Origin of the sequence: Prosthecobacter dejongeii (assembly GCF_014203045.1) — a bacterium.
Lineage (GTDB): Bacteria > Verrucomicrobiota > Verrucomicrobiia > Verrucomicrobiales > Verrucomicrobiaceae > Prosthecobacter > Prosthecobacter dejongeii.
On sequence record NZ_JACHIF010000007.1, the window covers coordinates 286,898 to 341,036 of the forward strand.

Below are 54,139 nucleotides of genomic sequence, written 5' to 3' on the forward strand. Positions count from 1 at the left end.
TGGGACGATGCCTTCAGCCTCATCGGGCAGGAGCTGAATGCGCTGGCCTCGCCCGACGAGGCAGTGTTTTATACCTCAGGCCGCGCCACCAATGAGGCGGCTTTTTTGTACCAGCTTTTTGTTAGGCATTTCGGCACGAACAATCTGCCTGACTGCTCCAACATGTGCCACGAATCCAGTGGCGCGGCCCTGGGCCAAAGCGTGGGCGTGGGGAAGGGGACGGTGACCCTGAAGGACCTGGAGACGGCCGAAACCATCCTCATCATGGGCCAGAACCCAGGGACGAACCACCCGCGCATGCTCAGCAGCCTGCAGCGCGCGGTGGAAAACGGGGCCACCATCATCGCGGTGAACCCGATGAAGGAAGCGGGCCTCACCGGCTTCATGCACCCGCAGCAGGTGAAAGGCGTGCTGGGCATGTCCACCCCCCTGGCGAAACACTTTCTTCAAGTGAACCTGAATGGCGACCAAGCCTTGCTCAAGGGCATCGCGAAGACTCTCGTGGAAGATGGCAGCCTGGATGAAGGATTCCTGGCCGAACATGTCCAAGGTTTTGAGCCCTATCGTGAGCATCTGCGCGGGCTTGATTGGGCGGAGTTGGAAAAGCTGTCTGGCATCCAGCGCGATGTCATGCAGCTGGTGGCCCGCCAAGCTGCCAGCGGTCAGCGCAAGCTCATTACCTGCTGGGCCATGGGGTTGACCCAGCACAAAAATGCCGTGGCCACCATCCAGGAGGTGGTGAACATCCACCTCATGCTGGGGGCCATTGGTCGCGAAAGCGCAGGCCTCTGCCCCGTGCGCGGTCACAGCAATGTGCAGGGAGACCGCACCATGGGCGTCTTTGAGAAGATGCCGGAATGGTTCATGGACAACTTGGAAAACGTCTTCCAGTTCCCGGTGCCCCGTCATCATGGCTGGGATACGGTGGCGGCCATTCAGGCCATGCATGAAGGTCGTGGCAAAGTGTTCTATGCCCTCGGTGGAAACTTCCTCCAGGCCACGCCGGACACCGAATTCACCGGCGAAGCCCTGCGCCGCTGCCATCTCACGGTCCATGTTTGTACCAAGCTCAACCGCAGCCATTTGGTCACTGGGCGCATCGGCTTGATCCTGCCCTGCCTGGGGCGCAGCGAGTGGGAAGTGCGCGGCGACCTCACCCAATTTTGCACCGTGGAAAATAGCATGAGCGTGGTGCACTCTTCGCATGGTCACCTGGAGCCCGCTTCACCGCATCTGCTGAGCGAGCCTGTCATCGTCGCCCGCACGGCAGCCGCCACGCTAGGCGCAAGATCAAAGGTGGACTGGGCCGCATTGGCGGAGGACTACGACCGCATTCGCGACCTCATCGAGCGTGTGGTTCCAGGCTTTGAGGACTTCAACAGCCGCATTCGTGAACCCGGCGGTTTTTATCTGCCAAACACCGCCCGCCAGCGCATCTGGAAAACCCGCAGCGGCAAGGCCGAGATCCATACTCACGACCTTCAAGTCCTGGTGCCTGGGCCGGGCCAGCTTGTCCTGCAAACCTTCCGCAGCCATGACCAGTTCAATACGACCGTCTATGGTCTAAATGATCGTTACCGTGGCATCGGCAATGAGCGCCGGATCATCTTCATGAATCCTCAGGACATGAAGGACCGTGGCATCGGGCCGCTGGAGCCGGTGGACATCACCAGCCATTTCAAAGGCGAAACAAGGCATGCCCCGCGTTTCCTCGCCGTGCCCTACGATCAGCCGCCCGGCAATTGCGCCGCCTACTTCCCAGAGGCGAACGTACTCGTCCCCATCGGCAGCTTTGCTGACGTCAGTCTCACCCCCACTTCCAAGAGTGTTTTGGTTACCATCCAACGTTCTGCTTAATATCGTGTCGAACCTACCTTCTATGAAACCTGCCTTCATTGCCCTCCTTACCCTGATGACCGCCATGTCAGGAGCTGCCATCGTCGAAAAACCTGTCGAATACAAAGCAGGCGATGTCGTTTGCGAAGGCTGGCAGGCTTATGACGATGCCGTCCAGGGAAAGCGCCCCTCCATTCTCATCGTCCATCAGTGGACCGGGGTCAGTGACAATGAAAAGATGCGTGCCAAAATGCTGGCAGAGCTGGGCTACAACGTCCTCGTGGCTGATGTTTATGGCAAAGGCATCCGCCCTCAGCCCCCTGAAGCGGGTAAGGAGGCCGGCAAGTACAAAGCGAACCGCCCTCTGCTGCGTGATCGCGTGAATGCCGCCCTAGCCCTGCTCAATAAGGATGCGCAGACTGACACCTCAAAGGTGGCTTGCATCGGTTACTGCTTTGGCGGCACCGCTGCCATTGAGCTTGGTCGCAGCGGAGCCGCCGTCAAAGGCATCGTTAGCTTCCATGGCAGCTTGGATTCCCCCAATCCTGCAGACGGTAAAAACATCAAGGCCAAGGTGCTAGCCCTCCACGGTGCCGATGACCCCTTCGTCGCAGCCAAGGACCTTGCAGCCTTTGAGCAGGAGATGAAGGATTCGGGTGTGGATTTCAAACTTGTTCAATACCCAGGCGCAGTACACAGCTTTACTCAGAAAGCCGCTGGCAATGACAACAGCAAAGGGGCTGCCTATAACGAAGCTGCGGATAAAGCTTCCTGGGATGAAATGAAGGCCTTCTTTGGTCGAATCTTCGCTGAATAAAGTTCCATGAAAACACTGCGATTCCTCTCCCTCCTGGTCGCAGTGACGGCCGCAGTCTCAGCCCTTTCGGCTGAGACTAAGCCCGCCTCTGCGAGTCCCGCGCCGCTGAGCGGTTTGGTCGAAAAAGAAGCCACCGATTTCTTGCGCTTTGTCGAAAACGACGAAGGCGAATCTCTGCAAACCGCCATCGTTACCTACGTTTCACCCGCCGGAGTGAAGGTGGATCTTGTTGGGGCTGTCCACATAGCAGACAAGGCCTATTTTGATGCGCTGAACGCCCAATTTAAAACCTACGAGGCCGTGCTATATGAACTTGTGGGTCGCCCGATTGAATTGCGTGAGGATTTAAAACCTGGCGACGGCTCTGAAAAACTTCAATGGCTGGGTCAAGTTCAGGAAACCCTGCGCAAAACCCTAAAGCTCGAGAGCCAGCTTCGCGGCATTGATTATAAAGCAAAAAATTTCGTTCATGCAGACATGAGCGTGGAAGGTTTTTTTGAATCTCAGGAACAGAAAAAGGAAACCTTCATCAGCCTCTGGCTCAAAGCCATCCAGGCTCAAGCATCCCTGGATCGTAATCGTCCCCAGCCCAGCATGGTGGAACTGCTCATGATCATGCGCCAGGAAGATCCCTCCATGGATCTCAAACGCCTCGTCGGGCAAGAATTCGACAGCATGGAAAAGCTGATCATGGGTATGGAATCCAATGGCGGCACAAGCATCATCGGTGAGCGCAATCGCTTCGCCTTGGAAGTCTTGGATAAGGAAATCAAAGCCGGCAAAAAGCGGCTCGCTATCTTTTATGGAGCCGCACATTTACCCGACATGGAAAAGCGTCTTTTGGCTCAAGACTATAAGCTTCAAAAGATCGAATGGGTGAAAGCCTGGGATCTTCCCTGGGAGGAATGATCCTAGCCCAAATGAAACTGCATTTTTTTTGCTCAAAAAGCAAAACATCTGTTGCATGTTCCAGTGGCTGGCTATAATCACAGCCCTGCAAATCAGCAGCCCTGCTCGGGTGGCGGAATTGGTATACGCGCAAGACTAAGGATCTTGTGCCGAAAGGCTTAAGGGTTCGAGTCCCTTCCCGAGCACCACTCTTCTCAACAGAAAGAGTGACGCCCTCAAAACAACAAGACGAGTGGCTGGCAAGATTCCTGCGACCATTGGCGTAGTTCAACTCATGCTCACTCTTTCCGGTCCTTCCCATGGCAAACTTTGCGACGGCTATTCTCGTCGTGACTTTCTGCGTATTGGTGGCCTTGCCATGGGTGGACTTTCTCTGCCAGACCTTTTGAAGGCTGAAGCTGAGGCCAAGGCAGGGCGGAGCTTCAAATCCATCATCATGATCTATCTATGCGGCGCACCGCCGCACCAGGACATGTGGGATCTGAAGATGGATGCCCCGCTAGAGATCCGTGGCCCTTACAAGCCGATTTCAACCAATGTGGCGGGCATTCAGATCTCCGAGCATGCGCCAAGGCTGGCCAAGATGATGGACAAACTGGTGCCCATCCGCAGCATGTATGGATCTCCCACGGGGGCGCATGATTCCTTTATCTGCTACACAGGCCGCGCTCCAAATCCAGCAGGTGGGGCAGCACCGACTGGGCGGCAGGCTGATCACCCCTCATTGGGAGCCGTCGTTTCTCGTTTGAAAGGACAGGCAGATCCTGCGATGCCAGCCTTCATTGGTCTGTCGCCGAAGGCTGGCCACCCACCTTATGGGTCGCCTGGGCATCCTGGTTATCTGGGGCCTTCCCATTCCGCCTTCCGCCCCAATGGGGCCGGGGTAGAGGACCTAAAGCTGAACAACATTTCCATGAGCCGGCTAGATGATCGCCGTGCTTTGCTCACAGGATTTGACCAGTTTCGACGCGATCTGGACCACTCGGGTTTGGTGGAAGGTATGGATTCGTTTAACCAACAAGCTTTCAACGTGCTGACCTCCAGCAAGTTGCTTGATGCGCTCAACTTAGAAAAAGAGTCGCCAAAAACTCGCGAACGCTATGGCAAGGGAGATCCAAAGAACTACGGAGATGGAGCTCCGCTGAATCTCGAACACTTTCTCATGGCTCGTCGTCTTGTCGAAGCAGGCGCGCGCGTCGTGACCCTGAACTTTGGCCGTTGGGATTTCCATGATCGCAATTATCCCCAATTGCTGCGTCATTTGCCTTTGTTTGACCAAGGCATGAGTGCACTCGTGCAGGACCTCCATGACCGCGGACTGGACAAAGATGTAGCCGTGGTGGCCTGGGGCGAGTTTGGCCGCACGCCGACGGTCAATGCACAGGGCGGTCGCGACCATTGGCCGCGCGTGGGCGGTGCGATGCTGGCCGGCGGCGGATTCAAAACCGGGCAGGTGATCGGTGCGACAGATCGTCTGGGCGGTGAACCGACGGAGCGCGGCGTACACTTTGGGGAAGTGTTTGCCACGCTTTATCAGTTCATGGGCATTGATCCACACAAAAATACGTTAGACGATCTTTCCGGTCGTCCACAGTACTTGGTGGATGGCTGGCAGGCAATGCCTGAACTTGTGTAAAAGTTAAATCGGTAAGAGTCTGATGGATGCCTGCGTATGAATACGCATGTCGTTACTGCATCCAATGCGCAGGCACACACGCCGTGAGGCGATCCAGGCGGGAGCGATAGGCCTCTTGGGGTTTGGGATAAATCATCTTACCGCTCTTCATTCACTGGCAGCTCCAGCCTCGCCACCACGGGCGAAATCCGTGATCTACATTTTCCTTTCAGGCGGCCTTGCGCAGCATGAAAGCTTTGATCTGAAACCAGACGCACCGATGGAAATTCGCGGAGAGTTTAAACCTATCCGCACTCGTACACCAGGCCTTCACATTTGCGAGCACCTGCCACGACTCGCCAAGATCTCAAACAAATGGTCACTGGTGCGTTCCTTGACCCATGGCAGCAACGATCATTCCTTCAGTCATCATGTCATGCTGACGGGACGGAGTGAACTGCCGATCGGAATTGATCGGACAAAACCGCAGAAGTCAGATCACCCGAGCATGGCGGCGCTGGCAACAGCCCTACTGCCACGCACGAACAACCTGCCTCCCGCAATTGTGTTGCCGGATAAGCTGGTCCATCGCACGGGCAGCGTTTTGCCCGGCCAGTTTGGAGCTACGTTAGGTGCCAAGCACGACCCTTGGTTTCTAGAAATGTCCCCTTACCATCCCAAGCATTATGGCGCTTTTCCGCAGTATCTATTTCATCATGAGCGAGGATTCGAGGTGGATGAGAGTCTGTGCTTTCAAGCACCTCATTTGTCCCTGCCTCATGGCCTAACATTGGATCGCGTGATGGACAGAGTCTCCCTACGCAATGCGTTGGAGCAACAGACCGATGACCTAACCACGATCGCTGGAGATGTCTCGTTCGATGCAACTCGCCAAGCGGCCGTGTCATTGTTAGGAAATAGGAAAGTTCATGAAGCTTTCAGCCTTGATAAAGTGGAACCCAAATGGCTAGACAGATATGGTCGCCACAGCTTTGGCTGGAGTTTGCTGATGGCAAGGCGCTTGGTGGAAAGTGGGGTGCGAATGGTGCAGGTAAATTTGGGGAATAATGAGACCTGGGATACCCACCAGGCTGCATTCCCAAATTTGAAGAATCATTTGTTACCGCCCATGGATCAGGCCGTGAGTGCCTTGATCGAAGACCTAGATGCCCAGGGTTTGTTGGATGAGAGCTTGATCGTGATGGGCAGCGAATTTGGTCGCACCCCGAAGATTTCCAAGCTCAGCGCCACCGCATTGCCTGGACGTGATCATTGGGGGAGCGTTCAAAGCCTGCTGATTGCAGGTGGTGGAGTCAAGGGGGGAAGGGTGATTGGGGCCAGTGACAAAACAGGAGGCTACCCGGCCAGCGATCCGCAAACTCCCGAAAATTTAGCGGCTACGATTTACGAGGCTCTAGGCTTACCCCGCGAACAGATGTGGCAGGATTTCACGGGCAGGCCACATACACTTTATATGGGTTCGCCCATCGCGGGTTTAGTCTAAAAAAACACGGCTGACATAATCTGGAGCTCATCATACGTATTGTTTTTGATTCGAACTATCTCCTGCAATCATGCTTTCGATCCACGGTTCTTCACACTCAGGGTTTTGCGATGGCAGAAGTCGCCGTGACTTTTTGAAAATCGGCGGATTGGCCATGGGTGGGTTTTCGCTACCTCAACTCCTGAAGGCTGAATCGCAACAAGGCAGCCGAACGAAACACAAAGCAGTCATCATGGTCTTCCTGCCTGGTGGGCCCGCGCATCAAGACATCTTTGATTTGAAGCCGGATGCTCCCTCTGAAATTCGGGGGGAATTTAAGCCCATTTCGACGAATGTGGCAGGAATACAAATCTGCGAGTTGCTTCCCCGAATGGCCAAGATCATGGATAAGTGTACGCTTATTCGCTCGATGGCAGATTGCGATAGCAGTCACGATGCTTTTCAATGTCTGACGGGGCGCAGTGGCAAACGACAGCCTCCTGGTGGCTGGCCGGCGATGGGCGCGATTGTCTCTCGTTTACAAGGCCCTGTAAATTCCGCCATGCCGCCTTTCGTGGGGCTTTCCCCCAAAATGGGACATGCACCTTGGGCAAGAAATGGCGAGCCTGGTTATCTAGGCGTCGCTCATGCTCCATTCCAGCCAAACCGGGGCGGTGGCACCGATGACATGACTCTGCATGGGATTTCGCTCGATCGTCTGCATGATCGCGCGGGTCTGTTAAAGAGTTTTGATCAGCTTCGCCGTGACATGGATGCCAGTGGATTGATGAGCGGCTTGGACGCTTTTAATCAACAAGCGCTAGGCGTCTTAACGAGTCCTAAGTTGCTGCAGGCACTCGACTTGAGCCGAGAAAATCAACGGATAACGGCACGCTATGGTCAGGGGGAAAATCGAAATCGTGATGATGGTGGACCTCGCCTAACAGAGCACTTTTTAGCGGCTCGTCGCTTGGTGGAGGCAGGGGCACGTGTCGTCACTCTAGGCTTCAGTCGTTGGGATTATCATGCCAATAATTTTGGCCAACTTCGCGAAGATCTCCCTCTTCTTGACAGTGCTCTAAGTGCCTTGATCACTGATTTGCATGAACGGGGTTTGGATGAAGATGTGGCCGTCGTCGTGTGGGGCGAATTCGGTCGCACTCCCACCATCAACCCCAAAGGAGGTCGTGATCACTGGCCCCGTGTTTCCTGCGCTCTAATGGCAGGTGGCGGAATGAAGCATGGGCAGGTCATTGGTGCTACGGATAAACTGGCGGGAGAGGCGACTGATCGTCCCGTGGCCTTCGGAGAGGTATTTGCCACGCTTTATCAGCACCTCGGAATTGATGTGAACAAAGTCACTCTTGATGACCTTAGTGGTCGCCCTCAATACCTCATTGAAGGCGGCTACCCAGCCATGCCCGAATTGATTTAAAATTTGTAGCTTTCATGCGCGTCTCATTTCTTTTTTGTCTTTGGATCACCAGCTTAAGCTATGCAGCGGAAGCTCCACGGCGTTTAAACTTCGCCAATGACATCGTGCCTATTTTGACAAAGGGGGGATGCAATTCCGGTGGCTGCCATGGCAAAGCTAGCGGTCAAAACGGCTTCAAGCTATCTCTGCTTGGCTTTGAACCTCAGGAAGACTACGAACACATCGTGAAAGAAGCCCGCGGGCGTCGTCTCTTTCCCGCATCACCAGAACAAAGTCTGCTTTTAACCAAAGGCACTGCCCAGTTGCCTCATGGCGGTGGCAAAAAGTTAGACCCTAAATCTGAAGATTATCAGGACCTCGTTCGCTGGATCCGGGAAGGCATGCCCTATGGCAAAGATACCGACCCCAAGATGACTCACATCCATGTGGAACCCGCTGTTTTGACAATGCCGCTCAAAGGCAGCCAACAACTGAAAGTCACCGCTCATTACACTGATGGCTCCACAAGAGATGTCACGAAGAGAGCGCTTTATGAGCCTAATGAAAAAGCCATGGCGGAAGCCAGTGAGTCAGGCAAGGTCACCCTTTTTGACCTGCCGGGTGATGTCGCTGTGATGGTGCGTTATCAGGGGAAAGTCACCACCTTTCGTGCCACAATCCCACTTGGAGCACCAGTGGAACAGACACCACCCGTGCGAAATTTCATTGATGAGCTGGTCATCGCCAAACTGAAGGTGATCGGCATGCCGCCATCAGAGATATGTGACGATGCCACTTTCCTACGTCGCGTCACCTTGGACGTCACTGGACGTTTACCCACTCCAGAGGAGATGAAGGACTTTCTGGCCTCTAAAGATACCAACAAGCGTGCATTGCGTGTCGCTGAACTGGTCGATAGTCCCGAGTATGCAGAATACTTCGCCAACAAATGGAGCGCACTGCTCCGCAATCAACGCACCCAACCCAGCTATGCACGCGGGAGCTATCTTTTCTGGTCATGGATCCGCGATAGCCTCGCAGATAACAAACCGTTTGACCAAATCGCTCGCGAGGTCGTGACCGCCTCGGGTAGTTTGGATCAGCATCCACCCGTGGCTTGGTATCGGCAGGTGAAAGAGCCCAAACAGCAAATGGAAGATGTGGCTCAGCTTTTTCTTGGCACGCGCATGCAGTGTGCCCAGTGTCATCATCACCCTTTCGAAAAATGGAGCCAGCAAGACTATTATGGCTTCGCCGCTTTCTTTGCCAATGTCAGTCGCAAAGCCTCGGGCGCGAAAGATGAAGATCTGGTTTTTAATAAGCGTGGCCTCGCCCAAATGATGAATATCCGCACCAAACAGCCTGTGTCTCCCACCAGTCTAGGAGGGGAGGCTTTAAAGCTCCGGCCAGAGCAGGATCCTCGCCAGACATTGGCTGACTGGATGAGCCGTGAAGACAATCCGTTCTTTGCACACACACTGGTGAATCGTTATTGGAAACATTTTTTCAATCGTGGGCTTGTGGAGCCGGAGGACGACATGCGCGAAACAAATCCGCCCGTGAATCCAGAACTCCTAAATGCTTTGGCCACTGAATTCGTAAAGAGCGGCTATGATTTGAAACGATTGGTACGCACCATCACGAATTCTTCTACATACCAGCTCAGTGCTCAGCCTAACCAGTGGAATGCCAAAGACCGCCAAAGTTTCAGTCGTTATTATCCCAAACGTCTGAATGCTGAAGTGTTATATGATGCCGTAAACAATCTGTTGGAAACTGAAAGCAAGTTTGCCGGTCAAGCACCCGGCACACGAGCGGTGGCATTACCCGACAATAGCTACAATCAAAGCACCTATTTCCTCAATGTCTTTGGGCGTCCAGACTCATCAAGCGCTTGTGAATGTGAGCGCACGCAGGAGGCCAGTTTGGCTCAAAGCCTCCACTTGTTGAATGCAGCAGACATTCAGACTCAGCTCGCGCGGCAGGATGGTCGTGCAGATCGTATGGCCAAAGACATGCGACCTGATGATGACAAAATCACAGATGTGTATCATTTGGCGCTGAGCCGTGACCCGACTCCTAAAGAACTCCATTTAGCCCAGGAGCACCTAACCAAAAAGATCATTGGTAAAAAGGATCTTGAGCTGATGACCAGTCGAAAAGAAGCTTTTGAGGATATTCTCTGGGCCTTGATGAATACCAAAGAGTTTCTGTTCAACCATTAAGCTCATGCGTATTTCACCTCCGACGATGGTGTTTCGCCATGTCAAGATCATCGCGCTGCTGCTTGCAGGTACGGCCACGTCTATTTGGGCTCAGGCTAGTTTTCCTTCTCCTGTACTTACCTCCATCACACCACTTGGTGGGAAGCCCGGCAGCCATGTTGAAATTCAATTCAGAGGATCGGATTTGGACGGGGCTAAGACGCTCCTGCTTAGCAGTCTGAGCCGGACGGATTCTCGCAGTCTCCAACTCGAGCCCGTGGCAGGAAAGAAGGGGATGTTAGGAGTTCAACTGCCAAATAACCTGCCTAACGACTTCTATGATGTGAGACTGGTCGGACGATATGGGGTGTCAAATCCCCGAGTCTTTCAGGTGAGTCACCTTGATAACGTGGAATCTCCTGGCTCGAATTCCAAGTCAGATCGAGCTTTGAAAGTGCCATTAAATGCCGCCATCCAGGGTGTTTTCAAAGAAAGCATTCCGCATTGGTTTGCCTTCGATGCTCAGAAGGGCCAAAGAATCTTGGGCGTTTTTGTCGGGGCTAACTTTGGCTCTAGAGTATCCTTGGTGGGGGCCGTCATAGATCATTCCGGTCGCGAATGGGCTAGGTTAAGAGATGGTCTGCTGGACTTTACGGCACCGAGCGACGGAGAGTTTAAGCTGCGCATAAACGATCTCATGTTTGGCGCTGGCGACGAGTATGGCTACCGCCTCAACCTAACAACAGGTGCAGTGGTATGGGGCATCGCGGGAGACGTTGCTTACGGATGGAATCTGCCAGGCGGTAAGGCCGAACATGGGCTGCGAATCAGCCAGGCCAATTCTTTGGAGCGTCTGGTTGTGGACTCAGTGAAGAAAGCGGATCTTCTTTCCACCAGCCCTGTTATCCCATTTATCCTTGGAAAAGAAGCAGATACCGTAGCTCCGCCTGCGGCATCTCCTATTCTCCTTCAACTGGACCAACAAACTGGAGGCTGGTTTCCTGAAAACGGAGCCTCGCAAAGCTTTGAGCTGGCTTTTAAAGCAGGGGAACGTTTTACCTTAGAGGTGATTTCTCAGCAAATGGGCCTCCCAACGGATCCACTTTTGCTCATTGAATCCGTGAAGAAAGACAGTGCAGGGAAAGAGAGTCTGACTCTCCAAGCCGATGTTAACGACCCAGTTGTGAATATTCCAGGCCCCTCGGTGCGTCTCAGTCGTTTGGACCCTTTTTACAGTTATGAAGCAAAAGCCGACGGCGTCTTTAGACTCTCGTTGAGTGATCCGCTCAATGCGGCTAATGGAAGACGTTACCCTTATCGTCTGAGGGTTTCAAAGATCATCGAATCGCGAGTGGAGAACGCCATCGCCATTCACCCTACACTACCTCCTGTAGCGGCTACGGGTCCTTATGAGATACCGAGTGCCAATGTTTGGCGTCAAGGCGTGACTGCCATCGAGGTTTTTTTGCCCGGGCGCTCGGCCAGCAGTGAATTCGTGAATCTGACGGTGACGGATCTTCCCCAAGGTGTCACCTGCTTAGGGGGCTTTGTAGGGAAAGGCCAATCATTGGGCTACATTGGCTTTCAAGCATCAAAAGATGCACCATTGGGAGCCTCAGTTCTGGCGGGGCTAAGGCAGACTGCCTTCCTTAACTGGGCCCTGAAAGACACGGGGCGCGAGGTGATGTCCACCCGCCTCGCTGGACCTCCTGCTCTGGGCGTGGTTGCAGAGCAGGCTCCCGCCATCATCGAATGCATAACACCCGGGATTCTAGAAGCGAGTCCCGAAGGAAAGCTGGAATTGGCGTTCAAAGCCACGCGTCACAATGCCTGTATAGATGCGCTAAAGCTGAAAGTATTGGGGCTCGTAGATGTGACTAAAGCACCTGAACTGACGATCCCCGCGAAAGCACTGGAGGGGAAATTGAGGATGGATGTGAAGGCCCTGAAGCTGGCTCCAGGAGAATACGGTTTTATCCTGCAAGGTCCAGCAAGGATGCCTTACCGACGTGAAGGGGCTGCGATCGCTGAAGCCGAGGCCCTTGTAAAGATAGCCTCGCAGTCGCGGACGGACATCCAAAAAGAATTGGAGGCTGTGAATGTCACTTTGAAAGCACTCAAGCCTGAAGATCAAGCAGGCCGAGCTCAGTTCCAGATCCAAATGAAAGAATTGACAGCGAAGATGGCAAAGGCTGATCAAGCCAAAGCGGTAGCTATTAAGACACTGAAAGATCTCACCGCTAAAAACCCCGCCAAAGACACCACATTCATTGTTTATTCCAACCCTATTCGGATTCGGGTGAAGGAGGCTGCCAAGAAATGAAACATTTACTTCTTCGCCTAACTCTGTTTTTGGCGCACGCGCTTTCCAGTGAGGGCGCGACGATTAATTTTGAAAAACAGCTTTGGCCTGTTTTGAAAGACAATTGCCTTGCCTGCCATAACAAGACCACCACCAAAGGTGAGCTGAATATGGAAACACCTGAACTCATGATAGAGGGAGGTGAAAACGGTAAGGGCATCGAAAGAGGGCAGGGGGATAAGAGTCTGATTTATCTAGCGGCTGCTGGAGAATGGGATTCTGAAATGCCGCCGAAGAGCAACAAAGTAGGGGCGGTGAAACTGACATCGGGCGAGCTAGCACTGCTGAAACAGTGGATTGATGAGGGCGCACTTTATTTAGCCAAACAACACCGAGTGATCGCCTGGGAGCCTTTGCCAGAAAGTTTTCGGCCCATCTATGCCACCGCCATCACAGCAAATGCGCAATATGCAGCAGCCGCGCGAGGAAATCAGGTGACTTTGTACCATCTGCCGACAGCGAAGCCAGTGACACGCCTAACCGATGATTTGTTAATCAAGTCAGGCCTCTATAAAAAGCCTGGAGTCGCACATCGTGATGTCATTCCCTCCATGGCTTTCAGTCCAGATGGCACACGACTGGCTACGGGAAGTTTCAGAGAGGTTAAAATCTGGCATCGCGAAGAGCTTAAGCCGAGACCTTCGACAGCCCTCGCTTCTTCGAGCAATTCAAAACTCACTCTTGTTAAGTCTTTGCCCGATACGGTGACTCTCATGGATCAATCGACTGGCGGCAAGCTACGCGACTTTAAGCATGGGGCAGCCATTTCAGCTTTTGCACTCAGTGCGAATCATCAGCGCCTCGCTACAAGTGCAGCCGATCATCAAATCAAGATTTGGGAAGTCGCGACCGGCAAAATGTTGGTGAACATTCAAGGAGATTTTGCCACTGAACTAGCCTTGAGAGATAAAGCGAATGCCATTGCTCGATCAACTTCTGAAGGGAGCTGGCAGACCGCAGCGATTGCCAAAGCTGAGAAAGAAAATACCGATCTCGCTACTCAATTAAAGAAAGTCAAGGAACTCGCTGACATCGCTAGAAAAGAACGTGATGACAAAGCCAAGGCACTGAAACTCAAGCAAGATGCGCAGACAGCTGCGAGCAAGACACTAGCCGAATCCGAGGCCCTCTTGGAAAAGTCTTTCGAAAGTAAGAAGGATGCTGCAATGATCCAAAAAAATAAGGCATCCATTGAGGCAGCCACGGCCGCTAAGAATCAATTGACTGAGGCCCAGGAAGCTTTCAAGCGAGCAGAAACAGCTATCCAGGATGCCGAGATGGAAATCACGCTGGTGACTAAGGCTATGGCCAAGGCCACTGGGGCTGTGACAGCAGCTAAACAAGCTCTTGAACTAGCCAAGAAGGACCTGGCAGCAGCTACCCTGACAAAAAATGAAGCCACTAAAGCTCACGCCTCAGCCATCCCCATTCAGTCATTTCTATGTTTTTCACCCGATGCACTGCAAGTGGCGGGCGTGGACACTGCCGGCGAAGTCCGTGTCTGGTCCGCAGAAACAGGAGTTCCTATCAGCCAACAAAGGGTGAACGAAATCGGTCAAGTTCAGGCCTTGGATTGGCCAACTCCTGCAGGTTGGGTGATCACAGGGAGTCAAGCGAGCTTACTGTTTCCCGATGAGTCGCAGGCGATCTGGAAACTTGAACGCACCGTAGGAAGTGGGGATGATAAATCCGTTATCACAGATCGGGTGAATGCTTTGGCTTTTTCAGCAGATGGCCGAACCCTAGCCATTGGCAGTGGTGAACCTTCACGCAGCGGCGATATTCTTCTTTGGGGAGTTGCTGAAAATAAGGTGATTGCCAACTACAACGAGCGTCATCTGGATAGTGTGTTGTGCCTGGATTTTTCACCCGATGGAAAGCTGCTGGCGTCAGGAGGTGCGGATAAAGTCGCGCGTATCACGGATCTCAGCACGGGTAAAGTACTCAAGGTTTTTGAGGGGCATACACATCATGTGTTAGGCCTATCTTGGCGTTATGATGGGCGGATGCTTGCTACCGCAGGGGCGGACAATGTGGTTAAGATTTGGGATTGGACAGCAGGAGATCGGCGCAAGAATGTGGAAGGGTGGGATAAGGAAGTCACTGCGACGGACTATCTAGGCGGCAGCGATACCCTGGCCACAACCTCAGGAGATGGCCGGGTCAGGATCATAAACAGTGCAGGAGCAGAAGTGAAATCTCTTCCCGGCGTTAAGGACTTTATGAATGCACTCGCGATTAACCGCACAGGGGATTGGCTGGTGGCGGGCGGTGAGGAAGGGGTACTGCACGTTTGGCGCGTTACTTCAGGGAAAGAGATCGCTCGTTTCACTCCCGAGCCCCATTGAAAGCGTCTTGTGGATCAAACGAGGCGCATCTTTTTGCGCAATAGCCACTCGACACTCAGGAAAATAATCACAGTGCCAAACCACCACCAACTGGACCAGAGGATGGTTTCGGAAATGGTGGTCTGCTTGCGGTCAATAGACTGAAGGAGGTTAGGTAATTCTGTGGCGGCCTGTTCCTCGCGTAGGAATCGCCCACCTGAGGACGAAGCCATGGCTTCAAGGAGAGGCCGATTCATCGTCAACGTCGCCCACTCAGGATTTCCAGAATCCGCAACCCGTAGAGACAGTCGAAGGTCGCCTCGCTGAGCCGTTGGACTTTCCGCGATTGCAATCTCATAAGCCCCGGTTTTCAGAGGCGGTGTAACAGCGCGATAAATCCCAAAGTGGGTTGGATCGGCCTCCAGTTGGAGTGTCGCCACTTCTTTGCCATCCAGCAGTAGAAAAGCACGTGGCTCGGCATTGCTCACGAGGTCACCCGCAGCATTGCGAATACGCACCCGAATTTCTGATTGCTCACCTGGGGTGTAGCGGAGCCGATCTGTGCCGATGGAGACCTGTTGATTCTCGGCCTGGAAGGGCGGGGCGGCAATCCAAGCAGCTAGCTGCATCCAGAGGCGCTGGTGATAAAGATCGCCTACCTGATAACGCCAACGCCAGAGATCATCCGTACCCAAATAAAGAACGGCCCCTGCGCCGACTGACCGGAAGACGGCCGCAGGACGACCCGTTTTGGCCTCTGGAGCGGCACTCGTTTGAAAATAGGCCAGCGTGGTAGCCCCAGGTTGAGCCTGAACATAGGAGGCCCAGCGCATGTCAGGTAAGGTCGGCCAAAGGGTGCTATTTGCGCTCGGGCTGTCGCTCAAACGCAGGGCTGATTGCCGTTCACCTTCACTGGACAGATTCCAAACAATCTTTTGGTTAGACGGTGTTTCAACCGTCCATGTTACAGGGAGCAGCGCGGCTGTTTTCCCCTCGGCCCACTGCCTCAAATGCCCCCGTGCGCCATCAATGAGAATGAGCCCTCCCCCGCGCTTTTCGACAAATTCGACCAACCAGTCTGTTTGGGGTGCACTGAAGCGCGAAGGCGGCACATCGCCCAAAAGAACAAGGTCATAGCTCAATAAATCTTCTCTGGTTTTGGGGAATTCCCTCTGTAAAGCGCCATCCTGAGCTTTTTCCGCGTAGTCATCCAGCACCAGCTTCGATTCCCAGCGATCATCCCGATCAAAGTGATTGTGAATGTACCGAGTCTCCCACCGCGGACGCCCGTCGAGAATGAGCACCTTGCGTTTCCGGTTTAACAAGTGCAACGCCACTTCACGCGTGTTGTTAGCGCGTGTCTTTTCAATGCCTGATCGCTCCCCCTGCGCAGCCACCTGGACTTGGAGAAGACGAAGGGTTTTATCTCGCTCGGACGCCGCAGCGTCTGGCAATTGTTTGACGGGGAAGGTGAAGTCAAACCGGCGGTCACCTTTTCCATCGGCGGTGAAGGTTTGCTCCCAAAGAGTCTTGCCACCGCTGGTGATTCGCACCTGGGCAGGTGTGCCTGATGGCAAAGAATCACTGACGATGACCCGCCCCTGGAGGTTCTCTTCCGCAAAAACAGATTCAGCCGTCACGACATTCAGCACACTGAGATCGGGTGGAGGAGTCTCGCTGCCAAAACCGATGGTGAAAATCGGCGTGCCTGCCTGCTTCATCGTTGCCGCGAATTCCTCAGGTGACCCTGAGGCATTGTGTTGGCCATCCGTTAGCACCACCAGGGCTGTGCCTGGCGTTGCAGGCCCAATTGCGTCCCGCAATGCACTATCGAGGTTCGTAATCGGCACATCGGCCTGGAGATCGAATTCACGAGGCATCTCCCCAGAAGTGTCCTTGCCCTTTTGCCGATGCCACCACAGGCGCTGGGTCTGCTGCCCCCGCAGTAGCACGAGCTCGACATCCTGAGTCTCCGTCAGTTTTTTCAGCAAAGGTGTTGTGCCTCCCAGGAGCATTTTTTCCGCACGTGTTAGACGGGAAGCTGTCGAGCTCACTTTATCCGTTGTCGCCTCCGTTGCATTTGACGCATTGGGTGTAGGTGCGAGATCATCTTCCAGCTTCATACTGGCAGAGGTGTCCACGGCCAGCACCACACGGCCTAACTGACGTTGGGTGGTCTCCCGTCGCATGACAGGACCGGAAAGTGCCAGAACAAGAATGAAAACAGCCCCTGAACGCAGGGCCGCCGGCAGCCAAGTCGCCGCCCCCGTTTGATGTCGGGATTCCCGACGATAAAGAAACCACATCGCCGCTGCAAGCACAAAGGCCAGTCCCCAGACTGCTAGGGCAGGGTAGTCCCCGGTAAAACGAAGGGTGGTTTCGGTGGTGGGATTCACTGAGTTGGCAAATGCGTTGAGGCGAGAAGAGGCGGGTGTTCGCCACCTCACTGTCGCCTCGCCCTTAAACTCACAAAGTCAAAAGGGCATCAAAGAACAGCGGCAAAACCCAAAACCTAGCGAGAAAAACACGAGAAGTTTTCGTTCATCGTAGTCCAGTAGCTCCCAGACATGAGTCGAAGCTCTGTTTTGTGGCCAGGGCCCTCTCACCTCCAGGTTGCACAGCGCCGATTTTGCGCCCATCATCGCAGCCCCTTTGGCCCTTTGCCGTTTTTTCCCATGCTCGCACAACTCGACTCCCTCAAAACTGAAGCCCTCGCCGCGCTTGATACCTTGTCTGATGAAGCTGCGCTGGAGGCCTTCCGCATTGATTACCTGGGTAAAAAAGGCAAGCTGACTGCCCTCAGCGCAGGCATGCGCGATGTCTCTCCCGATTTAAAAAAGGAAGTGGGGGCCAAACTCAATGAAGTGCGTGAATCCATCACCGGTGGCCTCACCATCCGCCAAGAAGCTCTTCAATCCGCCAAAGACGCCGCCTCCGTCGCGGGCATTGACCTCAGTCTACCAGGGCGCCCTGGCACAGGCATCGGCACCCTGCATCCTCTCACACAGATTCGTGATCTCGCCGTGCGCACCTTGCGTCGTGTCGGTTTTACTTTGGCAGATGGTCCAGAGATTGAAACGGAATGGCATTGTTTTGATGCCCTGAACACACCTGCCGATCACCCCGCTCGCAATGAGAGTGATACTTTCTACCTGCCGGATGGTCGCCTGCTACGCACTCACACCTCGAGCGTACAGATCCGCACCATGGAAACCGTCAAGGCACTGCCAGTTCGCATCATCGCCCCGGGGGCTGCCTATCGTCGCGATGAAATTGACGCCACACACCTCAGTGTATTCAACCAGATTGAAGCCCTCTACGTGGATAAAGAAGTCAGTCTGGCCGATCTCAAGGGCACGCTGGAATTCTTCTTCCGCGAAGTCTTCGGTCCTAAAACCGTCGTCCGTTTTCGCCCGCACTTCTTTCCTTTTACCGAGCCTAGTTTCGAGATTGATGTAAAGCTTGAGGCCAAAGGAAAAGAAGCTCGCTGGATCGAAATTGCAGGTTGCGGCATGGTGGACCCCGCCGTTTTTGCCGAAGTCAGCAAAAAGCGTGGTGACGATTTGTTCGACCCTGAAAAAGTCACCGGCTTTGCCTTTGGCATGGGTCTAGACCGCCTCGCTATGATCCTTCACGGCATCAGCGATATCCGCCACCTCATCGAAAACGACGCCCGCTTCCTGCAGCAGTTTTAATAGGCGATCACAATTATTTATACAGGATTAACAAGATTGCAGGATTAACAGGATTTTTCTTTGGATGATGACGATTGACCAACTCACCGAGAAAGTGATTGGCATGGCCATGGAGATTCATCGCCACATGGGTCCTCGATACAGTGAATCCATTTACCATCGAAGCCTTGAGGTGGAACTTGCTGCGGCGGCGATTCCATTTGAATCCGAAGTGCCCATCAATGTTTTTTATAAAGGGAGAATAGTCGGTAAGTTTGCCGCAGATCTGGTCATTACTATCAGCAAAAAGCTTCTTATTGAGCTCAAATCTTGTGAGAACATCGTCAAAGCACATGAAGCTCAGACTGTTAACTATCTAACGGCAACTGGAATTGATCACGGTCTCATCCTTAATTTTGGTGCCCAAAGTCTTCAATTTAAACGCAAATTCCGTCTTTACCGTCCTTCTGGTAATCCTATCGATTAGTAACAAGAGTCTGAATCCTGTTAATCCTGTAAAAATAAGGTTCCCCTGTTTCCCTGCACCTCACTTTTCTCCTTTCTCTCATGCAAGTTTCTCTCTCCTGGCTCAGCACGCATCTTGACCTCAGCGCTTACTCCACTCCCCAGCTTTCAGACCTCTTGACCTTTGCAGGTATTGAAGTGGAAGGTATTGAAGAAACGGGGATCGCTTCGGACAAGGTGGTGGTGGCTCAGATCGAATCGTTTGTTCAGCATCCGAATGCGGATAAGTTGAGCGTCTGCCAGGTGGACGATGGCTCTGGCACGTTGCGACAGATCGTCTGCGGAGCTAAGAATTTTAAAGCTGGGGACAAAGTGCCTCTCGCGCTTCCCGGCGCCGTGCTTCCGGGCGGCTTCACCATCAAGGAAGGCAAACTTCGCGATGTGGTCTCCAATGGCATGATGTGCAGCGGCAAGGAGATCGGTCTTGGAGAAGACACTGGCGGGCTCATGATTCTAGATGCCTCTTTGCCCACTGGTAAACCGCTGAAAGAGATCCTGGCTTCCGATACCGTCTTCGATTTGGAGATCACCCCGAACCGGTCCGATCTCCTCAGCCATCTGGGCTTAGCCCGGGAACTGGCCGCACTCACAGGCTTGCCATTGAAAGGTGCCCGGGATCACACCGCAGCAACTTCCAACTCCCGCCCTGCCCAAGAAACCGAAGTCGCCCTTCAGGCCACGGAGGGTTGTCCTTACTACACCGCCCGCGTCATCAAAGGTATCAAGGTCGCCCCGAGCCCGGATTGGCTCAAAGCGCGCCTGGAGAGCATCGGGCTGCGTCCGATTAACAACATCGTGGACATTACCAATTATGTTCTCATGGAAATGGGCCAGCCCCTGCATGCCTTTGATCTGGATAAGCTCAATGGAGGCATCGTGGTTCGCCGTGCCAGTGAAGGGGAAAAGATTCTTGCTCTCGATGGCACTGAGCCGACCCTTCTTCCAGAGGATCTCATCATCGCTGATAGCCAGCGCCCCATTGCCATCGCTGGCGTCATGGGCGGAGAAGAAACGGGCGTTACCGAGGGCACCGTGAACATGCTGCTAGAGAGCGCCTACTTCACGCCTTCAGGCATTCGTCGTACTTCCCGTCGCTTGGGCATCCATTCAGATTCCAGCTATCGCTTCGAACGCGGCAGCGATCCTCACCAGGTCCAGGGTGCCTCGGATCTCGCTGTGAAGCTCATCCTCGAAATCGCGGGTGGTCAGGCTGAGGAAACCATCGCCCTCGCTGGCTCGCCCCCCACGCTTTTGCAGGACGTCACTCTGGATGAAGAGCGTGCGCATCGTTTGTTAGGCGCTCCAGATTTGAAGACCGAGGAAGCCCATGCCATTCTTACTAAGTTAGGCCTGACCAAGACCAGCGGTGATGCTGCCAAAACCACCTGGTCCATCCCTAGCTACCGCTTGGACCTCGTCCGCAGCGTGGATCTTGTCGAGGAGATCGCTCGTGTGGTGGGTCTAGATCGCGTGCCCTCACGTTTCACGGCCGTCATGGCCAGTGGGGATGCTACGGATCGTCAGTATGACCATGTCATGCAGCTACGCCATGCCCTGGCAAATCGTGGGTTTAACGAAGCGCAAACCTTGAGGCTTATTTCCACGGCTCAGATCAGCGATAGCCTGGGTAATGCTAACCCAGCTGCTGTGAGCGTGGCTTTAAAAAACCCGCTGAGTGAAGACCTCACCACCTTGCGCCCTAGTCTCATTCCTGGCCTGCTCGCCACCGCCGCGCTAAATAACCGCCAAGGACTGCAGCGCCTGCGTTTCTTTGAATCTGGCCGCATCTTCCTGAAGCTACCGAACGGTCAAACACGCGAAGAAGATCGCCTCGCCATTCTGCTCAGTGGTCCTGTGGCCACTAGCTCCTGGCATGGTCGCGACCCACAGCCTGCGGATATCTTTGACCTCCGTGGATTGGTCGAAGCTCTCCCTGGTGTTACCTCCCTGGATATTAAGCCGCTGGTAGATAATGGTACGTTCCTTCTGCACAGCGAGCTGAAGGTGGGAAATCGTGTCTTGGGCTGGATCGCTCAAGTGCATCCCGCGCGTGCTCGGCAGTTGGATGCTCGCCACCCTGTCTATGTGGTGGAACTCCTCCTCAGCGCGCTTCGTCAGGGCAGCAGCGGTCCGGCGAAATTTGAAGATCTACCTCGCTACCCCGCCGTCACTCGTGACGTGGCTTTTGAGCTCCCAGCGGATCTGCCAAACACTAAGGTAAATGCCTTCTTCGCAGGTATCAAAGAAGCACTCTTGATCAAGGCAGAGCTCTTTGATGTCTTCTTGGATCCAACTGGAAACAAACTGCCTGCAGACCGTAAATCCGTGGCCTGGACGCTAACCTATCGTTCTGCTGAGAAGACCCTGGAAACGGCCGAAGTAGATGCGACTCATGCACGCATTCTCTCCGCTCTGGAGAAAGCTCTGCCTGCGACGATTCGCCGCTAGTCGCAAATTGGATATGATTGTCTTGGGATTATCTGGAAGAAGGTAATCCTGAGGCAGGATATTTAAAAAAAACGGCACTCTGTCTCTAACACAGAGCCCAAGCTAAGCAGCCACCCGTTCATACAGGTGACTGCTCAAAGCATCAATTAAACATCATCGTCACCGTCGCTATCTCCAGATTTTTTGCCACGGAGCTTAGCTTCCATGAAGGCATCTAGGTCCCCATCCATGACGTCGGCCACGTTACCGGTCTTCTCGCCCGTGCGGTGATCTTTGACCATCTGGTAGGGCTGGAAAACGTAACTGCGAATCTGACTCCCCCAGCCGATTTCGGTCTTCTCTCCATACTGGCGAGCGATTTCAGCTTGGCGTTTGTCTTCTTCGATCTGGTAGAGTTTGGCCTTGAGCATGGCCATGGCTTTGGCCCGGTTTTTTGGCTGGGAACGCTCCACCTGACAGGCAACGATGACACCTGAGGGAACGTGGGTGATACGGACGGCCGTTTCCACCTTGTTCACGTTCTGGCCACCTTTACCACCCGCACGGTAGGTATCCACCTTGAGATCGTCATCGCGTACTTCGATGTCGATTTCCTCTTCGTTGTCAGGAGTGACGTCAATGGAGGCAAAAGAGGTGTGACGCTTCTTGGCCGCATCGAAGGGCGAAATCCGAACGAGGCGATGCACGCCACGTTCTGCCTGGAGAAATCCAAAAACGTTTTCGCCTGTGATTTCTAGAGTGGCAGAGCGCAGCCCCACATCATCACCTTCCTGGTAATCAATGGTCTGCACCTTGTAACCTCGGCGTTCCGACCAGCGCACAAACATGCGCATCAGCATGGCTGCCCAGTCGCACGCCTCCGTGCCACCAGCACCGGAGTGGATAGTGAGGAAGGCGCCGCCACGGTCAAAGGGCCCTTTGAGAAGGAGCTCCAACTCGTAGTTGCCGATGGCTTTCTGGATCGCATCAAACTCGGCTTGAACTTCGCGGTAACTTTGAGTATCGCCTTGTTCCTTGGCCAGTTCGATCAACACAGGGAAGTCTTCCACGCGTGCATCCAGCTCACCCAAAGGGGTGATTTGTTTCTTGATCACGTTGGCGCGATCAATGACTTTTTTGGCGGCATTCTGGCTGTCCCAGAAGCCTGAGTCGGTCATCTTGTGTTCGAGCGCCGACAGCTCTTCGGTCAGTTTAGGGAGGTCAAAGATACCTCCGGAGTTCGCTCAGGCGGCCTTTAAGGCTCGCCACGTCGAACGCCTGGAGGTCGGTCAGGACGGACTTGTTGGTCGTTTCCATAGAAATGGCAGATAGGACACAGCTTCGATGGATGCAAATGCGAATTGCTTCATTCCTTCGAAGACAGGGTGATCCTTTCCCCACACTGCATGAGTTGAAAAGGCTGACTCAGGCGCTCACAGGCCTGGGTGAATTCCGCCGGTGTTTCGGTATTGAAGGTGAACATGTCGTAATGGCAGGGTACCACCAGTTGGGCGCGGCAGGCTTTGGCTAGAGCCGCCGCTTCCGTGCCATTAAGATTCCCAGAGACTCGCCGCTCTAGGCGGTGCCCATTGATCGGCAGTAGCATGAGGTCACAGGCTAGAGGGCGAAGGGTTTCAATCAAACCGTCATGCCACAGCGTATCTCCGCTGTGATAGATGGTGAAAGCACCACAGCGAAGAATAAACCCAATACAGTGATGCCGCCCTAACTCATCGGTCTTGAGCTCATTGTGAGCTGCCGCCATGCCTTCGATGGACCATTCGCGTTCAAGATAACAGTCACCATCATTCAGCTCTAGATAGGCCAGGTCGGCTTCCCCAAGTCTGGCTTTCGCTTCAGGAATAATTGGGGCAGGAAGAAATATAGGTAATCCAGGATTAGCCTTCGCAATAGGGATCAGTGTTTGGGCATCCAGGTGATCCGTATGCAGGTGACTTGCTGTGACGAGTGCTAAATCGGTCAACCGGGAAGGGGAGATGCATCGCTCAGTCATTCTCACATGCGGTTTGTCCGTCCCGGCATATTTCTCGGTGAGAGAATCCGACAAATAAGGATCCAACAGAAAAGCATAACCATTCCATTTGATCAGAAACCCACTTTGCCCTAGCCACCAAACGTCCAGGCGGCTTTCATCGGCAGGAACTGAGGAGATGTCATTGAGCAATGCATCGTCCTTTTGCAAAGGTTGAATCATAATAACAACATTGTGGGGAAAATGCGAAAAAACCAGCAAGAGCAGCATGCAACTGCTTCTCGAGTCATGAAAATTGATGAGAAGCAGTGGTTTTGAGGCAGTAGCCCGCTCGATCCACTCTTAATAAGGGCCTTCTAGGGCCATTTTCTTGAAATTTAAAGACTCGGTTTGGTGAAAGTTCGGGATTGAGTCAAAACCGCCGTTTGCCAAAGGCCTGAAATCTGTTAGTCTCCGCGCCCCTTCCCCCATACGCCCATCTAATGACCCCTCCTTCCAAGATCCGGAACATCGCCATCATCGCACACGTTGACCATGGCAAGACCACCCTTGTGGACTCTCTACTACGTGCCAGCGGTAACTTTCGCGAAAACCAGGCCATTGCCGAGCGCGCCATGGACAGCATGGACCTTGAAAAGGAAAAAGGTATTACCATCAAGGCTAAAAACACCTCAGTTCATTGGGGCGAAAACATCATCAACATCGTGGATACACCGGGCCATGCCGACTTCGGTGGTGAAGTGGAGCGCGTGATGAAGATGGTGGACGGCGTGATGCTTGTCGTGGATGCCTATGAAGGCCCCCAGGCACAGACTCGTTTCGTTTTGAAAAAGGCCATGCAGCAGGGCATTAAGCCGATCGTGTTCATCAATAAGATGGACCGTCCTCACATCAAGCCCGATGAAGTGCATGATAAAGTGCTGGAACTCCTCATGGAGTTGGAAGCTACTGAAGAGCAGTTCAATGCCCCCTTTGTTTACGGCAGTGCCCGCGCCCTCTGGGTCAGTGATACTGCTGAAAGCGAGAAGAAGGACATGACTTTCCTCCTCGAAAAGATCGTTGAGCATATCCCAGCACCCAAAGCTGAATTGGAAGGCAGCTTTGAAATGCTGGTTTCTAACATTGACTGGGATAACTTCGTGGGTCGTGTGGCCATCGGTAAAGTGACTCGCGGCACCGTGAAGATGGGGGATAAAGTTTTCCTTCAGGGCAAGCAGCCAGGTGACAAACCGACCCCGATCAAGGTGACCAAAGTTTTCCAATACACCACCCTGACCACCAGTGACTCCGTCGAAGGCGGCGCTGGTGACATCGTGGGTATCTCCGGTTTTGAAGATGTGGACATCGGTCAGACCGTGACTGGAGCTGCTGACGCTCCCGTGCTGCCATTCGTGGCGATTGACCCTCCAACCATCGTGATGCAATTCGCGGTCAACGACGGCCCTCTGGCCGGTCGTGAAGGTGAGCACGTCACCTCCCGTAAGATCAAGGACCGCCTGGAGCGTGAGCAGAAGATGAACGTGACCTTGTCCGTAAATGACACGGATACGGCGGGTATCTTCGATGTCAGCGCCCGTGGTGCCATGCAGATCGCCGTTCTCGTGGAGCAGATGCGCCGCGAAGGTTTCGAAGTGCTGGTTTCTCGTCCGATGGTTATCACGAAGCGCATTGACGACGTCATCTGTGAGCCGTTTGAAACCCTTTACATTGACGTGCCGGATGATTACCTCGGCGGCGTGATGAAGACGATCTCCGAGCGTAAAGGCCGTATCGAAGACATGAATGCTCACAACGGTCGCACGACCCTTCAAGCATACATCCCGACTCGTGGTCTCATTGGCTTCGAATTCGAACTCATGAACTTGACCAGTGGCCACGGCATCCACAGCCACCTTTTCCGCGAATACGCTCCTCACGCCGGTCATATGCAGACTCGCAGCACGGGCACCCTGGTGAGCACCGAAGCTGGCGAAGCTACCTCCTACGCCCTGGATACCATCCAGGAGCGCGGCAAGCTCTTCGTCACCGCAGGTGACTTGGTTTATGATGGCATGATCATTGGTGAAAACCCACGCACGGATGACCTTCCAGTCAACCCATGCCGCAGCAAGCAGCTCACCAACTTCCGTGCCGCTGGTGGTGACAAAGGCATTCAGCTCACCCCTCCGGTGAAGTTTGGTCTTGAGCGCGCCATTGAGTACATCGCTCCTGATGAGCTCGTGGAAGCGACACCCAAGAACATCCGCCTGCGCAAGCGCACACTGGATTCCGCCCAGCGCCAGCGTGAGCGTAAGCGCACAGAAGCTGAAATCGCTTCTGCGGGTTAATAGGTTTATCTTGGAGCGCGTCGAAGAACCGGGTAAAACATCCGTTTTCTTCGACGCTCCCCATGACTCGCACCTTTTCCCCACGCGACTTTTCGATCGCCCTAGCTCTGCTAGGGATTTGTGGTTTTTTCGCGGTGGTCGAGCCCAAGTTTCTCGACTCACGCAACCTGTCATTGTTAATGACAGAGTTGTCCATCACGGCCACTCTGGCCATGGGCATGCTGTTGGTTATTCTTTCCGGTCACATAGACCTTTCTGTGGGAAGTGGATTGGCCCTCCTAAGTGGCATTGCCACGGTTTTAACTGCTAAAGCTGGCTTTCCGGCGCCTCTTTCTCTCTTCATTGGCCTAACCGCAGGTTTGCTTATCTGGTGGGGGAAAGGCTGGCTCATTGTCAAAGAGCGTATCCCTGCTTTCATCGTTACCCTTGCAGGCTTATTGGTTTTTCGAGGGCTATTTTGGTTAGTCATTCAGAACCAGACCGTGCCCGTAGTGCCTGGTGGGCAGAGCAATCTGTACTCTCTTATCAGCACCTTCTACTTGCCACCGCTGATGGGATACGCGCTCATCACGGTGATCATCGCCACACTCGTACTCGCCACCTTAAAAACACGCCGCCAGCGTTTGAGCCACGGCTTTGAGGCCGAAAGTGGCGAGTCCACCTTTTTGCGAGTTTTTATCGCTGCTCAGGCTCTCGTCCTCTTTGTTGTCGTGACGAATCAGTTCCGTGGCATACCCCTACCTGCAGTGATCTTTGGTGTGGTGGCGACAAGCGTTTATCTACTCACTCAGCACACCGCTTTTGGGCGTTATCTCTACGCCATTGGCGGGAATCCTGAGGCAGCTTTGGTCTCGGGCATTCCGGTGGGGCGCGTCGTCATCGGAGCCTTTGCACTCATGGGAGGCATTGTGGCTATTACCGGTTTCATGCTGACTTCCTACACGGGCAATTCCACCACAGATATTGGTGAGTGGATGGAGTTGGATGCGGTGGCCGCTTGTGTCATTGGCGGGGTAAGTCTGCGTGGTGGGCGAGGAACGGTGCTAGGCGTCCTGGCGGGAGCTTTGATCATGGCTACCCTACTGAATGGCATGACCTTGATGTCCGTTTCCCCAGAGTATAAACTGGTGGTTCGAGGCAGCGTCTTGTTGCTCGCTGTCTGGATGGATGTGCGATTGTCACGTCAGTCATAACGGCCATCGTCACCGCATTTTAAGCTGGGCCTCTGTTGTGCTGGGCCCCTCCAATTCGGTGCTTCGAATGGACGTCGTGCGAATCTGACATGATTCCAGCATAATCTGGCATGAGTAACGTGAACAATTCAGCACGAGATCAGCGTTGATAATCTACACAACTGCAAGCAACCGTTCCCACCATGTCCCATCCCTCCAGCCAATTCAGCGCCCCGAAGTCCTACGTCGGCACCTGGGTAGCCACTTTGTTGCTGATCGTCGGTTTTGTCATCGGCCTGCTGATCTTCCCTCCCATGTTTGAAAAACCCTCCGCAGAAGCTTCCAGCGGGGTGCTTTTTATCGGTCGTTTTCATCCGATTCTCCTGCACATGCCAGTGGGCGCTTTAGGGTTGCTTTGCATCATGGAACTGGCCTGTTTGACCCGCAGTGGTGAGGAAAAGCTAGGCCCTGCAGCTCTACTGACTCTTTGGGTAGGGGCCGCTGGTTCGGTGGCAGCCGTGCTGGCAGGGATTATGCTTTCTCGCGAAGGCGGGTATGAAGGTGGCAATTTCACCCTTCACCAAACCTTGGCCTTGGTTGGCACTGCGGGTGTATTGCTGGCCTTGGTCGTCCGCATCATGGCGATGGGGCAGGGAAGCCAGGAGCTACTTCACGGCTATCGGGCTGTATTCTTTCTCTCTTTTGGCGTCATGGGCCTGGGGGCCCACTTCGGTGGCAATATGTCTCATGGCAGCAAGTTCCTCACGGAGCACGCACCGGAGCCGATGAAGAGCCAGATGATCGGGATGGAAAAATGGATGCTCGGCTTTGTCGAAAAACCCAAGACGCCCCCCCCGGCTGCCCTACCGCCTACGGCCCCACCAGCATTGCCCAATCCCGATCCGACCAAGCCCTCGACGAATGCTCCGACGGCCACGGTCACGCCACCAGCACCTCCCTCAACAACACCCGTTTTAGGGGGCATCGCTCCACCAATCATGGCAGGCACCGACAAACTGGTCTTTCAGCATGTCATCCTCCCGATTCTGGAAGCCAAGTGCAACAAGTGCCACAATGAGGAGAAGTCCAAAGGAGATCTCCGAATGGATAGCTTTGAAATGGTCATGAAAGGTGGAGAAAACGGTGCCAACATCGTCCCCGGTAAACCCGCCGAAAGTCTCAGTATCCAACGTATCGATCTCCCAGCCGACGATGACGAACACATGCCTCCCGACGGCAAAGATCAACTCACACCGGAAGAAACCACGCTTCTACGCTGGTGGGTGCAACAAGGTGCCTCCGCGACTCTAAAAGTCGCTGAGGCTAAGTTCCCGGCTGAAACCCAGGCCACCGTGGACGTTGTCTTGAAAGGACAGCCCTAGTTGCAGCGAACTGTCTCCCTACACTTTCTCATTCTTTCCCCTCACGTATGCGACTTCGTCCCCACCTTTTCTGCCTTTTGGCGTTGGCCTCTGCCGTCCTTGCGGCTGACCAGCCTGCTGCTGATCCTGCCATCAAAGCAGTTTTAGACAAAGTGAATGCTACGGGTGCATCCCTCATGCCGGTGGCTGCCGATGGTAAAACCTATCGTTTCACGGCCCTGAATGTAGCCAAGGAATTCACCGATGCCGGCTTGGCTGCCCTCGCCCCCATTGCGGAAAAAATCACCTCAGTAGATCTGGCCCGTACCAAAGTCACCGATGCAGGACTTGTCGGCTTAACGGGGATGAAAAACCTGACTGAGCTACACCTAGAAAACACCGGCATTACCGATGCAGGATTGGATCACTTGAAAGGCCTCGGCTCATTAGAATACCTGAATCTTTACAACACCAAGGTCACCGATGCTGGGGCGAAAAAATTGGCAGAATTTCCAAAGCTCAAAGCACTCTATTTGTGGCAGACTGGCGTGACGAAAGCCGGCGTTGCCCAGATCAAAGCGAAGTTGCCCACGGCCCAGATTAATACTGGCTGGACCGCAGAAGACGATGCAAAGGCTGTCGCCGTAGCGGCTCCGCCCGCAGTCGCGGCGACGAAACCCGCAGCCCCTGTTCCTGCTGCTGCCAAACCTGCAGACGCCCCTAAAGCAGCCCCTGCCGCCGCTGGTGCAAAATTAGATCCTGCCATCGCCGCGAAAGCCGTTGTTTATAAAGACGTCATCGCCCCGATTCTCGAAGCCAAGTGTGTGAGCTGCCACGGAGCGGAGAAAAAGAAAGGCAAGCTGCAACTGCATGAATTCGCCGCCATCATGAAGGGCGGGAGCGAAGGTGACGTGAATGTCGTACCTGGAAAGCCCGACGACAGCCTGCTTCTCGCGCGAATCAAACTCCCAGACGATGATGATGAGCACATGCCACCGAGCGATGAACCGCAAGTCACCAAAGAAGAGTTGGCACTGTTGAAGTGGTGGATCGCTGCAGGAGCTTCTGACACCGCCACGGTCGCTGCGGCGAAGCCAACTCCTGATGTGGAGAGCGCTCTCTCTGCCTTGTTAGGCAAAAACGCTCCGAAAACCTCTGCTCCTAAGGTGGTCAAAGAAGAAAAACCCAAGGCTAAACCTCTCACCGAAGCTGAGAAAAAGCAGGGCGCTGAAATCACGGCGAAGATCCAATCTCTCAATGCTTCCCTGATGCCTCTGGCTCAAGACACGGAGCAACTTCGCCTCAGTGTCATCAACGCCACAGACAAGTTTGGAGATCAAGAACTCGCTCTGCTAGCCCCCATAGCTACTCACATCGTCTGGGTGGATCTCGCCCGCAGCAAGGTAACCGACGCCGCAGCCGAGACCTTGTCCAAAATGTCCTCGCTGGAGCGACTTCACCTTGAAAATACCAAGGTAACAGACGCAGGGTTGGCCAAGCTAGCCTCACTTCAGAAGCTTGAATATCTGAACCTCTACGGCACTAAAACCACAGATGCAGGCATTGCCAAACTAGCCGCCGCTAAGGGCTTGAAAAAACTTTTTGTCTGGCAGACCGGCGTGACGCAAGCGGGAGCGAAAGCCCTGGAAGGGCAACTCCCAGGACTGAAGGTCAATGTCGGCCTCAGCGAAGCGGAAATTGCCAAACTTACCGCCGCTCCCCCGGTGCCCCCTGCAGCTTCTACTCCCCCTAAAAAAGAAGAGCCTAAAAAAGACGCGCCGAAGCCAGAAGCGAAGAAATCCGAAGCCAAACCTGCAGTAGCTCCACCTGTGGCGAAACCTGTGCCAGCAGCCAAAGCGGATGCGCCCCCGCCTGCAAAACCCGCTGACGCAAAGCCACCAGCTCCCGCACCTAAAGCCAATTGAGGCGGATGGACTTTTGAGTCCTCCTGTCTAAGTTTCCTGAACGCCGTTCTTGCGCGAACCAAAGGCAAACGGCGTTCGTTCGTTTAACAGACAAACCTGTCATGATGTCCCCCCATTCCAGTAAAGCCGCAACCAAGCTGGCCTTCTTTTCTTTCATCGGCCTAACCATGGCTTTGTTTTCGTGCAAACGACTGGAGGAGCGTGAGCCCATCACGGAATCGCGGGAACTTTCTCAGTATGCTCGCAAGCAGCTTGTGGACATCCGCAGTGCAGATCGCTTTTATGACCAGGAAGCACCTGCGGAAGATCCCAATGCTCCCCAGCAGCATCCTTTGGTCTGGGTGACGCCTGAAGGCTGGTCTGAAAAGCCATCCTCACAGATGCGTTTGATTGATTTTAGCTTTGGTCCGAATGGAGAAGGGGAATGTTACCTCTCGGCACTGCCGGGTCCTGCGGGTGGGCTCGCCGCCAATATCAATCGTTGGCGAAGCCAGATTGGTGCCTCGTCTTTGACCGATGAGGAAATCGACAAGCTGCCGCGCAAAAACTTCCTGGGTGGCCCTGCTCATTTTGTCAGTGTGGATGGCAGCTTCAAAGGCATGGGAGATGCCGCTTCGGCAAAGCAGGATTACCGCCTCCTCGGTCTCATCCATCAGGCCAGCGAGCTCACCCTCTTCATTAAGATGACGGGCCCTAAAGCTCTCATCGAAGAGAATGCAGCCAAGTTTGATGCCTTCTGCCAGTCAGTTCAGTTCCGTAAAAAAGCAGAAAAGATTCCATCGCATTGATGCGCCCCCTCGTTCTTCGCTGAAACGCCATTTCCGCCCTTTTCCACCGTGTCTGCACCCGCCTCCATTCCCTCTCGTATCATTGCATTTCTGAGCTCCTTCGGCCTTGCCGCCGTCGTGCTGGGGCTTCTCCTCATCTTGACGTTTTTAGGCACCCTGGAGCAGGCTGAATATGGCCTCGTCGCCAGTCAGGAACGTTACTTTGAATCCGTATTTGTGGACCGCATTGACATCGGGGCCTGCTGGCGCGCTCTGGCCTTTGATCACTACTGGAACATCGGCAACGTCATCCTGCCTGTAAACATTCTGCCGGGTGGTTATCTACTGATGGCCATCCTTTTTGTGAACATGTTCCTGGGCGGCCTCATTCGCATTCGCAAATCCCCCCGCACCATCGGTGTCGTCATCTCCCACTTCGCCATCCTGTTCATGATCGCTGCCGGCGCCGTGACCTATCACTTTGCCAAAGAAGGCATCCTCAATCTTACCGAAGGCCAGACGCACGACGAATTCCAGAGCTTCCATGAGCGAGTCATTGAGATCGAAGCCGTCAAACCAGCCGGAGAAAAAAGAACCGCGCTGGTCATTGATCAGCGGCTATTCACGGATCTCAGCAACAGCAGCGACCATGGCAAGGCACGCACTTTCACTCACGAAAGTCTCCCCTTTGACCTCGTCATCACCAACTGGAAACAGCATGCCGAGCCCAAGCGCGCTACCGATGTTACCCGTGGCGATGCTGTCGATGGCTACTTCATCCAGGCGCTCTCCCGCATAGACCCACGCACCAGCCAACTCCTTGCCGATGAAGCCCTCTCCCAGGCCTGCATCGCCATCGCCAAGGACAAAAAGACCGGCGCTGAGCAAAAAGGCATTTTGTGGGAGTTTGCAGCAGCTCCCTGGACAGCCACCTTTGGTGACCAGAAGTACCTCATCAATATTGGCCGTCGCAGTTACCGCCTGCCTTTTGCCATTCGTCTGGATCACACGGAGCAGGAAAAACACCCTGGTACCGAACGCGCCCGCCGTTTCACTAGCAAGGTCACCAAGCTGCATGGCCCGCGTGAGGAAAAGCGCGTCATCACCATGAATGAGCCCGTGCGTGGCGAAGGGTATGCCCTTTTCCAGTCCAGCTTTGACGATGGCACCGCTTCCAATGCCGGCGGGGTCAAGCGCTCAGGATTTCAGGTCGTGGAAAATCCATCGGATCACTGGCCTCTCATTTCCTGCATCATCGTTTCCATCGGCCTTCTCATTCACTTCATGATGATGCTCTCCCGCGCCATGAAATGGAATCCCTGGATCGCCGTCACCAACACGCTTCTCATCGTCACGGCAGGTTTCGTCATTGCCTACTGGAAGCTCTAAATCCTTCGCCCCTGAAATTTGTATGTCTTCCATTCCATCTCTCCGCGCTTGGGTCGCATCTTCGATGCTGGCCCTCGCATCGGTGGCCCCTGCTAAAGAATTACCTCCTCTGGATCTCTTTCGCGACCCGGAAATCACCCGGCTTTTTGAGTCTCTTCCCGTTCAGGAAGGCGGCCGCATCAAGCCACTCCTAAAGATGGCCAATGTGCGCCTTCAGGCCTCACGTGCTTTACAAAGCATCTGGCTAACTGAGAGCGGCGAATCCGACGGCAAACCTTTAGTGGACCCTGCCACTCAGAAGCCGTTGCTCACCGAAAAGGGCAAACCCATCAAGCTCACTTCCGTCCAATGGCTGCTGATGAGTTGGTTCCGCCCAGACATTGGCCGTACGGTGCCATTGTTTAAAGTGGATAACTCCTCTGCCGTTGCGGAACTCGGATTGGATACACGTGCTAAGCGGTCCCAATACACCTATCAGGAGATCGAACCTGCTCGTGAAGTCCTGATGCAGAAAATGACGGAGTATCGGCAGATCCCCGCCAAGGAACAGACGCCTGAGCAGCGCATCATTGTCGAGCTCGCTGCCAAGTATCTCGACTATGACATGATCATGGGGCACTTTGATTTCATCCGCTCCCCTGTGGGTGAAAATGCAGATAAACTGCCACCCGAAATCCCCCAGCCACTGCGTCTTTCCAAAAGTCTGCCAGATGTTGCCAAGACTCTCACCAGTGGTGGCCCTCCCATGCAAATTCCATGGTTTCGCGACTTCGCCCAGGCGGCCTTGGGCGCGATGATGAGCGGAAATCCCGAAGGCCAGCTCCGCATTTTCCCCTCCAGTGACAAAACCATTGAGGTCTGGCATGGTCCCGGAGAAATGATTTTTGGCGCCGTGAATGGCAGCGTCAACCCCACCCCTGAACAGCTCCAGTGGTTGGCGCTTTATGAGGATTTGTACCTCGCCTTACCAGACGCGGCCAAGTTCAAAGCCACGGCTGAGATGCTGGTATCCAAAGTCAAGGCAGCCGCCCAAGAGCGTGGCGAAGGTCAGTTTGTCAATCTAGAGATTCAGTCCATCAAAGCGGATTACTTCTTTTATGCTCAGTGGCTGTTCGTCCTGGGATTGATTGGCGTCGGCCTCACCTGGATTTCCCCAGGTGCTCGGCTTGATAAAATAGGTCGCTGCATCGCCTGGGGGTTCCTTGGTCTTGCCACAGCACTCACGGTGACAGGCGTCATTCTGCGCTGCATCATCATGCAACGCCCTCCCATTGCCACCTTGTATGAAACCATCCTGTTCATTGGCGCTTCCTGTGCTTTTTTTGGCCTAATCTCAGAGTGGATTTCAAAGCGTGGTCTTGGTCTCCTAATTGCCGGTCTAGCTGGCGGCGGCTGCATGTTCCTCGCCATCCAATTTGATACCGCTGATGCGACGGATAACCTCCAGCAGCTCCAGGCCGTGTTGATCACTAACTTCTGGCTCTCCACCCACGTGCCCATCATCAATCTTGGTTACGCCGCATGCATGGTTGCCACCCTGATCTCCATGAAATACTTCGTTCAGCGGATTTTTGGGCAAGTGAAGACCGGAGATGATGAAGCCCGTTTCATGACCCGCACGGCCTACGGATTCGTTTGTTTTGGTCTCCTTCTTTCCTTGGTTGGGACCGTGCTTGGTGGGATCTGGGCCAACTACAGCTGGGGACGCTTTTGGGGCTGGGATCCAAAGGAAAACGGTGCTCTCATGATCGTCCTCATGTGCCTCGTCATTCTGCATGCCCGCCTGGGTGGCTACATTCGGGAGATCGGCCTGCATTGCTGTAACTTGATTCTGGGCTGCATCGTCATCTTCTCTTGGTTCGGGGTTAATCAATTGGGGGTCGGCCTGCATGCTTATGGTTTTACCGATGGCACTTGGCCAAAGATCTACAGCTTCTGGGCCATCCAAATGCTGTTGCTGACATACGGCCTGATTCTGGCTTACCTAGAAGGACGGAAATCAGCCTCGGTTAAGACATCTGCGGCCTAAAATCCTCCACTTAACTGGATCGTTCCAAATACCTTCCTTCATGAATATTCCCCTCGAAGATCTGTTTAACGACGTCGTGAACAAAGCCCAGCGTGGTCTCGGCTACTCCACGGATGCTTTGGCGGATCGAATCGGAATTGCCGCTGCATCCATCGAAGCCACCAAAGAAGGTGCAACGGACGCTTCCATATTACTCAAACTCGCAGCCGCACTAGGACTGCATGGACCATCTCTGGCGGAAATGTCGGATCAGGCTTGGTATCCAAATCCGGTGGAAGTGGAGGGCCTTGCTCAATTCAACACCACTTTCCATGACATGACGGTGAATGCTTACCTTGTATGGGATCCCACCACCAAGGAAGCTGCCGCCTTTGATACTGGAGCCACAGCCCAGCCAATGGTCGAAAAAATCCGCGAGCTTGGCCTCACGCTCCGCTACCTCTTCCTCACTCACACACACCCAGATCATGTGGCAGACATCGCCACACTGAACGCTCCTGCGATTCTCATCAGCGACCTTGAGCCTCACCCAGAGGCTCAAGGTTTCACCCCAGGCAGTCAGTGGCAGCTCGGTAGCCTCAGCATTTCATCGCGCACCACCAATGGTCATTCCAAAGGCGGTACGACTTATGTTATCGAAGGTTTAGCCCAGCCAGTCGCCATCGTGGGAGATGCTCTTTTTGCGAGTTCCATGGGCGGGGGGGCCGTGTCTTTTACGGATGCCTTGGCGACTAACCGCAGCCAGATCTTCACTCTTTTGAATGAGACAATCGTTTGCCCTGGCCATGGTCCGATGACCACCGTGGGTGAAGAGAAGGCCCACAATCCGTTTTACCCAGAGTTTAAGTAAAGTCCCGCCATCCGGGAATATTTGAAGGAAGTGGGAGGGTTGGAAAAGTCTTTGAGGGTGTCTGACAGCGAGTCCGCAAGTTTGCTCTCGACTCGACGTTGCACTCTGGCTACACCAACCCTTCCATGAAGAAACTCATTGCCCCCATTCTCACGCTCGCGCTAGCCACGGGCCTTTACCTTGCCCAGGCTGCGGAGACCACCGCTAAGCCTCTCCGTGTCCTCATCGTTGCTGGCGGTTGCTGCCATGACTACGAAAAGCAGCAGTCCATTCTCAAAGACGGCATTGAATCTCGTCTCAATGCGACTGTGGATGTGGCCTACAATCCTGACAAAACGACCAAGGCTACTTTTGAGATCTACAAAGCCAAAGATTGGGCCAAGGATTTTGATGTCATCATCCACGATGAGTGCTCGGCCGATGTCACAGATCCAGCTTATGTAGCCAACATCCTGGACGCCCACAAAGCTGGCGTACCAGCCATCAATCTCCACTGCGCCATGCACAGCTATCGCTGGGGTAACTACAAGGAACCTGTGGCCGCAGGCAGTGACAATGCAGGCTGGTATGAATTCATTGGCCTTCAGTCCACAGGTCATGGTCCCCAGTCGCCGATTGATATCAGCTTTACCGATGCCAGCCACCCCATCACCAAAGGCCTGGAAAACTGGACTACGATCAATGAAGAGCTCTACAACAATGTCCAAATGCTCGGTGCCAAACCACTAGCCAGTGGTCGTCAGATACAGATGCCGCGAGTGAAAAAGGGCGAGAAAGCAGATCCTAACGCCAAAGGCACAGAAGCCAATGCTGTCGTCGCCTGGACCAATGAGTACGGCCCGAAAAAGACCCGCATCTTCAGCACCACCATTGGCCATAACAATGACACCGTGTCTGACGCTCGATATTTGAACCTGATTACTCGCGCCCTCTTGTGGACTACGGGAAAACTGGCGGAAGACGGCACGGCAGCCGCTGGTTACACCAAATAAAATCAGCCTCGTTTTATCTTCACAAAAAAGCCCTGCACAGATCCTGTGCAGGGCTTTTTTTCCAATGCGACCAGAGGAAGCTCGGAGCGAATACCACTCAAGGCATCATTGGATCTTTCTTTTTAAAGATACCTTTCACCTTGCTCATGAAGCCGCCTGCATCGCTGCCAGGCACATTCCGCGCAGCGGGATCTGGAGTGACCGCAGGCAGGGCCACGGGCTGCGTTGTATCCCAGCCGCCGCCCAAGGCTTTGATTAGAGACACGCTAGCGATCATTCTCTGACTGGCCAGTTGCACCGTCGCCCGTTGCGTGGCCAGGGTCGTACGGTTCGCTTCGATCACGTCCAGGTAAGGACTGGTACCGGATTCATAACGAGTGCGAGCCAAGCTGGCAGCACGTTCAGCACTGTTGCGAGCACGCTGCTGAGCTTCGGCGGAGTTGGCCAAATTTCGGATGGAGGACAGGCTGCTCTCTACATCAGCCACAGCCGTGAGGAATGCCTGCCGATAACCTGCCAAAGCCTCATCATGAGCTGCTTTGGACTTCGTCAGGTTAAAGCGGTTCTTTCCCCCTGAGAAAAGAGGTAGGCTGATGCTGGGACCGTAGCTCCAAATCAAGGATTCAGGCTGCATCAGCAAATCAATGTCTGTGCTCTGGAACCCAGCGCGACCGATGAGCTTAATACTCGGGAAGAACTGAGCCTTCGCCACACCAATGCGAGCCGTTGCGGCGGCAAGAACGCGCTCAGCCTGTGACACATCCGGGCGCCTTTCCAGCAAGTCGCTAGGGGCTCCCACCGGGATGGCTGGCGGGGATGATAGGCCTGAACCACTGGCAACGATTTTAAAGCTAGCGGCATTGGCCCCCAAAAGAATGGCGATGGCGTTTTCCAATTGATCCCGCTGGGCCTGTAAAGAGGCGATTTCTGCCTCAGCACTGGCCACCTCGGTCTCTGACTGGGCCTGCTCCAGCTCGCTGCCAGCACCGGCTTCCACACGAGCTTTAGCAATTTTAAAGGCTTCACCACGCAGTCCCACAGCTTCACGCACCAGACGGATCTCTTGGTCCAGCGAGCGCAGTTTGAAGTAATTGGTAGCAACATCCGCCTGCATGCCTAACAAAAGATTCTGCACCGCATCCGCGGCCGCTTCAGCATCGGCCCGGCCAGCCTCCGCACCCCGGCGGATCTTGCCAAAGAGATCCAGTTCCCAAGTCAGGTCCGTGGCCGCATTGTAAGCTGGACCTTCGTAAAAAAGACCGTTCAGCGGAATGGGGCTGATCGCATTTTCAGACGTACGTTGGCGGTCTGCGCTCAGAGGAATACTAGCGACAGGGAAAAGATCTGCGCGAGCCATGCGTGCCGCTGCACGTGCCTGGTCAAAGCGGGCAATCGCCGCTTTCAAGTTTTGGTTATTCGCCGTGGCCTGTTCCATCAGGCTGTTCAGCTTGGCATCGCGGAAGACCTTCCACCACTCGCCTTTGGGCTGGTGAGAAGAAGGCCTCGCTTCACGCCAAGCCACTCCTTTAAACCGGGCCGCGGTTTCAGTGGCTGGACGCTCATAGTTAGGCCCCACCTGGGCCACGAGGGCACCGGTGCTAAGAAGAAGGGGAACGAGGAAACGCATGGGATTCGGGAGAAAAAGAGAGGTTAATAGAAAGGTCTCAGTGTTCAGCTCCCGCATGGGTAGCCGAGAGGGGCAGGGGAGCTTCGCTCGTCTTCTTTTTGCGGCCAAGTTTCATCACCAGCACATAAAACACAGGTGTGAGGAAAAGCCCCAGGAAAGTCACCCCGATCATGCCTGCGAACACCGCCGTGCCCATAGCGCGGCGCATTTCAGCACCCGCTCCCGTTGAAACCACTAGCGGATACACGCCCGCGATGAAGGCGATCGAGGTCATCAAAATCGGACGAAGACGCAGGCGGCAGGCCTCAAGCGCAGCTTCAAGAGGACTCAGCCCGTGATCATTCTTCTCCTTGGCAAACTCCACGATCAAAATAGCATTCTTACAGGCCAGGCCGATCAGCACGATGAAGCCAATCTGGGTGAAGATGTTGTTATCACCATTGATCTGCAATGGCTGGCTGAAACCTGTGGTCATGATTTGATCCAGGATGCTGTGATCGCCTCCCAGCAATGCCACACCGCCGAGAGCGAAGAGCAGACACACGGGCACGATCAAGATGATGGCCAATGGCAGGCGCATGCTTTCATACTGGGCCGCGAGCACCATGAACACGAGCAGGATGCAGAGCGGGTAAATGTAAACCGCCGTGTTCCCTGCGATGATCTTTTGATAAACCAGATCAGTCCATTGAAACTCAAATCCTGGAGGCAACGACTTCGCTAGTTCTGTCATCGCATCTTCACCTTCCCCCGAGCTTAAACCTGGCCCTGCTGCACCGTTAATGTCAGCGGCTAGATAGCCGTTGTAGTGAGTCACTCGGTCTGGACCATTGGTTTCTTTCACCTTCAGCAAAGAGCCGATGGGAACCATTTCGCCGGCAGCATTGCGTGTTTTCAAGCGGGTGATGTCGCTCACGTCATCACGGAATTGGGGCTCAGCCTGCGCCACCACCTGATAGGTGCGACCAAACCGATTCATGTCATTCACATAGAGGCTCCCCAGATTGATTTGGAGCGTCTCGAAGAGGTTGGCGAGTGGCACACCTTGCACCTTTGCTTTCTCACGATCCACCTCAGCTTCAAGCTGGGGCACATTCACCGTGTAACCGGAATAAACCTGCTGAAGCTTACCAGAACCATAGGCCGCACCGATCAGGCCCTGCGTGGTTTTATAAAGGGCGTCATACCCCTGATCGCTGCGATCTTGAACCATCATTTTGAATCCACCCGTGGTCCCGATACCATTGACCGGAGGTGGTGAAAGCACCAGCACCATGGCATCCTGAATCGCCATGAATTTTCCGTTCAAGGCATTCGAGATGGCCTGCGCTGAAAGCTCCGGCGTGGTGCGTTTTTCAAACTCGTCCAAGCCGACAAACACAATGCCGCTATTCGGGCTGATACTAAATCCATGAATGGACAAACCAGGAAACGCAATGGCGTCTTTCACGCCTGGGTGCTTCAACACAATGTCAGACATACGGCGCATCACATCCACCGTGCGATCCAGAGAGGAACCATCCGGAAGCTGGGCAAAGCCCACCAGATACTGTTTATCCTGACCGGGAACAAATCCGGTGGGCACTTTATTGAAAGCCTCAACAGTGAGCCAGACAAAACCACCGTAGAAAATCAGGGCGATGACACTGAAACGAATGATCCGTTTCACCCATGCGACATAAACATTGGAAGACCATTCGAAGAAGCGATTGAAGGGCCGGAAGAACCATCCCAGCATCGCATCCATCAATCGTGTGAGGATGTCTTTTTTCGCTTTGTGATCACGCAGCAGTAAGGCGGAGAGAGCGGGGCTGAGGGTGAGCGAATTGATCGCCGAGATCACGGTGGAAATGGCAATGGTGACCGCAAACTGCTTATAGAACTGACCACTGAGGCCACTGATAAAGGCTGTGGGAATGAACACAGCGCATAACACCAAAGCGGTGGCGATGATAGGCCCTGTCACTTCTGTCATCGCCTGCTTCGTCGCTTCCACCGGACTTAACCCATTGCTGATGTTACGCTCCACGTTCTCCACCACCACAATCGCATCATCCACCACAATCCCGATCGCGAGAACGAGACCGAAGAGAGAAAGGTTGTTGATCGAAAAGCCCAGGGCATACATGACCGCAAACGTACCCACCAGGGAGACGGGCACGGCCACCAAAGGAATGATGGATGCGCGCCACGTTTGCAGGAAGATCACCACCACGAGCACCACAAGCAACACCGCTTCGATGAGGGTGTGAATGACCGCATCAATGGACTTGTCCACAAACACCGTGGGGTCATAGGCAATCGCGTAATCGAGGTCTTCAGGGAACTTCTTTTTCAGTTCCTCCATCTTCTCGCGCACTCCTGTTGAAAGGGCCAGTGCATTGGCACCAGGAAGCTGGAACACAGGTATGCCCACCGCACTTTGGTTATTCAGCAAACTGCGCAGAGCATATTCACTCGAGCCCAGTTCAATGCGAGCCAAATCCTTCAGGCGAAGTTTCTCACCATGCTGACCGACTTTGACGATGATATTGCCAAATTCTTCTTCGCTCACCAAACGGCCTTTGGTGTTAATGGTCAGTTCAAACGGAACGGCACTTTTCACAGGCTGCTGGCCAATGACACCTGCTGCCACCTGAATATTCTGCTCACGAATGGCATTGACCACATCAGACGAAGTGAGGCCACGGGCAGCAGCTTTGTCTGGGTCAATCCACACACGCATGGCATAGTCACCCCCACCAAAAAGCTGCACCTGACCCACCCCAGGGAGACGAGCCAGTTCATCCTTCACATTAAGCGTCGCATAGTTACGCAGGTAGAGCTCATCATATCGCCCTTTGGGGGAAAGAATGTGGACAACCAAAGTGAGGTCTGGTGAAGACTTGACCGTCGTCACCCCAAAGCGGCGAACTTCTTCAGGTAGTTTCGGCAGCACCTGCGAGACTCGGTTTTGCACCTGCACCTGGGCGAGGTCAATGTCGGTCCCAAGCTTGAAGGTGATGGTCAAAATCATGACCCCATTCGCCGTGCTCTGGGAGGACATGAACAGCATGTTTTCGATGCCGTTGATCGTCTGCTCCAGCGGAGATGCCACCGTTTCTGCGATGGTCTTTGGGTTAGCGCCTGGATAGGTGGCCGTAACAATGACCGTGGGTGGAGCCACTTCGGGATATTCCGAAATGGGAAGTTGGAAGAGCGAAATACCCCCTAAAAGAAAGATCAGGAGAGATAACACACCCGCGAAAATAGGGCGAGTGATGAAGAACCGGGAGATGTTCATAACGGGAGTTTGAGGGGCGTGACAGGAATGCAGTTCGTCCGTAACTTCCCGTAAAATCAGGGAAGGTGAGTTCTAACCGCAGAGAGTGAGGAAGACGCTTTTAGTTAGCCGCAGCCGTGGCTTTGGCGGGAGGTGCCTCGACGGGGGCTACGGGCATGCCAGGCTGGGGCAGACGTGCTTGGCCATTGATGATGATCTTATCGCCAGCGCTCAGACCACTGCGGATGATGCGCTTGCCGTTGATGCTTGGACCGATGACGACTGGCTTGTAAACACTGATGTTTTTGTCATCCACACCCAATACAAATTTGTTTGCTTGATCGGTCAGGATGCTTTTTTCATCCACCAGCAGGGCCTGATACTCAGAGGTCATCGGCAGTCGCACACGAGCAAACAAACCTGGAGTTAGGCTGCCATCCGTATTCGAAAACACGGCTCGCAGGATCATACTGCCAGTGCTCGCATCCAAACGGTTGTCAAAGGACTCGATGTGACCTTTGTGAGGGAAGTCCTTCTCATTCGAAAGTTGAAGTTCTACAGGTACTTTGCCTTCGCCGTTGGTGAAGAGCTTTTTGTCTCGTTGGAGAGCTTGCAGACGCAGCAGACTGTTTTCATCAATGTCGGTATAAACATAGACAGGGTCCACGGTGACGATTGTGGTGAGGAGAGTCGTTCCCGCAGTCACAAAGTTACCCGTCGTGGTGATGGCGCGGCTAATGCGGCCAGAGATAGGCGCTTTCACCTCTGTGTGCTCCATTTCGATCTCAGCACTGTGTTGCGTCGCTTTGGCAGATTCGAGTGCTGCTTCGCCTTGGCGGAACATAGACTCGCGCATCTCACCCTGCTCAGGAGCAATGGCCTTAGCCGCAAGCAATGCAGAAACGCGATCATATTCTCGCTTCGCTGCAAGAGCGCTGGCCTCTGCACGCTGCACCTCCGCCGTTGCGACACGCAACTTAGTTTGGAACGGGCGCTGATCAATCGTGAAGAGAATGTCGCCCTTTTTCACCAACTCACCCGCCTGAAAATGAACCTCTGTAATGTAGCCAGATACCCGGGGACGAAGTTCGACAGTTTCAACAGGCTCGACACGCCCCGTGAACTCCTCCCACTCGACGAGTGCTTTTTGCTCAACGGGCGCTAGCGTCACCGGAGCGGGTGGCATCTGTCCACCAGGACCAGCTTGTGGAGTCTTTCCACAGGCGGCGATCAGCAAGACGAGCGGGAGGAGGGTTTGGGGTTTCATGTCGGTTTCGGGGGGGGATTGTTGGGAGACTGATGGGAAGTTGACCAGTTGGTTAATTCGGAATCAAAAAATCACTTTTTTTTCACGCCTGTTGGGCTGCGCTTTGTCACGCCAAGGATGATCATGGCACCTGCTTCGAATTCATCGAGATAACTCAAGTCATTCCACATGCGAGCATGCAAAAGCAGGCCTTCGCTGTAGGCGAACACGATTCGTGCCAAAGCACTGGCATCTGGAGCTTCAATGATTCCTTGTGCATCGGCATCCCGCACAGCGCATTCATAATAGAGGATGAATTGGCTGAGGATTTCCTGCAGTTTATTACGCAGACGATCATCTACGGTACTGATCTCAGCCCCTAAAGAATGGATCGGGCATCCCAGGACACGACCATGTTTGGCTAGCAACTCCTCCTGTTCTTTGCGGAAATTGCGGAAACAATTCAAGATGCGCTCCAAAGGAGGAACCACAGGTGAAAAGGTCTGATCCAGTTCGCGACGATGCTCCAGCCAACTATGATCAATGCCCGTAAGAGCGAGATCCGTTTTCGATTCAAAGAAATGATAAAAGCTCCCTTTCTTCACCCCCGCTCGCTCACAGATTTGGTCCACGGAAGTGCTTCCATAACTGCTCGTCCAGATCAATTCGATCACGGCTTCGATCAGTCGGATTTTGGCATCACTCGTTCGTCCCATGCGCCGGACATTGTCGATACTAGACGAACAGTCAACTATTTTTTCTGCACTACCACCATCCGTGGCTCAGGGATTCGCTGGAGGATGAACATGGAGATCAACGCAAAAACAGCCGCTACGGCGGCCACCCATTGAAAGGAATGCGTGAATGCATAGAGTTGTCCGCTGATGAATGTGGCCAGCAAGAGGGCAAAAACATTACAAAATCCCAAGATCGCCTGGAGGGTAGAGCGGCGCTCCAACGGACAAAGTTCAGCGGCTAATGTAAGATCTCCCACGCGGTCTAGAAAGAGGCCAAAGCCAAGCACAAAATAGGATAACATGAAGCCGATAAACGACCCCGTGAACGCGACCCAGAGACACAGGCAGATGCAGACAATCCGGGAAGCCTGAAGCAGAACTTTGCCCCCACAACGGTATCCGACCCAGCCAGCCAAGAGGCTACCTAGTACCACGCCAACAGCTTGGCACGTCACAAATCGCCCCTCATCTGCCTCCGGCCTGCCCGTTACATGGAGGGCATGAATGGTTAGAAAGGAGACCACCATCAAATAGCCCATCCCTGTAAAACGAGCGAGCACAAGCTTGATCAAATGAGGCTGTCCACGCAAAAGTCCTGGCAGGCTACGCAAGTAGTCCCGGTAAAGTCCCTTTGGCTGAACAGAGGAATGACGATGCCGCACATGCTCATCCTCATGCATAAAAAGTTGCGAGGCCCAGGAGATGAAGAGCAAAGTAAAAGCGGCTAAATGCAGCCAGCCATAAGCTTCATGGTTCGGGTAATGGGTGAGAACGTAATGAATAACAGCCCCGGCTAGCGCCCCAATCACAGCCTGGATGATGTATCTCACCGCCCAGCCGGCAGCACGGGCTTTTTCTGGCACCATCCGCGTCACCATCTCCATCCATGCCACCACCGTCATGCCGCCGATCAAGCCTGAAACCACGGGGGTGAGCACCACGATCGGCAATAAAATACCCTCAATGCGGTCTGCGAAAAGGAGGATTAGCCCAGTGATCAAATACGGCAGTCTTTGTAGAAAACCAAAGGTCAGGACCCAGGGCTTGAAGCGTGGCAAACGCTCCACCACGGGAGCGATAAAAATGCCCATGCTAGCGAAGGCCGCAGGCAAAAGTACGGGCATCATGGCTATGATCCAGGCCCGACCGCCCAAAGTCTCTACCATCTTCGGCAGCACACTTTCAGGGGCAAGAAAAGCTGTCCCCCCCATGTAGAAACCACCTTCCAGGCAGTGGCAGATAAAATTTCGCCGCACCGCATGGGTATGTGGATGCTGAGGAGCGGCGGCAGACATGTGCAGAGCCTCTAAGATGGCTCAAATTTGGTGGGAAGAAAGCACTTTGAGCATTCTTAAGCACCAACCTGTCGCAGCCATTCTTCCAGATTATAGTAGTTAGTGACTCGGGCTATTTTTCCGTCTCGAATATCAAAAAAAGCGCCCACTCGTAGGCGATAGGTTTGTCCCGTGGCAGGTGGCAAACCGTCGTCAGTTTGCAGGTAGGTGCCCAGGATGTAAAATTCCGCAGCGGCACGGGTGCCATCGGCATGCGGCATCACGGCAAGTTCGGTGACTTCTTCGCGGTAGCTGCGATCCATGCGATTCAGGAAGGCGCGAAAGGTCTCGCGGCCGGCTTCTGAGGCTCCCTGATTGATGTCGTGTACCACATCCTCGGTCAGTAGGGCCAGCATGGCCTCGCGGTTACCGGCATTGAAGGTGGCGTAATAGGTTTCGATGAGGCGGGCTGTATCGGCGGCAGAGGGCATGATCTTCCAGAATGAATGCGGGCGGGGCAGGGGTCAAGCGGACCGGCTTATCTTCTCCTCCATCCGTCCTTTGACAGATGGCAGGACCCGGCGCACTGGACAAAGATTCTTTCCCCTAAGATCATGGCATCCCAGACCATTTCCTTTCTTCGCCGCATCGCACTCCTGGAGGGCGGCTCTCTTTTACTCCTCCTTGGCATCGCCATGCCGTTGAGACGCTTCGCAGGCATGCCCCAGGCGGTTACCTGGGTGGGCTGGGTCCATGGCATTTTATTTATCCTCTTTTGTTATGCCTTGCTGCAAGTAATGCTAAGAACTCAGTGGACTTTGAAGCGGTGCGCTTTGGTTTTTGTGGCGTCCGTTTTTCCTTTTGGGCCTTTCCTTTTGGATAAGAAAATGAGGGCTTGGGAGCTTGAGGCGAGATAAAAATCACTTTGTTACGCAAAGTTTAGTTTGCAATCATCACTTTATCACACAAAGTGAATCCATGAGCACAAAGCAAGACGCCCTCGAACATCTTCGGGTGATCCGTTCCCTGATGGAGAAGGCGCACATCTACCGGGCCATTTCTGCACCTGCCGCCTTGCTCGGTGGGCTTTTGGCGGTGGTTTGCGCAGGCTACACGGGGTGGCAGATGCAGCAGAAGGGCGGTCTGCCAGAGACGATGGGAGTTCTTTTTTTGTGGCAGTGGCTGGGAATTCTGGTGGTCTCCAGCAGTGTGAACGTGATCCTGCTGGCACGGGAGGCAGCGCGGCGTGGGCAGCCCCTGGTTTCGGAGGGCATGCGAATGGCGTTGCGGGCGATCTTCCCGCCTTTACTCGTGGGGGGTGTCCTAGGTTGTGGGCTGATTGTTTACCTGCAAAATCATATCCTAGCCACCTTGTTGTGGGTGGTTTGTTATGGCTTGGCGTTGCTGGCGACGGCTAGTTTTTCCCCGCGTTCCTTGGTGCGCTTGGGCTGGGTATTTGTCGCCCTAGGGCTGGCGCTTTTCTGGGCCTATGCGGCCAATAGCGACATCCGCAACATGCCGCATGATGATGCTCCGGCTAACTTGATCATGGGGCTGACCTTTGGTCTGTGCCATATTGGGTACGCGGCGGCCGTTTTTTGCAGTCAAAAACCGGAGGCTGTGACGCAGCGCGAATGATTGACTTCGACCAGCTCGATAAAACGATTCATGAAAAGAGTCGTCTTTCCATCATGACGTTGCTGGCTACTCGCGGAGAGTGGGCCTTCCAGGAATTGAAGGCGGAACTGGGCATGAGCGATGGCAATCTCATCACCCACCTACGGACCTTAGGCACTGCGGGTTATGTGCAGGAAAGCCGGGATGACTCGGGTACCCGACCACGGACCACTTACACCGTCACACCGGCAGGAACCAAGGCCTTCAAGAGTTATGTGGATGTCTTGGAAGCCATCGTCAAGACCATCAATCCGGGGTGATTTCGCCCCTTTTTTAAACCATTACTTTGTGGCGCAAAGTTAATTCAAAACAACATCTCATCACACTCATGACCATTCATCTCGCTCAACATTACGGCATGTGCTTCGGCGTTCGCGATGCCTTGCGCAGCACTCACCATGCCGCCGCCCAAGAACCCGTCACCACGCTGGGGCAGTTGGTGCACAATCCGGTGGTGGACGCGCATTTACAGACTTTGGGTGTGCAGCGAGGAGACCTGGATCACGTGGGCTCTGCCACGACTCGGCGAGTGGTCATCACCGCCCATGGAGCTTCGGACGGGCATCGCTTGCGCTGGCAGCAGGCAGGTCATCAGATCACCGATACGACCTGCCCCCTAGTCACCAAGGCCCATCAGGCCCTGGCCAGCCTGGTCGAGGAAGGTTACCACCCCGTCATCATCGGTCAGCGCACGCACGTGGAGGTGCGGGGTCTATTGGGAGATCATCCCGAAGCGAGTGTGCTGCTATCACCCGAGGATGCCTGCTGCATTCCGTCGCATCATCGGCTCGGGGTCATCTCGCAAACCACCCAGCCGCTGGATCAAGTGCTGCGGGTGGTGGAGGCGGTGAAGAAACAACATCCCGCGTCCGAAGTGCGCTTTATGGACACCGTTTGCCGCCCCACAAAGCAGCGTCAAACGGCCCTCGAGGACCTGGCTCGCCAGTGTGAATTCATCGTCGTCATCGGCGGCCGCAACAGCAACAACACTCGCCAACTGACCGATAAAGCCCGTGCTCTCGGGGTACAGGCCCAGCAGGTGGAAACGGCGGCGGATTTGCAACCCGAATGGTTTCGTCAAGTCACCCACGTCGGAGTCACAGCGGGCACCTCCACGCTGGATGAAACGGTGCGTGCTGTCATGGACCGCCTGCAAAGCCTCTCCGCCGCATGATCCCTCCTTCACCCCAAACCCTTTTCTGAATCCATCCCATCTCACATCATGAACACTTCCTTTTGGATCCATCACTTTCAGACCAACGCCGCCGTGCATGATCAACTCCTGTTTGAAGAGCCTAGCTCGTTGCCGGAGTCCATCCGGGAGCCGTTGGTGCATTCGCTGGCGATTTTCCAACTCGGGGAGTCTGGCGGCGGGACACGACTGCGACGTTACGCTCGAGAAGTGGCCCCACTAGAAAACTTTCGGGGGTATCAGCGGGCGATTGACCTGTTTGTTTGCGAAGAGCAGGCGCACGCGCGGCTCCTGGGGCGTCTGGTGGATCATCTCAAGGGAAGCCTGCTGCAAAAACAATGGACCAACTCCATCTTCCGCCGTCTGCGGTTCCTGGTGAATCTGGAATTTGCCATTCAGGTGCTGCTCACGGCTGAATTGGTGGCGGAGGTGTATTATGGCAGTCTTTATCTGAGGGTGCCTGATGCTGCGGTGAAAGCGGCCTGCCGCCAGATCTTGCGGGATGAAATGAAACATTTGGAGTTTCAGCGTCAATTCCTGGCCGAGCGTGTGGCCACATTCACTCCCGTGGGGCGTTACCTATGGCGCTGCCAGTTTCAAGTGATTCATGCTCTCACCACTCGAGTGGTCGCTTGGGATCATCGGCAGTGTTTGAAGGCGCTTGGAATGAGTTTTTCAGGCTTCGTTCAACGCTGCCGGGAATCACAGGAGCGTTTTCAGGCGCGCCTGGATGAACGGGTGCAAAATCTCGACGCTGCGCCTTCGGCATTTGAAGTCGCGGAGCCCGGCAGGTCTAAGGTCCAGGTACCGCGCTAGGATGTTTCAGCAGCGCACCAACTCAAAGTGCCGGATGGGGAGCAGGGAGATGTGAGTAAAAAGTCTTGAAAAGCGGGATTGCAAAAGGCATGCTGACTTTTTGTTCAAATAAAATGTTGGAATTGTTTATGAATGTATAATATTTATAAATAATATAACTTCAATTCCCGATGAAGACACGTCCCCACACTCCTATTGCTCTCGTCGCCTCGCTCTTATCGAGCTGCGCCCTCTTCACCCAAGCGGGTAGCCCACCGCCCGTGGAGGCCGCGAAGCCCCAGGGTTCCGCGCTTGAGCGCTACTTCATGCAGGATTACATGCTGGGTGACTGGGGTGGGCTGCGGTCCAGGCTGGCGGAAAACGGGGTGGAGTTTGAGTTCTTTTTCGTCGGTTCTATGCCGACCAATCTCGGAGGAGGACTCCGCGCGGGGTCGGCTTATCAGCATGGTTTCCTGGCGGCCTTGGATCTGGATACGGAAAAACTAGGCTTCTGGAAAGGGGGCCACTTTCACGTTTCTGGCGTGTCTCTGGAGGGGGATCCCTTCGCCTCCACTTACGTGGGAGATTTAAACAAGACCAACCTGGTTGATTTCCCGGCCGATACCCGTCTCTGGCAGGCCTGGTACCAGCAGGAGTTGTTCGATAAAAAACTGACGATCAAGGCCGGCCTGCTCTCCGTGGACCGCGACTTCATCATGCCGGAGTTGTACAACTCGCTGGCTTCCATCAATTTCCTGAACCAGACCTTCTTCTTCCCGACGATGGCGTTCAATCTGTATGACATCCCGGGTTTCCCGAAAGGGTCTCACTCCCTACCTTCCACACCTTATGCTTCCCTGGGTGCTTTGATCAAATGGCAGCCTACGGAAGAGCTCTACATCAAAGCAGCCATTTATGATGGCAACCCCGACGACAGCTCCTCCGGCACACGCCTAGCTCTGCGCAGTGAAGAAGGCGCGCTGATGTATTTTGAGGCTGGTTACCGCCTGAATCAGGGCAAGGACGACACAGGACTGCCCGGTAACTACAAGGTCGGTGGCTACTACCACACCGACGAGTTTTATGACATCTACAGCACGGGATTGGCAGCTTTGGGAACGACACCTGAAACCCATCAGGGCAACTATGGTGTGTATTTCTTGGCCGAGCAGATGCTGTGTTATGAAACAGGTCGGGATGACCCGGCCCAGCAGGGCCTTGTGGGTTTCTTCCGGGTGGCTGGAGCTCCAGCGGATCGCAACTTGGCGGAGTTCGGCATTGATGGCGGTCTGGTGTTCAAAGGTCTCATTCCTGGGCGCGACTATGACACCCTGGGTTTTGGTGCTTCTTACCTAAAGATCAGCGAAGACGTGACCCGCGCCCAGCGTGATGCGAACAAGATTTTGCCTCTGCTCGGCCAGCCTAAAATCAAAGAGGCTGATTATGAAGGCGTGATCGAGATGAACTACAAGCTGCAGCTTGCCGCTTGGTGGACTCTGCAGGCCAGCCTGCAATATGTCTTCCATCCGGGTGCCCGTGCAGGTTTCTCCAGCGAAGCGATTCCTGATGCGTGGGTTTTGGGACTTCAAACGACGCTGCGTTTCTAAGACTGAACGGCTTACCTCTTCGCCCTCTGTCCCGTTCGCGGGGCAGGGGGCTTTTTTGTGAGGAGGGAGGCCGACTTATTGCCTAAAACGGAGATGAAAAAGTTTTTTCAGATCCGGGGCTTGGCGGAATGGGCCAAGGGTGGGCCAACGTTGACTTTGGAAGTCTCACCTTGCGCGTGAGAGGGCATTGAGGGGAGCGTGGTCATTCGCCTCGCGGCTGCGCACCTGACCGCCATTCTCAAATGATGCGAAAAGTCGCCTGGCTAACAATGCGTCTTGAATGGAAGCCGATGCGTGAGTTCGGCATTTTTATTGAATAGGGTGGCGGCTGCGCCGCGTTTGTTTCAGCTTGCGGAGAGGAGTCTCCACGCTCCCCTCAGGTGGCTGCGTCACTGGGAAAGGATAGTTCTTTTCTCTTTTAAGGTTCAAGGATTTGTGAATCTTTTCACGTTATTAAAGGGTTTTTGGAGGCTGGAAGGGCAGGGGGCTTTTGACGAAATGCGGCACTGAATGTGAAGAGACCTTTGAAGCGAGCTCAAGCGCTGGAGTCGTTTGGTGAAGGCCTTGGCACGATGTGTTTTAGCAAGTTCAGAGGTTCCTTGGATTTAAATTAGACGTCTAGGTCGATTTCTCACTAGGGCCTGTGAAGGGTTCATTCGCGGCGGCCTGGCTGTTGGGTGAAAGGGCTGATGGGAAAAAATGAGGGAGTTATGAAAGGAAGTTGGGGAAGATCTGTGGAGTTGAGGGGCCCACGCTCTAGGAAAGGGGCAATGAAAGAGGTTGGTGGTGAATTAAATTGTTTATTATCAGTTCTTTAAATTACTTTTAACGTGATTGTTTGAATGTGTTAAATGTTTCGGGTCGGAGAGGTCGGCGTTTGGAACGTTGGTTTTAAGGGGCTGTGAGGGAGGGTGTTTGCCGAAATTTGGTGCCGAATGTGAAGTGGCCTTGAAGCGAGCTCAAGCTTTGGGGGTACTTTGGAGGGGACCACCTGCTGGCGCAGGCAGCTACTATGCGGGGGCTGTGCGGGCTGGCTCGTTGAGTGTGGGGTCGAGATTGAGGGGGTAATGTATCGAGCTAAAGCTCGGGAGTACTTTGGGGGAGATTGGATTTCTGGATGGTCATGGATTGAGGGGCCTCATTTTTTGACGCTTCTCTCGAAGGACTGGAGATTTGTTTTTGAGGTCTCCTCGCCTGGCATATTGTCTTTCCCGGAGAAGGGAATTGTCTGGTGTCCGCGTCCCTCCCCGAAAGACGGGTTATCCGGCGGCGTCCATTTATGAGGCGTTTCGTGACTCTTGAGCCGGACAAACCCGTCCTACGATGGGGTGCTGCGCGAATTTGAGACTGAAGAGTCTTTAAGAGGCTTTTTGAATGCCTTTGCTACGCAGCTAAGAGATGGGATTCTGCGGATTTCAAGGGATGCCTGGGCCTCATGAGGGCTTGATCCGTTCTGAGATTTCGTGGTGGCTTTTTGCACCAGAATTTGGCTGGCTGATCACCCTGTGAACGGTTCATTTATATGAATTATCAATTTTTCATGACTGTTTTTACGTTTTGACGGGTGTTTTTCCATTCAGGCCGGAGCGGGCTGAATAGGGGCAAAGCAACGCTGGGAAGGTTACAGCGGCGGGATGCTCGGGTGCCGACTAAGGGGCGGGGCGATTTGCGGCAGCGGGGAGGGCTTTGCGGGCGGGGATCATCGTGTCGTGTTCGACTTCGATGTATTTGACCCCGGTGACGATGTGGCCGTCAGGGTTGCTGGGATCTGGGACGAAGGAGACGACGGGGGTGTTGCCTGTTTTCAGGATGGGGGCTGTGGAGGCTGATTGCTGGAGATAAACGGTTTGATGGATTTCCTGTTTCTGCTCCCAGACGCCCGCCGGCACGGGAATGATTTTCAGAGCGGTCCAGATGGGTTGGGCGGTCTGGGGAATGAGGAGGGCCGCCAGGAGGAGGAGGGGCATCATCATGACGGCGATGAGAAGGAGGATGACGCGGTTCAGGGAGCTGCGGAGGGAGATTAACTCGCGGTAGGTTGCAAAGGCGTCTTCGTGGCTCATGGTTATAATTACCATATAAAGAGGATGCTTCCATAGGTCAAGTGCCCGGTGGGGAATTCTAAGAGGGAGGGGATGATTCTGATTTGGGGCAGGGGGTATTTCTTGGAATTGGGGCGCGACGGCGAGCCGCGGAGTAGGGGAGCGAGTGGATGACGGGTACCTGAGGGACTGTTGGGATTTGTGGGCGTCTGTCGTGGGGGAAATGACGGACGCGGCGCAGTGCGTCCCTACAATGTAGAAGGCGGGCAGGAGTGCCCACGATCCTCTCAAGGGAGCATGCCTGGCGGGTGGAGATTGGATCTAGCGGATTGCGATGCCGAGTCTGGAAGTGGCGTTGTTGCGAGCTAAAGCTCTGGAGTACTTTGGCGGGCGGCTCTGTCGCGATGGGCTTCGATGCGGGCGGGGGTGTTGGGGCCTTCGAGGCAGCTTTCCGCAAGAGGGTCTGTGCTGGCTACCAATTGGAGCTGCCGGGATAGGATTCGGAGTGGCTTCTGCTTGGTAGTGTTATGGTTAGCTTTTTGGGCTTCGGTAATTCAATGTTGTATGTTGATGGTCCGTCGTTTGTGGGATTTTTTACGTTTTCGGCGGGTGTCTTTTTTGAGGCTGAGGTTGGGTCGAGCGAACGAGGATTTGAGGGGTAGGGCGAGCGTTGGGAGAGTTAGGCGAGTAGGATACTCGCGCTCCGACTGCGGGCTGGGCAAGAGGGCGGCCGAGGGTTCTTGAAGGGTGGAAAGTGAGTGGCGGAAGGGGTGTTGGGCTGAGCAGAATGCTCGAGCTCAGAATGGGCTCGCCAGGGCAATCGGGGCCTTTCCGTTTCAGCCTTTACCGCCATGGATTGCCGTATTCGGCCAGCGTCAAACGTCGCCGCGCTGGCATCATCTGGGGGTCAATGGGTCCGTCCTGGCTCTTAGCCATTGGACGGGCAACCGGGCGGGAGAGGAGAATTTCAGCCGTTTTTCTGCGCTTCCTCATGTCGAACCTTCGGTTGCGAAGGGCACGGAAACGGCAGCAGGAGTTGGATGTCCTCTTTAGGTTGACCTTTGCCCAGATCTTGCCGGGTAGGTCTTAGCACCCGCTCAAAAAAGAGGGGTCTAATACGCGAAATCCCATTGGGCACGCGTCGCTGTGCTTCCGAACCTTTCATTGTTTTGCTGACTTGACCCGGCTTCGAACCCGGGTGCTGCTTCGAAACAGCAAGAGCAAAAAGGTACAGGCCTAGTACCTAGTCAACATTTTTTTGTGTAGCAGTCACAAAATTTTTCAAGCCCTGAATACTATCAAAAGAAATTGGCGGCACTTCAATATCAGGGAATCGCCCTAACGTCAGAGAGGAAAACGCGTTCCAGTCCTCAAATTTATTGTGTGCTACACAGTAAACCATAACACCTAATGTTGTTGGTCGAATCGAGACAAATGGAACCATTTTTCCACCCGGAATTGGCTCTACGCCAGTCTTGTAAAGACCTACCAAGCCGACCTCATTTAGGATCGGCAAATCTCTAGTAGGATTCAAATTGATGCCGAATATATGTTGCGCAGCGAAAACAATTTCCTTGGAGCTTAACTGCGACTCCATTGCTACATTTAGGAATTTGCCTTCTTTTAAAAGTCGCTCATTCAGAGTGCAGTAAATTGCATAGTGGAGATGCAATTGATAGGTGGAGAGGCCCTTAATTATATTCAGAAGCGGCAAGGCCGAATCATCTTGTCCTGTTTCGCTCCTACAGGATGCGAGGATTCCACCAAAGTATTCTGCGCTAATTTCATCAGTTGTGTAGGAACCGCTTTCGAAGACCTCTTTGGCAATGCGAATGTTCGCTCTTTTCTGATCCTTTTGGGAATTGTTTTTTCTGTCAGCTACGAGAATGATTTTATCACGGCCAACCTCATACACGCGCTTTAAATCCTCTCCAATGACTTTAAGAGTGGGACCCAATACATTGTTGGTGGCAATAGCGACAATTCCCAAAGCCGCCGCGCTTCCAAGATCTGTTGGTGGTAAGCTCATATTTGATTAAAGAAAAGCCCGCCAGAATAACTCTGGCGGGCTCATGTCCAAAAGTTCGAAGGCATTTGGACTGCCGAAAGGTTCGAAGAATCAGCGAGAAGATTCTGCCACCAGTACAACTTGGTGCAACTGTCAAAATAAGAAATCGTCAACATTTAACATTACATACATCCGATTTTAATATCTTGACATCGTGATTCCTTGGAAATTCAAGGTTTCCAGAGCCTATATTGAGCTTGAACGATGTACTTTA

The 54,139-nt window shown here is 54.0% G+C and carries 38 protein-coding genes and 1 tRNA gene (1 of these 39 only partly in view); 28 read left to right on the forward strand and 11 right to left on the reverse strand.

From position 1 onward, the window contains the following. The 10 genes from HNQ64_RS16910 to HNQ64_RS16955 form a co-directional block, all read left to right on the forward strand. Positions 1–1,857 carry the 3' portion of an FdhF/YdeP family oxidoreductase gene (locus HNQ64_RS16910; protein ID WP_184210760.1) on the forward strand. 423 nt of this gene lie to the left of the window's left edge, so only the last 1,857 of its 2,280 coding nucleotides appear in the window; its start codon lies off the left edge, out of view; the stop codon is at positions 1,855–1,857. A 22-nt stretch (positions 1,858–1,879) separates the two neighbouring features. Then, the gene (locus HNQ64_RS16915) at positions 1,880–2,653 is read left to right on the forward strand and encodes a dienelactone hydrolase family protein (RefSeq protein ID WP_184210762.1); all 774 of its coding nucleotides are present in this window, start codon (positions 1,880–1,882) and stop codon (positions 2,651–2,653) included. A gap of 6 nt (positions 2,654–2,659) precedes the next feature. Next, positions 2,660–3,562, forward strand: coding sequence for a glutathione S-transferase family protein (locus HNQ64_RS16920; RefSeq protein ID WP_184210765.1), 903 nt, complete (start codon positions 2,660–2,662; stop codon positions 3,560–3,562). A 103-nt stretch (positions 3,563–3,665) separates the two neighbouring features. Continuing rightward, a tRNA-Leu gene (locus tag HNQ64_RS16925) sits at positions 3,666–3,750 on the forward strand. An 86-nt stretch (positions 3,751–3,836) separates the two neighbouring features. Next, entirely contained in the window at positions 3,837–5,198 is a 1,362-nt protein-coding gene (locus HNQ64_RS16930; protein WP_184210767.1) for a DUF1501 domain-containing protein, read from the forward strand. 64 nt (positions 5,199–5,262) lie between these two features. Then, on the forward strand, positions 5,263–6,681 hold the full coding sequence (locus HNQ64_RS16935) for a DUF1501 domain-containing protein (protein ID WP_221305473.1): 1,419 nt from the start codon (positions 5,263–5,265) through the stop codon (positions 6,679–6,681). 70 nt (positions 6,682–6,751) lie between these two features. Then, positions 6,752–8,095, forward strand: a complete 1,344-nt coding sequence (locus tag HNQ64_RS16940; protein ID WP_184210771.1) for a DUF1501 domain-containing protein — start codon at positions 6,752–6,754, stop codon at positions 8,093–8,095. Between the two features lie 14 nt (positions 8,096–8,109). Next, entirely contained in the window at positions 8,110–10,299 is a 2,190-nt protein-coding gene (locus tag HNQ64_RS16945; RefSeq protein WP_184210773.1) for a DUF1549 and DUF1553 domain-containing protein, read from the forward strand. A 4-nt stretch (positions 10,300–10,303) separates the two neighbouring features. Continuing rightward, positions 10,304–12,601, forward strand: coding sequence for a hypothetical protein (locus tag HNQ64_RS16950; RefSeq protein ID WP_184210775.1), 2,298 nt, complete (start codon positions 10,304–10,306; stop codon positions 12,599–12,601). Next, positions 12,598–14,988: a c-type cytochrome domain-containing protein gene (locus HNQ64_RS16955; RefSeq protein ID WP_184210777.1), complete on the forward strand. Its 2,391-nt coding sequence runs from the start codon at positions 12,598–12,600 to the stop codon at positions 14,986–14,988. The genes HNQ64_RS16950 and HNQ64_RS16955 overlap by 4 nt, the downstream gene beginning before the upstream one ends. 14 nt (positions 14,989–15,002) lie before the next feature. Here the strand turns inward: HNQ64_RS16955 and HNQ64_RS16960 are convergent, their stop codons facing one another. Further along, positions 15,003–17,363 (reverse strand): VWA domain-containing protein, encoded by a 2,361-nt coding sequence (locus HNQ64_RS16960; protein WP_184210779.1) that lies wholly within the window; start codon positions 17,361–17,363, stop codon positions 15,003–15,005. 279 nt (positions 17,364–17,642) lie between these two features. Here HNQ64_RS16960 and pheS point away from each other — a divergent pair, with 279 nt between their 5' ends. From pheS to pheT, 3 genes are all read left to right on the forward strand, one after another. Next, positions 17,643–18,662 (forward strand): phenylalanine--tRNA ligase subunit alpha, encoded by a 1,020-nt coding sequence (gene pheS, locus HNQ64_RS16965; RefSeq protein WP_184210781.1) that lies wholly within the window; start codon positions 17,643–17,645, stop codon positions 18,660–18,662. Between the two features lie 64 nt (positions 18,663–18,726). Continuing rightward, the gene (locus tag HNQ64_RS16970) at positions 18,727–19,128 is read left to right on the forward strand and encodes a GxxExxY protein (protein ID WP_246431084.1); all 402 of its coding nucleotides are present in this window, start codon (positions 18,727–18,729) and stop codon (positions 19,126–19,128) included. 80 nt (positions 19,129–19,208) lie between these two features. After that, the gene (gene pheT / locus HNQ64_RS16975; protein WP_184210783.1) at positions 19,209–21,614 is read left to right on the forward strand and encodes a phenylalanine--tRNA ligase subunit beta; all 2,406 of its coding nucleotides are present in this window, start codon (positions 19,209–19,211) and stop codon (positions 21,612–21,614) included. Between the two features lie 146 nt (positions 21,615–21,760). Here pheT and prfB read toward each other — a convergent pair. Continuing rightward, a protein-coding gene (gene prfB, locus HNQ64_RS16980; RefSeq protein ID WP_221305481.1) for a peptide chain release factor 2 occupies positions 21,761–22,886 on the reverse strand; the annotation gives its coding sequence in 2 pieces (ribosomal slippage) (positions 21,761–22,822 and positions 22,824–22,886; 1,125 coding nt in all). Positions 22,887–22,959: 73 nt separating this feature from the next. Next, positions 22,960–23,808 (reverse strand): MBL fold metallo-hydrolase, encoded by an 849-nt coding sequence (locus HNQ64_RS16985; RefSeq protein WP_184210785.1) that lies wholly within the window; start codon positions 23,806–23,808, stop codon positions 22,960–22,962. A gap of 260 nt (positions 23,809–24,068) precedes the next feature. Here HNQ64_RS16985 and typA point away from each other — a divergent pair, with 260 nt between their 5' ends. From typA to HNQ64_RS17030, 9 genes are all read left to right on the forward strand, one after another. Next, positions 24,069–25,913 (forward strand): translational GTPase TypA, encoded by a 1,845-nt coding sequence (gene typA / locus HNQ64_RS16990; protein WP_184210787.1) that lies wholly within the window; start codon positions 24,069–24,071, stop codon positions 25,911–25,913. A 62-nt stretch (positions 25,914–25,975) separates the two neighbouring features. Then, positions 25,976–27,106, forward strand: coding sequence for a sugar ABC transporter permease (locus HNQ64_RS16995; RefSeq protein WP_184210789.1), 1,131 nt, complete (start codon positions 25,976–25,978; stop codon positions 27,104–27,106). Positions 27,107–27,288: 182 nt separating this feature from the next. Then, positions 27,289–28,467, forward strand: coding sequence for a c-type cytochrome domain-containing protein (locus HNQ64_RS17000; RefSeq protein WP_184210791.1), 1,179 nt, complete (start codon positions 27,289–27,291; stop codon positions 28,465–28,467). Positions 28,468–28,514: 47 nt separating this feature from the next. Beyond that, entirely contained in the window at positions 28,515–30,371 is a 1,857-nt protein-coding gene (locus HNQ64_RS17005) for a c-type cytochrome domain-containing protein (RefSeq protein ID WP_184210793.1), read from the forward strand. 101 nt (positions 30,372–30,472) lie between these two features. Then, positions 30,473–31,159, forward strand: a complete 687-nt coding sequence (locus HNQ64_RS17010) for a hypothetical protein (protein ID WP_184210795.1) — start codon at positions 30,473–30,475, stop codon at positions 31,157–31,159. A 48-nt stretch (positions 31,160–31,207) separates the two neighbouring features. Further along, a complete protein-coding gene (locus HNQ64_RS17015; RefSeq protein WP_184210797.1) occupies positions 31,208–32,527 on the forward strand; it encodes a cytochrome c biogenesis protein ResB in 1,320 nt (439 codons plus the stop codon). A 22-nt stretch (positions 32,528–32,549) separates the two neighbouring features. After that, complete coding sequence (locus HNQ64_RS17020; protein ID WP_184210805.1) at positions 32,550–34,556, forward strand: cytochrome c biogenesis protein; 2,007 nt, start codon at positions 32,550–32,552, stop codon at positions 34,554–34,556. A 40-nt stretch (positions 34,557–34,596) separates the two neighbouring features. Then, the gene (locus tag HNQ64_RS17025; protein WP_184210807.1) at positions 34,597–35,406 is read left to right on the forward strand and encodes an MBL fold metallo-hydrolase; all 810 of its coding nucleotides are present in this window, start codon (positions 34,597–34,599) and stop codon (positions 35,404–35,406) included. 125 nt (positions 35,407–35,531) lie between these two features. After that, complete coding sequence (locus HNQ64_RS17030; RefSeq protein ID WP_184210809.1) at positions 35,532–36,398, forward strand: ThuA domain-containing protein; 867 nt, start codon at positions 35,532–35,534, stop codon at positions 36,396–36,398. Positions 36,399–36,495: 97 nt separating this feature from the next. Here the strand turns inward: HNQ64_RS17030 and HNQ64_RS17035 are convergent, their stop codons facing one another. From HNQ64_RS17035 to HNQ64_RS17060, 6 genes are all read right to left on the reverse strand, one after another. Beyond that, positions 36,496–38,025: an efflux transporter outer membrane subunit gene (locus HNQ64_RS17035; protein WP_184210811.1), complete on the reverse strand. Its 1,530-nt coding sequence runs from the start codon at positions 38,023–38,025 to the stop codon at positions 36,496–36,498. 37 nt (positions 38,026–38,062) lie between these two features. Then, positions 38,063–41,308: an efflux RND transporter permease subunit gene (locus tag HNQ64_RS17040; RefSeq protein WP_184210813.1), complete on the reverse strand. Its 3,246-nt coding sequence runs from the start codon at positions 41,306–41,308 to the stop codon at positions 38,063–38,065. Positions 41,309–41,408: 100 nt separating this feature from the next. Beyond that, entirely contained in the window at positions 41,409–42,554 is a 1,146-nt protein-coding gene (locus HNQ64_RS17045; RefSeq protein ID WP_184210815.1) for an efflux RND transporter periplasmic adaptor subunit, read from the reverse strand. Positions 42,555–42,625: 71 nt separating this feature from the next. Next, positions 42,626–43,249 (reverse strand): TetR/AcrR family transcriptional regulator, encoded by a 624-nt coding sequence (locus HNQ64_RS17050; RefSeq protein WP_184210817.1) that lies wholly within the window; start codon positions 43,247–43,249, stop codon positions 42,626–42,628. A gap of 35 nt (positions 43,250–43,284) precedes the next feature. Then, positions 43,285–44,565 carry an MFS transporter gene (locus tag HNQ64_RS17055; protein ID WP_184210819.1) on the reverse strand — a complete coding sequence of 427 codons (1,281 nt, stop codon included), beginning with the start codon at positions 44,563–44,565 and terminating at the stop codon, positions 43,285–43,287. A gap of 56 nt (positions 44,566–44,621) precedes the next feature. Continuing rightward, positions 44,622–45,035, reverse strand: a complete 414-nt coding sequence (locus HNQ64_RS17060) for a ketosteroid isomerase-related protein (RefSeq protein ID WP_184210820.1) — start codon at positions 45,033–45,035, stop codon at positions 44,622–44,624. 123 nt (positions 45,036–45,158) lie between these two features. On the opposite strand from HNQ64_RS17060, the gene HNQ64_RS17065 reads away from it, so the two are divergent. From HNQ64_RS17065 to HNQ64_RS17090, 6 genes are all read left to right on the forward strand, one after another. Then, positions 45,159–45,461: a DUF3817 domain-containing protein gene (locus tag HNQ64_RS17065; protein WP_184210822.1), complete on the forward strand. Its 303-nt coding sequence runs from the start codon at positions 45,159–45,161 to the stop codon at positions 45,459–45,461. Between the two features lie 61 nt (positions 45,462–45,522). Then, complete coding sequence (locus HNQ64_RS23990) at positions 45,523–46,182, forward strand: hypothetical protein (protein ID WP_246431085.1); 660 nt, start codon at positions 45,523–45,525, stop codon at positions 46,180–46,182. Beyond that, on the forward strand, positions 46,179–46,481 hold the full coding sequence (locus HNQ64_RS17075; RefSeq protein WP_184210826.1) for a transcriptional regulator: 303 nt from the start codon (positions 46,179–46,181) through the stop codon (positions 46,479–46,481). The genes HNQ64_RS23990 and HNQ64_RS17075 overlap by 4 nt, the downstream gene beginning before the upstream one ends. Positions 46,482–46,549: 68 nt before the next feature. After that, positions 46,550–47,395, forward strand: coding sequence for a 4-hydroxy-3-methylbut-2-enyl diphosphate reductase (ispH, locus tag HNQ64_RS17080; RefSeq protein ID WP_184210828.1), 846 nt, complete (start codon positions 46,550–46,552; stop codon positions 47,393–47,395). Positions 47,396–47,443: 48 nt separating this feature from the next. Then, the gene (locus HNQ64_RS17085) at positions 47,444–48,229 is read left to right on the forward strand and encodes a ferritin-like domain-containing protein (RefSeq protein WP_184210830.1); all 786 of its coding nucleotides are present in this window, start codon (positions 47,444–47,446) and stop codon (positions 48,227–48,229) included. 170 nt (positions 48,230–48,399) lie between these two features. Further along, positions 48,400–49,815, forward strand: coding sequence for a carbohydrate porin (locus tag HNQ64_RS17090; RefSeq protein ID WP_184210832.1), 1,416 nt, complete (start codon positions 48,400–48,402; stop codon positions 49,813–49,815). 1,649 nt (positions 49,816–51,464) lie between these two features. Here HNQ64_RS17090 and HNQ64_RS17095 read toward each other — a convergent pair. Then, the gene (locus HNQ64_RS17095) at positions 51,465–51,878 is read right to left on the reverse strand and encodes a hypothetical protein (protein ID WP_184210834.1); all 414 of its coding nucleotides are present in this window, start codon (positions 51,876–51,878) and stop codon (positions 51,465–51,467) included. 1,222 nt (positions 51,879–53,100) lie between these two features. Continuing rightward, the gene (locus HNQ64_RS17100; RefSeq protein WP_184210836.1) at positions 53,101–53,886 is read right to left on the reverse strand and encodes a hypothetical protein; all 786 of its coding nucleotides are present in this window, start codon (positions 53,884–53,886) and stop codon (positions 53,101–53,103) included. Positions 53,887–54,139 lie beyond the last annotated feature (253 nt).

Coding starts and splice junctions, on each gene's coding strand:
- HNQ64_RS16915 (WP_184210762.1), top strand. CDS start 1,880: ATGAAACCTGCCTTCATTGCCCTCCTTACCCTGATGACCGCCATGTCA.
- HNQ64_RS16920 (WP_184210765.1), top strand. CDS start 2,660: ATGAAAACACTGCGATTCCTCTCCCTCCTGGTCGCAGTGACGGCCGCA.
- HNQ64_RS16930 (WP_184210767.1), top strand. CDS start 3,837: ATGCTCACTCTTTCCGGTCCTTCCCATGGCAAACTTTGCGACGGCTAT.
- HNQ64_RS16935 (WP_221305473.1), top strand. CDS start 5,263: ATGCGCAGGCACACACGCCGTGAGGCGATCCAGGCGGGAGCGATAGGC.
- HNQ64_RS16940 (WP_184210771.1), top strand. CDS start 6,752: ATGCTTTCGATCCACGGTTCTTCACACTCAGGGTTTTGCGATGGCAGA.
- HNQ64_RS16945 (WP_184210773.1), top strand. CDS start 8,110: ATGCGCGTCTCATTTCTTTTTTGTCTTTGGATCACCAGCTTAAGCTAT.
- HNQ64_RS16950 (WP_184210775.1), top strand. CDS start 10,304: ATGCGTATTTCACCTCCGACGATGGTGTTTCGCCATGTCAAGATCATC.
- HNQ64_RS16955 (WP_184210777.1), top strand. CDS start 12,598: ATGAAACATTTACTTCTTCGCCTAACTCTGTTTTTGGCGCACGCGCTT.
- pheS (WP_184210781.1), top strand. CDS start 17,643: ATGCTCGCACAACTCGACTCCCTCAAAACTGAAGCCCTCGCCGCGCTT.
- HNQ64_RS16970 (WP_246431084.1), top strand. CDS start 18,727: ATGATGACGATTGACCAACTCACCGAGAAAGTGATTGGCATGGCCATG.
- pheT (WP_184210783.1), top strand. CDS start 19,209: ATGCAAGTTTCTCTCTCCTGGCTCAGCACGCATCTTGACCTCAGCGCT.
- HNQ64_RS16985 (WP_184210785.1), bottom strand. CDS start 23,808: ATGATTCAACCTTTGCAAAAGGACGATGCATTGCTCAATGACATCTCC.
- typA (WP_184210787.1), top strand. CDS start 24,069: ATGACCCCTCCTTCCAAGATCCGGAACATCGCCATCATCGCACACGTT.
- HNQ64_RS16995 (WP_184210789.1), top strand. CDS start 25,976: ATGACTCGCACCTTTTCCCCACGCGACTTTTCGATCGCCCTAGCTCTG.
- HNQ64_RS17000 (WP_184210791.1), top strand. CDS start 27,289: ATGTCCCATCCCTCCAGCCAATTCAGCGCCCCGAAGTCCTACGTCGGC.
- HNQ64_RS17005 (WP_184210793.1), top strand. CDS start 28,515: ATGCGACTTCGTCCCCACCTTTTCTGCCTTTTGGCGTTGGCCTCTGCC.
- HNQ64_RS17010 (WP_184210795.1), top strand. CDS start 30,473: ATGATGTCCCCCCATTCCAGTAAAGCCGCAACCAAGCTGGCCTTCTTT.
- HNQ64_RS17020 (WP_184210805.1), top strand. CDS start 32,550: ATGTCTTCCATTCCATCTCTCCGCGCTTGGGTCGCATCTTCGATGCTG.
- HNQ64_RS17025 (WP_184210807.1), top strand. CDS start 34,597: ATGAATATTCCCCTCGAAGATCTGTTTAACGACGTCGTGAACAAAGCC.
- HNQ64_RS17030 (WP_184210809.1), top strand. CDS start 35,532: ATGAAGAAACTCATTGCCCCCATTCTCACGCTCGCGCTAGCCACGGGC.
- HNQ64_RS17035 (WP_184210811.1), bottom strand. CDS start 38,025: ATGCGTTTCCTCGTTCCCCTTCTTCTTAGCACCGGTGCCCTCGTGGCC.
- HNQ64_RS17040 (WP_184210813.1), bottom strand. CDS start 41,308: ATGAACATCTCCCGGTTCTTCATCACTCGCCCTATTTTCGCGGGTGTG.
- HNQ64_RS17045 (WP_184210815.1), bottom strand. CDS start 42,554: ATGAAACCCCAAACCCTCCTCCCGCTCGTCTTGCTGATCGCCGCCTGT.
- HNQ64_RS17050 (WP_184210817.1), bottom strand. CDS start 43,249: ATGGGACGAACGAGTGATGCCAAAATCCGACTGATCGAAGCCGTGATC.
- HNQ64_RS17055 (WP_184210819.1), bottom strand. CDS start 44,565: ATGTCTGCCGCCGCTCCTCAGCATCCACATACCCATGCGGTGCGGCGA.
- HNQ64_RS17060 (WP_184210820.1), bottom strand. CDS start 45,035: ATGCCCTCTGCCGCCGATACAGCCCGCCTCATCGAAACCTATTACGCC.
- HNQ64_RS17065 (WP_184210822.1), top strand. CDS start 45,159: ATGGCATCCCAGACCATTTCCTTTCTTCGCCGCATCGCACTCCTGGAG.
- HNQ64_RS23990 (WP_246431085.1), top strand. CDS start 45,523: ATGAGCACAAAGCAAGACGCCCTCGAACATCTTCGGGTGATCCGTTCC.
- HNQ64_RS17075 (WP_184210826.1), top strand. CDS start 46,179: ATGATTGACTTCGACCAGCTCGATAAAACGATTCATGAAAAGAGTCGT.
- ispH (WP_184210828.1), top strand. CDS start 46,550: ATGACCATTCATCTCGCTCAACATTACGGCATGTGCTTCGGCGTTCGC.
- HNQ64_RS17085 (WP_184210830.1), top strand. CDS start 47,444: ATGAACACTTCCTTTTGGATCCATCACTTTCAGACCAACGCCGCCGTG.
- HNQ64_RS17090 (WP_184210832.1), top strand. CDS start 48,400: ATGAAGACACGTCCCCACACTCCTATTGCTCTCGTCGCCTCGCTCTTA.
- HNQ64_RS17095 (WP_184210834.1), bottom strand. CDS start 51,878: ATGAGCCACGAAGACGCCTTTGCAACCTACCGCGAGTTAATCTCCCTC.
- HNQ64_RS17100 (WP_184210836.1), bottom strand. CDS start 53,886: ATGAGCTTACCACCAACAGATCTTGGAAGCGCGGCGGCTTTGGGAATT.